Source organism: Ectothiorhodospira shaposhnikovii, from assembly GCF_022227765.1.
GTDB lineage: Bacteria > Pseudomonadota > Gammaproteobacteria > Ectothiorhodospirales > Ectothiorhodospiraceae > Ectothiorhodospira.
This window is the reverse complement of the sequence record NZ_JAJMLZ010000009.1, coordinates 1-57,671: the sequence shown is the minus strand read 5'-3', so window position 1 is coordinate 57,671 and position 57,671 is coordinate 1. Positions and strand designations below refer to the sequence as shown.

The window sequence follows — 57,671 nt, the reverse complement described above, 5'->3', positions numbered from 1 at the left end:
CGAGCATCCCACGCCGGTCGTGATCTGCTCCACTCTGACGGAAAAGGGCGCCCGAGTGACCATGCAGGCGATGGCCGCCGGTGCCGTTGAAGTGGTGACCAAGCCCACCGTGGGACTCAAGCAGTTTCTGGTGGACGCCGGGGAGGCCTTGATTCGCTCGGTAAGAGCCGCGGCCAATGCCCGGATGCGCAAACCGATACCGGTGCCGGGAGGGACTCCAAAGCCGCCCTCGGACGCGTTCATGCCCGTGAACGACCCCGGCATGTACAAGACCACCGACAAGGTGGTGGCCATCGGTACCTCCACCGGGGGGACTCAGGCCCTGGAATCCTTGCTCACGCGCCTTCCTCGCACCACACCGGGTCTGGTGGTGGTTCAGCACATGCCGGAAAAATTCACCGCCGCCTTTGCCGCCAGGCTGAACGGCATTTGTGCTATCGAGGTTCGCGAGGCGCGGGACGGCGATCGGGTCATCCCCGGATTGGCCCTCATCGCCCCCGGCGGTTTTCATCTGCTGCTGCAGCGCAGTGGGGCTCAGTACCGGGTCGGCGTGATCCAGGGGCCGGTCGTGAACCGTCACCGACCCTCCGTGGATGTTCTGTTTCGTTCCGTGGCCCGCTGTGCCGGGGGCAATGCCCTGGGCATCATCATGACCGGGATGGGGGATGACGGTGCCCGGGGGCTGAAGGAGATGCATGAGGCGGGGGCGCTCACACTGGCTCAGGATGAGGCATCCTGCGTGGTCTACGGCATGCCCCGGGAGGCGGTCAAAATGCAGGCGGTGGATCGCAGTGTCTCGTTACAGGCCTTGCCCGATGAGATCATGGAGTTCGGGCACGGCCGGGGGCGCCGCGCCTGAGTGCGGGGGGGGATCGTCCGGTAATCACCCCGGTACGTCTGGTGGGTCATGGACACATTGCCTTGGGAGTGTTAAGACTCGTTCCATAGACATGGCGACGGGACAGGATATGACTTCGGCCGGACTGGCGTTTCGCGTGGACGATGCAACGGGTCGTCTTTTTGTGGGCGTGATTGATCCGGAGCGCCGGCACGAGGTGGATGAATCCCGGCTGACCGCCGCCCTGGCGGAAGCCGGATTTGGTGACTGGGCCGTTGACCCAAGGGAGATGTCCCTGTTGCTGGAGGCCCTGGCCAATGAGGCGGCCGAGCTTGCCGGACGGGAGTTTCCCGTTGCCCGCCGCATGGACGGCAGTTTCAGGCTCACCCTGGATGCGCGCAAACAGGCCGCCACCTTGCGTGTCACACCTCCCAGAGGTGGGCTGGCGGTTTCCGAGGACGCCGTCCGCCAAGCCATCAACGCGCAGGGCATCATCCACGGCCTGGATGAGGCCGTCCTGTTCGATACCCTGCAGGCGGGCCGCCTGGCGCCCGCGGAAGCGATCATTGCCCGGGCCACGCCTCCGGTTCACGGTCGGGACACGGAATTTGAATCCCTGATCCCCAAGGCCCGCCGCCGCATGCCTCATATCGATGAGCGAGGACGGGCCGATTACCGGGATCTGGGGGAGGTGCCCCAGGTCAGTCCCGGTACCCCCCTGATGCGTCGGCATGCCGCCACGTCGGGTACGTCCGGCACGAACCTGCTGGGTCAGATCGTCCCGGCCCGGCCCGGTCGGGAACTGGCCTTTGCCGGTTCACTGCGCAATGTCGCCCCCGATCCCGATGACCCCGATCTGCTGGTGGCGACCATCGCCGGTGCGCCGGTGGTCGTGCCCCGGGGTGTCATGGTCGAAGAATCCCTTCAGGTCGACAGAGTGGATCTCTCCTCGGGCAATCTCGCCTTCGAGGGCAGTGTCCTGATCCGGGGTGACGTGGTGTCCGGCATGAAGGTGACCGCCAGCGGTGACATCATCGTCAACGGCATGGTGGAGGGTGCCGTGCTAGAGGCCGGCGGGGATATCCGGATCCGGCACGGCGTGGTGGGCCAGCTGCATCCGGATGAACAGGAGGAAGGCAAGACCAAGCCCACGGCATCGCTCAAGGCCCTCGGCACGGTCAGCGCCCATTTTCTGGAGAATGCGCGGGTTCAGGCCGCCCAAGTGGTGGTTCAGGAGCAGGTTGTCCATTGCTGGATCAGTGCGGCCCATACCGTGGTGGTGGGTGGCACGGGGGCGCGCAAGGGCCAGATCGTGGGCGGGGTGGTGCGTGCCCGGGAACTGATCGAATGCCTCCTGCTGGGCTCGCCCACGGGCCCTCATACCCAGGTGGTGGTGGGCGCCGATCCCGAGTTGCGGGACCAACTCCAGGCCCTGGAACAGCGCATCGAGCAACAGACCCATCTGGCGGAAGAACTCTCCCGCAGTCTGCAGTTCGCCAGACACCATCCCGAGCGGGTGGCGGCGGATTTTCAGCGCCGGGCGGCCAATACCCTGGTCGAGGCCCAGGGCCATATCCGGGATCTGGGGCTGGAAAAGGACAGCCTGACGGCGCAGCTGGGGCGCTGCGAAGGGGCCTGCATTCTGGTCAGGCAACGGATCTATCCCGGCGTGGAGGTCTGGGTCGGGGACAAGCCGCGGCGCATGGAATCGGAATCGGTCGGCGGTGTCTTCCTGCTACGGGAAGGCGAGTTGATGCTGGATCATGCCCCAGCATAAGCATTTCAGCAAATTCGGTTAGAATTCCCCCGCTTTTACCGTCAAAATCCAACACAGGAAGGAATAACCGTGATCGTACTCATCCTTGGTCTGGCGATGTTTCTGGGGATTCATTCCCTGCGCATCTTTGCCGACGATTGGCGCAGTGCCCGCATTCGGCAGTGGGGAGAAAAGGGCTGGATGGCCTTTGCCGGGGCGGTGTCCCTGATCGGCTTCATTCTCATCATCTGGGGCTACGGCATGGCCCGGCTGAGCCCCATCGTCATCTGGTATCCGCCTATCTGGCTGCACCACGTGACGGCCCTTTTGTCCCTGCTGGCCTTCATCATCCTGGCGGCGGCCTTCGTGCCGGGCAATCACATCAAGGCAGCCGTGAAGCACCCCATGGTCATCGCCGTCAAGGCCTGGGCCTTCGGGCATCTGCTGGCCAACGGCATGCTGGCGGACATCCTGCTGTTCGGTGCCTTCCTGGTATGGTCCGTGCTGTGCTTCCGTTCCCTGCGCCAGCGTGATCAGGCTCAGGGTTCCACGGTTGCTGCCGCTAACCTGAAAGGAACCGCCATCACGGTCGTGGCCGGTCTGGCGGGCTACCTGATCTTTGCCTTCTTCCTGCACGAGTGGCTGATCGGGGTGCCCGTCAAGTAAGGCCCGGACCCGGCTCTCCCCTCCGGTCCATGCCCGCCGGGCCGAAGGGGAGCCCCGAGCTTCACGGGTTGCAAGCTTGTCTTTCGTTACGGGATCCGAATTCGCGATATGAAAAAAAACTTCCCTATCACCGGCAGGGAACAGTCCTTCGGGGACAAAGCCAACATTCTTTCCACCACGGATCTCAAGGGCGCCATCAGTTACGTCAACGATGACTTCATCACCATCTGCGGTTTTACCGAAGACGAACTGCTGGGCAAGAATCACAACATCGTACGTCATCCCGAGATGCCCCCCGAGGCATTTTCGGACCTGTGGTCCAGCCTCAAGGCCGGACGGGCCTGGATGGGGATGGTGAAGAACCGGTGCAAGAACGGCGATCACTACTGGGTCAGCGCCTTCGTCATGCCGATCCTGCAAAACGGCAAGGTTCAGGAGTACCAGTCCGTCAGGACCCACCCCCAACGGGATCTGGTCAGCCGGGCGACCGACATCTATGCCCGCATCCTGGCCGGCAAGCCCCCCATTGCCCTGAAACTCCCCGCCATTTCCGTGCATCTGCGTCTGCTCACGGGCATTGCCCTGGCCGGCATGGCGACGCTGCTGGGTGCCTTGTGGCTGGGGACGCCGGTATCGATCGCCCTGTTCACGCTGGGGCCGGCCACGGCACTGGCACTGGCGTTGGCCGGTTGGCAGTTGCAGCCCCTGTCGGCACTGCGGGACAAGGCGCGAGCCGTTGCCGTCAATCCCCTGGGCCAATATGTCTACACCGGACGACGGGACGTGTTCGGCGAAATCGAGTTTGCCCTGCGCATGCTCGAATCGGAGCGGGGCGCGGCGGTCGGTCGGGTGGCCGACGATGCCACCCGCCTGGCCCGCCAGGCGGATCACATGGTCGATACCGTACAGGCTGCCACCGCACAGATCCTGCGTCAGCAGGCGGAAACGGACCAGGTGGCGACAGCCGTGAACGAGATGGCCGCCAGCGTCCAGGAGGTTGCCCACAATGCCCGCAGCACCGCGGAGGCGGCGGACGTGGCGGACGGCAATTCCAGTCACGGCCGGCAGGTGGTTGCCTCCACCGAGGACTCGATCCTGCATCTGGCCCGGGAGGTGCGGCACGCCACGACCGTGATCCAGGCGCTGGAACACAGCAGCAGTCAGATCAGTGCCGTGCTGGATGTCATCCGGGGCATTGCGGAGCAGACCAATCTGCTGGCCCTGAACGCGGCCATCGAGGCCGCGCGTGCCGGCGAGCATGGCCGGGGATTTGCCGTGGTGGCCGATGAGGTGCGCAGCCTGGCCACCCGGACCCAGAACTCCACCCAGGAGATTCAGGCCATGATCCAGAAGCTGCAGGCAGGCGCTCGTTCTTCGGTGAGCGTGATGCAGGAGAGCCTGCAACAGGCGGAAAAGAGCGTGAATCAGGCCCGGGACGCCGCCGCCGCGTTGGAGGCCATCACCCGTGACGTGAAGTCCATCACGGACATGAGTACCCAGATTGCCACGGCGGTGAACGAGCAGAGTCTGGTCAGCGAGGAAATCAATCGCAGCATCACCCGCATTCGGGAGGCCGCTGACAGCAACGCCCGGGACAGCCGCAGTATCGAGGCGCTGGCGGTGGGAGTGGCCGGTCTGGCCTCGGAGCTGCGACTGCTGGCGGCGCACTTCTGGGACAAAAAGCAGTGAGCAGGCCGTCGTTCCGGATTTGTCGGGCCGACCTCCACTACATCACCGAGAATTGCCATGAAGAAGAATCTGCCGGTCACAGGAAGGGAGAAGACCTTTTCCAGCCAGGTCAATATTCTTTCGACCACCGATCTCAAGGGCATCATCACGGACGTCAATGGGGATTTCATCGAGATCAGCGGCTATACGGAAGCCGAACTGCTGAACAAGAACCACAATATCCTGCGCCATCCCGACATGCCGCCGGCCGCATTCCAGAATCTTTGGGATTCGCTCAAGGCCGGCAGAAGCTGGATGGGGGTGGTCAAGAACCGCTGCAAGAACGGTGATCACTACTGGGTCAACGCCTATGTCACCCCGATTCGCAAGGATGGCCGGGTGGTGGAATACCAGTCCGTGCGTACCCGCCCCGACAGGGCGCTGGTGGAACGGGCGGAAGCCGTCTATGCCCAGGTCATGGCCGGTAGGCTGCCCCGGGCACTCCGATGGCCGTTGCCCGGGGTGCGGGTTCGTCTGCCGATGCTGATCCTCGCCGCCGCGGCGGTGGGCGGGGTAATGGGGCTTTTCGCGGGTGGGTCGGCCGCGCAGGTGCTGGCACCAACGGCCGGGTTCGGCGTGCTGGCCGGGACATGGGCCTGGTTCGGGGTATCCCCCCTGGCCCGATTGCAGCAGCGTGCGCGGGTGGTGGTTCACAACCCGCTCTGCCAGTTTGTCTATACCGGCCGCACCGATGAATACGGGGAGATCGACTTTGCGCTGCGCATGCTGGCGGCCGAGACGGGGGCGGCGGTGGGGCGCGTGGCGGAAGCCGCCAAGCGTCTGTCCGAGCAGACCCGGGAGATGGTGACCAGCGTGGAGCACTCCCGCAAGTCGATCATGGCCCAGCAGGCGGAGACGGAACAGGTGGCCACTGCCGTCAACCAGATGTCCGCCAGTGTGCAGGAAGTGGCATCCAGTGCCCGACATACCGCGCAATCCGCCGAACATGCCGATGAGGGTGCCGTCTCAGGGCGCCGACTGGTGGTGGAAACCGGCGCCGCCATCGGTCACCTGTCCCGGGAGGTGGACCGGGCAACCCAGGTGATTCATGACCTGCAGACGCGCAGTAACGAGATCAGCAAGGTGGTGGAGGTGATCCAGGGGATCGCGGAACAGACCAACCTGCTGGCCCTCAACGCGGCCATCGAGGCGGCTCGGGCCGGCGAGGAAGGGCGGGGATTTGCGGTGGTGGCCGATGAGGTGCGCAGCCTGGCCTCGCGAACCCAGAAGTCCACCCAGGAGATCCAGGACATGATCGAGAAGCTCCAGGCCGGCGCCGAGTCATCGGTGCAGGTGATGGGGCAGAGCCGGGAGCAGGCCGAGCGCTGCGTGATCCAGGCGGAAGAGGCCGCCGAATCCCTGGAGGCCATTACCCGCAGCGTAGGCGCCATCACCGAAATGAGCATCCAGATCGCCACGGCGGTGGATCAGCAAAGTGCCGTGAGCGAAGACATCAACCGCAGTGTCACGAACATCCGTCACAGCGCGGAAGAAAACGCCGATGCCATTCTCAAGATCGAACAGGCCGCCGGTGAACTGGCGGACCTGTCACGGCATCTGGAATTGCTGGCAATGCAGTTCTGGGACCGGATTCACTGAAACTGCTTGAGTGCCGCCGCCAGCTCCGGGTGTTGCCGGGCCTGTTCCGGCACCGGCACCCCCCGGGCCAGGGCATCCCAGGCCTGCCGGATGCTGGCGGCACCACCGCGGGGACCCATGGCATGGCCGAATACGCCGCGTCCCGGCACGAAACCAAAGTCCACGCTGCCCACCTTTTCGTACACCCGCTGCAGGGTGGCGGCGGAATCGCTGCCGCCGGGCACCGGCAGGCAGGGCTTGATGGGGCCCATGTCTTCCAGGCAGGCGCGGACATTGGCCATGACCTCCTCGTCGCTGGTCATCATGCGTGGCCCGAAACCCGGCATGATCACCGAGTCATAGCCGGCCAGACGCTGCAGCCGGGTGATGACCCGGGAGTGGATGCCGTAGTGGGGCAGGCGGCTGAAGGCGGCAATGAAGGGAAAGTGCCCGAACAGGGGGACCTGGGTGTGCTTGCGCAGCATCCGCACCGCGGACAGACCCACCGGCATGGCGTTCACCAGCAGGGCATTGGCACCCCGTGTCACGGCGATGTCGTGAAGCTCGGTCAGACGATCCACCTCGTCGGTGATGTTGGCCATGTACATCTTGGGCGTGCCGGTTTCCTGCTCAGCCCGGCGCCGGGCCTCGCCCAGATGGCGGCAGCGCGCCTCCAGCGGGGACCAGTCCGGATCGGCCAGCATCTCGTCGTCCTTGGCAATGTCCAGGCCGCCCAGCCAGGCCTCGCGGGCAATCGCCGAGAACGCCTCCGGCGGCAGTCCGATGTTGGGTTTGATCACGCCCAGGAAGATGGGGCGGTCATGGGCATGGAGCAGGTCACGCAGCCCCTGCACCCCGAACTTCGGACCCTGGAAGGCCCTGAGGAAGACCTCGGGGAAGTGGATGTCCATCAGCTTGATCAGCGGGATGCCCGGGGTGAAGAACGGGCCTTCGCCGCAGACCGCCGACAGCAGGTTGGGAATGCGGGGGCCGAAGTTTTCGTGGGGATGGGCGATGCGGACCCGGCAGGCGAAAATGCGCCCTTCGGCGGCATGGGTGACCGGATAGCTCAGGGCTTCCCGCTCTTCCAGTATTTCCATCTTGATCGCCTTGGCCGCGAACCGGGGACGCAGGTCCTCGTCCACATCCACCCGCTTCCACTGGGCGGTGGACTGTTCGCTGCACAGGTGGGCCACCGCCAGGCGCGGGTCACCCACGCATTCCAGTTCGTAGTCCAGGATCAGATAGCGGTCCAGATCCAGATCGGCGGGATCGGCGAAGAAACCTTCAATGTCGGCGGGCTGCATCGGCTTTAGTCGGTTCCCATGAAATGTACGGTCAGACGGCGCTCGGGGCGAGGACCGTCCAGTTCGATGAAGAAGATGGACTGCCAGGTGCCCAAAATCAGCGCGCCGTCCACGATGGGGATGGTCTCGGAGGCGTTCATGAACAGTCCCATGAGATGGGAATGGGCGTTGTCCCGGCCGTCCACGGGGTTTTCGTTGTGAAGGTAGTCGCCGTCACGGGGCACCAGGCGCTTGAGGTGGGTGAGCATGTCCCGCTGCAGCATGGGTTCCTGCTCGTTGAGATTCACGCAGGCGGTGGTGTGACGGGAGATCACGGTGCAGATGCCGTTGCGGATGCCGCTATCCGCGAAGAGGTCCTTCACCTGCTGGGTGACATCGATGATCTGGATGGGGGCCTCGGTGCGAAGGCGGATATCGTGGTGTGAGATCTTCATCGTCGGCGGACGGCTCTCGGTCTCGGTCGGGATGCCGAAGCGTAACCCGACCGAGGCGAGATATCCAGCGGGTGGTCAGTCCGCGACCTTTTCCGCCATGGCGGGCTGGGGCTGAGGCGAGGCTTGGGGTTGGGAGGGCGTTTCGGTGCGCGTCGCCTGGCTGGTGGGCCTGGGTCTGGAACGAATCCCCAGCAGGTTCAGCATGAAGGGGAAGGCCAGGATCGCGAACAGGGCGCCGAAGCCGATGCTGGCGCCGATCAGGGCCAGATAGTCGATGCCGGACAGGGCCGCCCAGCTGGACTTGGTGATGGTCGGCAGGGTGATTATGGCCAGCACGAAGATGAAGACCCCGAAGCCGACGGTCACATAGGCCGGCAGGACCCAGCAGGTCTTGCAACCCGCGGAGCGCTTGAGGAAATAGAAGGTCAGTGCAAAGTCCAGCAGCAGGAACAGCCCGATAAACCACAGCCAGCCCCGGAAGAACTCCAGGACCACTGCCAATAACCCCAGGATTGAAAATGCCATTGCCGATTCCTCTCTAAAAATGTTCTGAAAAAGTCATGACGGCGCCTCAGATACGGCCCCGGAGCATGGCCCGGTAGGCGGCCAGCAACAGGCGGTCCTTCATGACCCAGGGCACCCAGTGCTCCTGATAGGGGCTGATGAAGGGAAAGGATGGCTTCATCTTCAGGTCGTAATCGAACTCCACCAGGATGGCCTGACCCAACTCGGTGATCAGGGGGCAGGAGGTATAGCCGTCGTAAGCCGCGTTGAGCTGACTGCCCTGAATGGTCCGGATCATGTTCTCCACCGCCACCGGCACCTGGGCTTTGACGCTGGCGGCGGTCTTGCCGATGGGGACGCCGTTGATGTCGCCGGCACCGAACACATTGGGATAGCGCTTGTGCTGCAGGGTGAAGCGGTCCACCTCCAGCCAACCGGTGAAGGGAACCTCGCGGGCCGCCAGCTCACTGTTGCGCAGGGAATCGGGGGCGCTCATGGGCGGCACCACGTGGATGAAATCGTAATCCAGGGTCTCGTCACCCAGGGGGGTGGCAAAGGTGGCGGTCTTGCGCTCGGGGTCGATGGCCTTGAGGGGGTGATCCCAGTGGATATGGATACCCCGTTCGGGGAAGTTCTTGCGCAGGAAGTCGTCGGTGTGGGGCTGGGAAAACAGGCCGGTACCGGGGGGCAGGTAGTGCATCTCGGCGCGATCCCGGGTGCCCCGTTCCTTCATGCGGCTTTCCGTGAGCATGGCCACCTTGAGCGGGGCGCCGGCGCATTTCATGTCACCCCGCGGGCGGGTGAACAGGCCGATGCCGCCCTCGTTCACGAAATGGTCGACGGCCTGCCAGGTGCGCTCGGCCAGTTCCGGCTTGTCATAGACGCAGCCCACGCCCCGGTGACCGATGAGATTCTCCGACATGCCGTCAATGGCGGTGTAGTTGACCTGCAGTCCGGTGGCCACCATGAGGAAGTCATAGTCGATGGTGCGACCGGTTTCGGTCACCACCCGGTTGTTGTCCGGATCGTATTCGGCGACCATGTCGTGAACCCAGTTGACACTGGAGGGGACGTAGCGCCGGTTCCGGTCCAGGAGCTTTTCCGTCTGCCAGACGCCGGTACCCACCAGGGTCAGGCCGGGCTGGTAATAATGGTCCTGACGGCGATCGATCAGGGTGATGTCCGCCCCATCCAGTTCCCGGGCCAGTCGGGTGGCGCAGGAGAGACCGGCGGCACCGGCACCGACGATGACGATGCGGGCGTTGGTGGGAACGGCCCGGGCGGCGGCCGGATACATCATGCCGCCGGTGCCCACGGCGGCCCCCGCCAGCAGGGCGCCACCGCCGGAAAGCTTGAGGAAATCCCGGCGCGAGAGACCGGAGTGCTTCAGGGCACGCTCAACCGCGTCTTTTGCGTGCTTGTCATCTTGGCTGCTCATCTTTGCTTCATCTCCATTCCTGCTTGGTGGACGGCCGCAACGGACTTTCCGTGCATGCCGACAGGGCGGTTGCTCGACTGGGTCGATGCTTTATTGGATAGATTATAAGTATATTAACATGTTGCCGGCGCGTTGAATCCTCCGAACCGTTACAATGATGCGCCAGATCCCAAATCCACGTCTTCATAACCGGCGGGCCCTTGCGGCCCGGCTTTGCGGAACGACCTTTATGAATGCCCATCCCAGTCCCATTCAGCCCATTGAACTCAAGGGGCGCATGATCCTGGTATCCATTCTTCGGCTGCATGATGCGGATACCCATCGACTGAACGAGGCGCTGAATGCCCGCATGCGGGAGGCCCCCGAGCTGATGCGGGACATGCCCCTGCTGGTGGACCTGGAGCACCTGGCGGACACGTCGGTGGAGACCCTGACGCAGGTGATCGAGACCGTGCGCGGGCGGGGATTCAAGCTTATCGGATTGCAGCAGGGGACCGCGGCCCAGTCCGTCGCCTCCAGGGTGGGGCTGCCACTGATCGTCCTGGGCGGCAAGGGGGGCGAGATACCGCTCCGTGTCGCCCCTTCCCCGCAGGCCGAGCCCGCGAACGAACCCGCCCCCGCCGCACATCAGGAATCGACACCGGTGCAGGCGCTGCATACGGCTTCGCTGGTGGTGAATCAGCCGGTGCGTTCCGGCCAGCAGGTCTATGCCCGGGGGGGCGATCTGATCGTCCTGGGGACGGTGTCGGCGGGGGCCGAGCTGCTGGCCGACGGGCATATCCATGTTTACGGCACCCTGCGGGGCAAGGCCCTGGCCGGGGTCCGCGGCATGACGGGGGCAAGAATCTTCTGCCGGCGCCTGGATGCGGAACTGGTATCCATTGCCGGGCATTATCGGATCGCGGAGGATATCCTTGATGCCGAACGGGGAGATCACCGGCTGGTGACCCTGGCCGGCGAGACCATCAACATTTCGGAAATCTAGCGCAGAATTTCAAGGAGATGCAGGCTATATGGCACGCATTGTAGTAATTACCTCAGGCAAGGGTGGCGTCGGCAAGACCACGACCTCGGCGGCCGTGGCCACCGGCCTGGCCCTGGAAGGCCACAAAACCGCCGTCATCGACTTTGACGTGGGTCTGCGCAACCTGGATCTCATCATGGGGTGCGAGCGGCGGGTGGTCTATGATTTCGTCAACGTGATCAACGGTGATGCCAATCTGCGCCAGGCCCTGATCAAGGACAAGCGCACGGACAACCTGTTCATCCTGCCCGCCTCCCAGACCCGTGACAAGGACGCCCTGACGGAGGAAGGGGTGGAAAAGGTGCTGGATGAGCTGAGTCAGGAATTCGACTATATCGTCTGCGACAGCCCGGCCGGCATCGAGCGGGGGGCCATGATGGCCGCCTATTTTGCCGATGAGGCCATCGTGGTGACCAATCCCGAGGTCTCCAGCGTCCGTGACTCGGACCGGATGCTGGGCATCCTCTCCAGCAAGACCCGCAAGGCGGAGCGGGGCGAAGGTCCCTTGCCGGCCAAGCTGCTGCTGACCCGTTATTCCCCCGAGCGGGTGGAAAGGGGCGAGATGCTCAGTGTGGATGATGTCACCGAGATCCTGTCCATCGACATGCTGGGGGTGATTCCCGAATCCCAGTCGGTGCTCAATGCCTCCAATGCGGGCATGCCGGTGATTCTGGACGAAGAGTCCGACGCCGGACAGGCCTATCGTGACGCGGTGGCCCGTTTTCTGGGCGAAGACCGCCCGCACCGTTTCCTCACCACGCAGAAGAAGGGTCTCTTCGGACGCCTGTTCAGGGGTTAATGGCCATGAAAGGCATTTTCAATTACTTTCGTTCACCCCGACAGGGCAGCGCCAAGGTGGCCAAGGAACGCCTGCAGGTGATCGTGGCACGGGAGCGGAGCCACCGCTCAGGCCCCGACTATCTGCCGGCCTTGCACCGGGAGTTGCTGGAAGTCATCCGCAAGTATGTTCAGGTGGGGGACGAGGCGGTGCAGATGAGTCTGGAAAATCAGGGCGATTGCGAGATTCTGGAGGTCAACATCACCTTGTCCGAGCCTGAACGACAGGGGTAGTCATGGCCTGGTGGCGGCCCCCGGCTCCAGCTCCACTGCCCAGGGGCCGGGGCGGCTGGGCACCGAGCACAGCTGCTGCAGCCGGGTGGTGAAGCGCTGCCGTGACATGGGTATCGCTCCCATGCGGGTCAGGTGCTCGGAAGGGGTCTGACAGTCCAGCAGCGGATATCCCCAGTGATCGAGATGACGGCACAGGGTGACCAGGGCCACCTTGGAGGCATCCGGCACCTGGCTGAACATGGACTCACCGAAGAAAACCCGCCCCATGCTCACTCCATAGAGTCCTCCCACCAGTACGTCATCTTCCCAGACCTCCACTGAATGGGCGTGTCCGGTATGGTGCAGCTGGATGAAGGCCTGCTGCATCCCGTAGGTGATCCAGGTGCCGTGAACCCCGCGCCGAGGGCCCGCGCACCCCTTGATGACATCGGTGAAGGCCTGGTCGAAGGTCACCTGGAAGCGATGTCCGCGCAGGACCTTGCCCAGGCTGCGGCTCACCTTCACCTGGGAAGGGTAGAGGATGGTGCGGGGGTCCGGCGACCACCAGAGGATGGGCTGACCCGCCTCGTACCAGGGAAAGATGCCGTGACGGTAGGCATTGAGCAGCCTGGGCAGGCTCAGGTCGCCGCCGGCGGCCAACAGGCCGTTGGGCTCACGCAGGGCGCGCTCCACCGGCGGAAACGGCTCATCGCTCTGTCCGGGGTGCAGCCAGGTGAGGGAATGCATATCGTTGTTGCCAGACATGGTCCGTGATCCCTTTGGGTGTCCGAGGCACAGCCTAACCCGAGCCGGAGTCCGCTTCCACCCGGAACGGCGACAGGCGCATCAGCTGTTCGCACTGGATTGCCATCGCCGCCTGCTCCCGCTGACAGAATGCGGCCACCGCGCCCCTGAGTCCCGGATGGGCAATCCAGTGTCCCGACCAGGTCCGGGTGGGCAGAAAACCCCGACTGATCTTGTGTTCTCCCTGGGCGCCCGGCTCAAACCTCGCCAGACCCTGTTGGATGCAGTAGTCGATGCCCTGGTAGTAACAGGCTTCAAAATGCAGGGCATCGTAATCCCGGATGCAGCCCCAGTAGCGGCCGTAGAGGGTGTCCTTGCCCCGGTAGCACAGGGCCGCCGCCACCGGTTCGCCGTCCTCTTCCGCCAGGAACATGACCACCTGCCGTCCCAGGGTGCGGCCGGTTTCCTGAAAAAAGCCCAGGCTCAGGGTCGGAATCCCCATCTTGCGTTCGAAGGTGCTCACATAAAAGTGGTGGAACACCGCCCACAAGTCCCGGCTCACCTCGTCACCGTGCAGTACCCGGATATCCAGCCCCTGTTCTTGCACCCGGCGCCGTTCACGCCGGACGTTCTTGCGTTTCTTGGCGCTGAAACGTTGTATAAAATCGTCGAAATCCCGGTAATTCTCATTATGCCAGTGATACTGGCAGCCCATGCGCAGGGTCAGGCCGGCCGCCTGCAGCGCCCGGCTGTCCTCGTGTTCCGGGAACAGCACATGCAGTCCGGACAACTCGCCCGCATGGGTCAGCTCGATGGCCTGCTGGATCAGTACCTGTTGCAGGGCCTTCCGGTCATGGTCGGGGTGGACCAGCAGGCGGGTGCCGGTGGCCGGGGTATAGGGGATCGAGCAGACCAGTTTGGGGTAGTAGTTCAGTCCTGACTGGCGCCAGGCCTGTTCCCAGGCCCAGTCGAAGACGAACTCGCCGTAGTTGTTGGTCTTGATGTAGAGGGGCAGGGCGGCGACCAGTTCACCGCCCGGCTGGTGCAGGGTGACATGCCGGGGATACCAGCCGAACCGGCTGCCCAGGCAGTCATGGCGTTCCAGGGCACAGAGGAAGGCATGGCTGAGGAAGGGCTCATCCCGCCCGCCCAGGGCATCCCACTCGGCGGCGGGAAGGGCGGACAGGTCATCGCTGATGCGGCATTCCAGCACGCCCGGGTGATCCATGATGAAGCCTCCGAGTGGAATGGGCCTACCATGCGGGTGAAGCATTCCCCGTGGAGGGCCGCGCCCGCGGCACCCTCAACCGCCTTCCAGGAAACGCTCCGCATCCAGGGCCGCCATGCAGCCGGAACCGGCCGAGGTCACCGCCTGACGATAGACATGGTCCATCACATCCCCGGCGGCAAACACCCCCGGCACACTGGTGGCCGTGGCATTACCATCCAGACCACTTTTCACCCGAATGTATCCATTGTTCATCTCCAGCTGGCCCTGAAATAGGTCGGTATTGGGCTTGTGGCCGATGGCGATGAAGATCCCCTGCAGCGCCACATCCCGGGTCTGCCCGGACTGCACGTCCTTGATTCGCATGCCGGTCACGCCCAGATTGTCGCCCAGGACCTCGTCCAGCACATGATTCCACTCGATGCTCACCTTGCCCTGGCGTTCCTTCTCGAACAGATGATCCTGCATGATCTTCTCCGCCCGCAACTTGTCCCGACGGTGCACCAGGGTGACATGCTCGGCGATGTTGGACAGGTACAGGGCCTCTTCCACGGCGGTGTTGCCGCCGCCGATCACCGCCACCTTCTGGCCGCGATAGAAAAAACCGTCACAGGTGGCGCAGGCGGAGACGCCCCGGCCCTTGAAGGCCTCCTCGGAGGGCAGCCCCAGGTACATGGCCGAGGCCCCGGTGGCGATGATGAGGGCATCACAGGTATAGGTGCCGGTATCGCCGGTGAGGGTGAAGGGACGCTGCTTCAGGTCGGCTGTATGGATGTGATCGAAGATGATCTCGGTATTGAAGCGTTCCGCGTGGCGTTTCATCCGCTCCATGAGTTCCGGCCCCTGTACCCCCTGGTCGTCCCCGGGCCAGTTGTCCACTTCCGTGGTGGTGGTGAGCTGGCCACCCTGCTGCAGACCGGTGATCATGACCGGCTTGAGGTTGGCACGGGCAGCGTACACTGCAGCGGTATATCCGGCGGGGCCGGAGCCGAGAATGAGCAGGCGGCAGTGTCTGGGGGCAGTCATGGGAAACGGTTCTCCTGGGGAAATGAAGGATGCGGTCAAAATCCGAGCCGCCTAATCTACTTTGAAGCCCCGGCGGCGCCAAGTCCTCGGCAGGATGTACAATACCGACGCGAAGTCCCAAAAAAGGGACTGGAAACCCTTCAAGGGGTTAAACTCGACGGCTTACCCTGACTCTCACACTCAAGCCCCTGACACGACCTGACCATTGGCCAGAGCAAAATCCAAGAAAACGGCGGACAAGCCCGCCCGCAAGCCTGCTTCCGCACCGCGACCCATCAGCGCCCATCTGCGCCGTGCCCTGCGCGAGGGCACCCTGCTGGTGCTGACGGCGGCGGCCGCCTACCTGTTCATCGCCCTGGCCAGCTACAGCCCCTCCGACCCCGGCTGGTCCCAGACCGGGACCGGCATGAAGGTCACCAACCTGGGGGGCAGGGCGGGGGCCTGGTTTGCCGATGTGTTCTTCCATCTCTTCGGCTATCTGGCCTATCTGGCGCCGGTGGTGGTGGCCTACAGCGGCTGGCTGGTCTTTCGCGGCCGCAAGGATACCGGTGAGCTGGACCTGCATGCCCTGGGCGTGCGCTGGCTGGGGTTTGTCATCACCCTGGCCGCCGGCTGCGGTCTGGCGACCCTGCACTTTTTGCCGGGCGCGTTGCCCATGAATGCCGGCGGCATCCTGGGCGAGGTGATCGGCGAGGGGCTGGTACCGATCTTTCACCTGCTGGGCGTCACCCTGTTCCTGCTGGCCCTGTTCCTGACCGGCGTGACCCTGCTCACCGGGCTGTCCTGGTTGTCCCTGATGGACCGGCTGGGGCGCTACACCCTCCAGGGGGTGGATTGGACTCTGGAATGGATCGCCACGGCCCGGGAGCGCCATGCCGGGCGCAAGGCCCGCAAGGAACGGGAGGCCAGGGAAAACGCCGTCAGGGCCGCCGCCCCGGACCCGGAAGCCCCGCGCCCGCGGTCCCAGCCCAAGGTGGAACCCCGGATCGACACCCTGCAGGAAGTGCAGGCGCCGCAGGAGGCGGAAAAACCGGCGCCGAAGATCAAGGCCCGGGTGGAACCGGTCCTGGAAGCGGTGCTGCCCACGCCCATCACCCCGCCCAAACCCCCCGCGCCGAAGCGACAACCTTCCCTGTTCGGCGTCGGCGAGATCCCCCCGGACGCCTTCCCGAGCCTGGATCTGCTCGATGCCCCCAAGCCGCAGGAAGGGGGCTATACCGAGGAAGACCTGCACTTCATGTCCCGGCAGGTGGAGGAAAAACTGCGGGACTTCGGGGTCCAGGTGGACGTGGTGGAGGTGCATCCGGGACCGGTGATCACCCGGTTTGAACTGCAGCCGGCACCGGGCCTGAAGGTGAGCCGGATCTCCGGGCTGTCCAAGGACCTGGCCCGGGCCCTGTCGGTGATCAGTGTCCGCATCGTGGAGGTCATTCCGGGCAAGTCCACCGTGGGCCTGGAAATACCCAACCAGAAACGGGAACTGGTGAGCCTGTCGGAGATCTTCCGGGCGCCGGTATTCGAAAAGGCCGGTTCCGCCCTCACCCTGGCCCTGGGCAAGGACATCAGCGGCCACGCGGTGGTGGCCGATCTGGCCAAGATGCCCCATCTGCTGGTGGCCGGCACCACCGGCTCGGGCAAGTCCGTGGGCATCAACGCCATGCTGCTCTCGCTGCTGTTCAAGGCCCATCCCGACGAGGTCCGTCTGATCCTCATCGATCCGAAGATGCTGGAGCTGTCGGTGTACGAGGGCATCCCCCATTTGCTGGCCCCCGTGGTCACCGACATGAAGGACGCCTCCAACGCCCTGCGCTGGGGGGTGGCGGAAATGGAGCGTCGCTACAAGCTCATGTCCCAGATGGGCGTGCGCAACCTGGCCGGTTTCAACCGCAAGATCAAGGACGCCATCGCCGCCGGTGAACCCATCCCGGACCCGTTCTACAATCCACAGACCGCCTTCGATCCGGAGGCACCGCCGCCGGAACTCAAGCCGTTGCCGTTCATCGTCATCGTGGTGGACGAGTTTGCCGACATGATGATGGTGGTGGGCAAGAAGGTGGAGGAACTCATCGCCCGTCTGGCCCAGAAGGCGCGGGCGGCGGGGATTCACCTGATCCTGGCCACCCAGCGCCCCTCGGTGGACGTGATCACCGGTCTCATCAAGGCCAACATCCCCACCCGCATCGCCTTCCAGGTGTCCTCCCGGGTGGATTCGCGCACCATTCTGGATCAGATGGGCGCGGAGCAGCTGCTGGGGCACGGCGACATGCTCTACCTGCCCCCGGGCAGCGGGCATCCGGTGCGTCTGCACGGGGCCTTCGTGGCGGACCACGAGGTCCATCACGTGGTGGACTTCCTCAAGGCCCAGGGCGAGCCGGATTACCTGGACGACGTGCTGGAGGAACCGGAATCCGGCGCCGCGGTCGTACCAGGACTGGAGCCGGTGGATTCCGGCGAGGAGAGCGACCCCCTGTACGATCAGGCGGTGGCCATCGTGCTGGAATCTCGCAAGGCATCCATTTCCTATGTACAGCGCCGCCTCAAGATCGGTTACAACCGGGCCGCCCGGATGATCGAGGACATGGAGGCCGCCGGCGTGGTGAGCGCGCTGCAATCCAACGGCAACCGGGAAGTGCTGGCGCCGGCACCCCAGGACTGAAAACGAGATGCCAACACCCATGCGAGCCCTGTTTGCCCTGATGCTGACCGCCTGCCTGAGCCTGTCACCGGTGCTGGCGGACGATGCCCGTGCCCGACTGGATCACTTCTTCCAGGAGATGACCAGTTTCGAGGCGGTGTTCGAACAGATGGTCATCAACGAGCGGGACGAGGTCCTGCAGCATGCCCAGGGCAAGGTCTATCTCAAGCGTCCCGGCCAGTTCCGCTGGGATTATCAGACCCCTTATAACCAGCAGATCGTGGCCGACGGCCAGTATCTGTGGACCTACGACGAAGACCTGGCCCAGGCCACGGTGCAGGAGATGGACGCCGTGCTGGGGCGCACCCCCATCATGCTGCTGTCCGAACCCCGGGCGCTGGAAAATGATTTCAAGGTGGCCTCCGAGGGTACCCATCAGGGGCTGAGCTGGCTGGCCCTGACCCCCCATTCGGGCGACACCGATTTCCAGCGCATTCTCATCGGCCTGGACGAGCGCACCGTGCGGATGATGGTGCTCTATGACCAGTTCGGTCAGCAGACCCGCATCCGCTTTGAAGACATGCGGCTCAACCCCCGCATCCCCGATGCCCGCTTCCGCTTCGAGCCGCCGGCCGGGGTGGATGTGATGAGGAACTGAGCACCGCGGCTGCCCGGCCTCCATGACCGATCTCTTTTCCACCCCGGCCCCCGACCGCCCCCTGGCGGATCGCATGCGTCCCCGGCGGCTGGAGGAGTACATGGGGCAGCAGCATCTGCTGGCGCCGGGCAAGCCCCTGCGCCGGGCCATCGAGGAGGACCGGCTGCATTCCATGGTCTTCTGGGGTCCGCCCGGCACCGGCAAGACCACCCTGGCCCGGCTCATCGCCAACTATTGCGGCGCGACATTCATCACCCTGTCCGCCGTGCTGTCCGGGGTCAAGGACATCCGCGCCGCGGTGGACCAGGCCCGGGAGACCCGCCGGGACGAGGGCCGGGCCACGCTGTTGTTCGTGGACGAGGTCCATCGCTTCAACAAGTCCCAGCAGGATGCCTTCCTGCCCCACGTGGAAGACGGCACCATCGCCTTCATCGGTGCCACCACGGAAAATCCCTCCTTCGAACTCAACAACGCCCTGTTGTCCCGGGTGCGGACCTACGTGCTCAAGGGGCTGGAGGCGGCGGACATTCGCGCCATCATCGACCGGGCCCTGGACGACGAGACCCACGGCCTGGGCCGGCGCCGCCTGACCATGGCGCCGCCCCTGCGCGACCTCCTGGCGGAGTTGGCCGACGGTGATGCCCGGCGTGCCCTGAACCTGTTGGAGATCGCCGCCGACCTGGCCCCGGAAGGGGGGGAGGGTGCCGTGATCACGGAAGACACTCTCAAGGAGGTGACCAGTCAGGGTCTGCGTCGCTTCGACAAGGGCGGGGAGCTGTTCTACGACCAGATTTCCGCCCTGCACAAATCGGTGCGGGGCAGTGACCCGGACGCGGCGCTGTACTGGTTCTGCCGCATGCTCGACGGCGGCTGCGACCCCGTTTATCTGGCCCGGCGGATTGTGCGCATGGCCAGCGAGGACATCGGCAACGCCGATCCCCGGGCGCTGACCCTGGCCCTGGAGGCCTGGGATGTGTACGAGCGCCTGGGCAGTCCGGAAGGGGAGCTGACCCTGGCTCAGGCGGTGATCTATCTGGCCTGTGCCGCCAAGAGCAACGCGGTCTATGCGGCCTATGGGGCCGCCATGGCCGATGCCCGGCAGCGGGGGACCCTGGAGGTGCCCCTGCATCTGCGCAACGCGCCCACCCGGCTGATGAAGTCGCTGGATTACGGCAAGGGTTACCGGTACGCCCATGACGAGGTGGACGGTTTTGCCGCCGGGGAGTGCTATTTTCCGGACGGCATGGGGGAGCCCCGCTATTACCAGCCGGTGGAACGGGGTCTGGAGATCCGGATCCGGGAGAAGTTGCTGGATCTGCGCCGGCGCAACGAGGCAAGCCGGCGCGGCGGCAAGGATTAGGGCCGGCGCCGCTTCAGGTACCGTACCAGGCCCTCCCGGTGCACCGCTCGGGTGCTCCAGTTGAATTCGATGGAGGCCATGCGCAGGGCAAAGGTGATCAGGATCGTCACCCAGGCCGCCGCCACCACCGGCACCGACAGCCACTGGGTCATGGCCAGGTAGGCGGTGCCGCCCACCAGGACCGCCAGGGCATAGAACTGACCGGGCTTGAGGATCAGGGGCGGATCACCGGCGATCACGTCCCGGATCAGGCTGCCGCCCACCCCGTTGAGCACCCCCACCAGCAGGGCGGCGGGCAGTCCCAGCCCGGCCTCCAGGGAGCGTTCGATGCCCACCACGGCAAAGCCGCCGATCCCGGCGGCGTCGATGATGGCCACCCCGCGACGGGTGTACCAGGGCCGTTCGCCGAACACCAGTCCGATCAGAGTGGCGGCGCCGATGGCGGCCAGATAGCCCGGATCGGTGAGCAATACCGGCAGCCCCTGTTGCAGGAACAGCCCGTCCCGCAGCAGTCCCCCGCCTGCCCCGGTGACCAGGGCAAGGAAGAACATGCCGATCAGGTCATACCCCTTGCGCATGGCCACCACCACGCCGGACAGGGCAAAGACGAAGACGGCGCCCAGATCGAAGTAGGCGGGAAGGGCGAAGCTTTCGGGAGTCATGCCCGGAGTATAATCCTTATCGGGTCAGTCCGGCATAGAGCATCGGCAGGGTTTCCGGCAGTCGGGCCACATGATCCACCACCATGTAGCGCCGCGCCCCGAAGATCCGCTCCACATAGTCATCCGCGTGGGGGTCCAGGCTCATGCAGAAACTGTAGACCCCGTGCTTGGCCACTTCCTCCACCGCATGCTTGGCGTCCTGGCGCAGATACTGGGGATCCCGCACGTCCGTATCCGCCGGCTCCCCGTCCGTCACGATCAGCAGCAGCTTGCGCCGCGAGGGTTGCCGCCGCAGATGCTCCCCGGCATGACGGATCGCCGCACCCATGCGGGTGGACATCTGCCCCGTCATCCCCGCCAGACGGGCCTTCACGGTGTCGTCATAGGGGGCGTCGAAATCCTTGAACCGGTAATACTCCACGTCATGACGGCCATCGGAATCAAAGCCGTGGATGGCAAAGGGATCGCCGATCTTCGCCAAGGCCCCCGCCAGCAGCGCCGTGGCCTCCCGGGCCAGATCCAGCACCGTGCTGTCGGTGCCGCGCACCTTGTCGTTGGTGGATTCGGACAGGTCGATCAGCACCAGGACCGACAGGTCCCGCACCTTGCGCTCGGTGCGGATATGCACCCGGGTGTCCGGCTGTCGTCCCATGCGCAGATCCACCAGGGACTCCACCACCGCGTTCAGATCCAGTTCGTCCCCGTCCGGCTGGCGCCGATAGCGCTGCACGCCCTGGGGCTGCATTGCCTCGATCAGGTATTTCAGGCGGCTGATCAGCGGCTTGTGCCGCTGCGCCACCGCGTCGATCTCGGCCGGGTCCCCGGTCCGGGGACGGCGCTCCAGCAAGGTGCACCAGTGGGGGCGCTCCAGCTGCATCTGGTAATCCCATTCCGGGTAATGGAACGGGGCCGACACCGGCGGCTTGCCTTCCTTCTCGTTGAGGCTGATGTCTTCCTCGTCGCAGAAGAACTCCGTGCTCAGGGTCCAGATCTCCTGGGCGTCATCCCCGGCAAAGGGCACGTCCAGTCCGTTGACCATTTCCATGAGGCTGACGTTGCGCCGCACCTGGGGTCGTTCCCAAAGACGGATCAGGTCCACGTCGTCCTGCTCGCCCAGGGTCCACAGATACCGGTTGTCATCCCGGTACAGCACCGGGATGTGGTGATGACGAGTGCTGAAGGGTTCGTCGGTGGGGAAGGCCGGCGCCAATTGATGGGCCAGATCCCAGGCCAGGCCGTGGCGGGTCAGGTCCGCGGCGGCGTCATCGAACCGGGCCCGCGCCCGCTGCACGAAGGGGTGCGGATCCTCGTAGTCCGGGTCCAGCAGGGCGCGGGCGGTGCGGCCCAGCAGGGCGGTGGTACCGTCGCCGTCCTCGGGTCCGGTCACATGCATGGGCAGCCAGAGCTGGCGCAGTCCGGGGAAGGCGGCCAGGGCCAGGGCCTCCACCCGGGCATCCTCGAACAGCCCCACCAGCAGGCCGGTGAGGCCACCGGGATCGTCCGCCGGCATGGGGCTGCGGCTGTGGACCAGATGGGCCGCCCCGTGGGCCGCCGTGGCCCGATAGATCTGCAGGCCGCCGATACCGAACCCGTCGTCATAGGCATCGGGTACATAGAGGGTGAAACCGTCGATGAAGGGGCGCATCCCCTCGCGGGATTCGAAGTCGCCGCTGGTGGGGCGCAGGAAAAAGTCCCTGGCCCAGAGGGCACGCAGATACATGTTGATCCGTCGCTGCACGTCCACGAACAGGGTGCCGCGCCGTTCGTTCTGGAACACCGAGCGGGATTCGGGTGTCTCCAGCCCGAAATAGGCGGTCTGGGCCTTGAAGTCCCGACCATGGACCTTGGCCCCCCACAGGGCCCAGCGCCGCAGTCCCCCCAGGGTGAGATGGGTGAGCAACGGGTCCAGGTGTTCCAGCATGGGCCGCACCCCTCGGGGCACCTGGGCCACCAGATTGTCCAGCAGACGCAGATACCCCTTGAACAGGGTGGGGTCCGCCAGTCGTCGGGAGGCCACCGGGCTGGTGGCGATCACCAGGCTGATGACCGCGCCGCTGGTCTTGGACGAGAGCTTGATGACGCTCTCGATCAGGTCCATCACCGCGTCTTCCCCCAGTTCCCGGGCCACCACGGGGCTCTCCTGGATGAAGGCCGCCACAGGTTCGGTGCCCTTGCCCAGGGCGTGGAGGGCGCGGGCGCCTTCCATGTAGTAGTTTTTCAGGCCCGTGGAGCTGAAGCTGCGCACCGCTTCCTGCCAGGCCGATTCCAGCACCTCGACGGCATGACCGCCCAGGTCCTCCAGCAGTTCGGGGTAGTCTTCCAGATGGACGCTCATGGGCCTGATCCTCCTCCCGAGTCAGGGCATCAGAAAAAGGTGGTGACCGCCGCGTCCAGGGCGTCGCGCATGTCCGGATCGTCGGTGAGGGGACGCACCAGGGCCATGCGGCAGGCGGCCAGGGGTTCCACATCGCGGGCGATCAAGGAACCGGCATGGACCAGCATGCGGGTGGAGATGCCTTCATCCAGGCCGTGGCCCTTCAGGTTCCTGGCCCGTTCCGCCACGCTCACCAGCTTCTTCGCCGTGTCGGTGGCGATGCCGGTTTCATGGGCGACGATCTCCGCCTCCAGGCCCGCTTCCGGGTAATCGAAGTCCAGGGCACCGAAACGCTGCTTGGTGGACTGCTTGAGATCCTTCATCAGGCTCTGGTAGCCGGGGTTGTAGGAGATGACCAGCTGGAAGTCGGGATGGGCGCGCACCAGTTCGCCCTTCTTTTCCAGCGGCAGCACCCGGCGGTTGTCGGTGAGGGGATGGATCACCACCACCGTGTCCTGACGGGCCTCCACCACTTCGTCCAGGTAGCAGATGGCGCCATGGCGGGCGGCCAGGGTGAGGGGACCGTCCTGCCAGCGGGTGCCGTCGGCATCCAGCAGATAGCGGCCCACCAGGTCCGAAGCGGTCATGTCCTCGTTGCAGGCCACGGTGATCAGGGGCTTGCCCAGCTTCCAGGCCATGTATTCCACAAACCGGGTCTTGCCGCAGCCGGTGGGGCCCTTGAGAATCATGGGCATGCGCACGGCATAGGCGGCCTCGTACAGGGCCACTTCATCACCGACGGCGCGGTAGTAGGGTTCTTCCTTGATCTGATAATCGCGGATGGTGTCGTGCATGAGTCACTCCCGGAGAACCAAGGCCCCTCTCCCCAAGGGGAGAGGGGTTGGGGTGAGGGGAAAGCTTACTCGCCGCGATGGACGACGAAGGACGTTCCCTGGCACTGGGCGAAGTTGTCATAGCCGATCACGCGCACCAGATGATCGGGATGCTCGTTCTTGCAGGCCTCCACTTCGGCCAGCACCGTTTCCACCGACTGCTCGCCGAACATGGGCAGCTTCCACATGTACCAGAAGGAGCCGAAGGCATTTTCCGGTTCGCTGTGCTCGATGGCCGGGTTCCAGCCCTTGCTGATCATGTATTCCACCTGCTTGCGCACCTGGTCGGCGGTCATCTGCGGCAGATAGGAGAAGGTTTCGTACTTTTCGGACTGCTTGAAGCTCTGGATCTCGGACATGGTCTTATCCTCTGTTCAGTGTCTGGGGGCGGGGCGGCCCGACGGCCGCCCCCGGCAAGGCCGCTTAGCGGTGCTGCACGTCCAGCTTGTCCACGGTATCGAACTCGAACTTGATCTCCTTCCAGGTTTCCATGGCGATCTTGAGTTCGGGGCTGTGCTGGGCGGCGGCGATGAGGATGTCCTTGCCTTCCTTCTCCAGTTCACGTCCTTCGTTGCGGGCCTGCACACAGGCTTCCAGGGCCACGCGGTTGGCGGAAGCGCCGGCGGCGTTGCCCCAGGGGTGACCCAGGGTGCCGCCACCGAACTGCAGCACCGAGTCGTCACCGAAGATGGTGACCAGGGACGGCATGTGCCAGACGTGGATGCCGCCGGAGGCCACGGCGAAGACACCGGGCATGGCGCCCCAGTCCTGATCGAAGAAGATGCCGCGGGAGCGGTCTTCCTTGATGTAGGACTCGCGCAGCAGATCGATCCAGCCCATGGTGGCGGCGCGGTCGCCTTCCAGCTTGCCCACCACGGTGCCGGTGTGCAGGTGGTCGCCGCCGGACAGGCGCAGGATCTTGGCCAGCACCCGGAAGTGGATGCCGTGGCGGGGATGACGGTCCATGACCGCGTGCATGGCGCGGTGGATGTGCAGCAGCATGCCGTTCTCGCGGCACCAGTTGGCCAGACCCGTGTTGGCGCAGAAGCCGCCGGTGATGTAGTCGTGCATGATGATGGGGGCGCCGATTTCCTTGGCGTACTCGGCCCGCTTGTACATCTCTTCCGGGGTGGGGGCGGTCACGTTCAGGTAGTGGCCCTTGCGCTCACCGGTTTCCATCTCGGCCTTGTTGATGGCCTCCATGACGAAGTCGAAGCGCTGGCGCCAGCGCATGAAGGGCTGGGAGTTGACGTTCTCGTCGTCCTTGGTGAAGTCCAGGCCGCCGCGCAGGCATTCGTACACGGCGCGGCCGTAGTTCTTGGCGGACAGACCCAGCTTGGGCTTGATGGTGCAGCCCAGCAGGGGACGGCCGTACTTGTTCATGATGTCCCGTTCCACCTGAATGCCGTGGGGCGGACCGCCGCAGGTCATGACGTAGGCGATGGGGAAGCGCACATCTTCCAGACGCAGGGCGCGCACGGCCTTGAAGCCGAACACGTTGCCCACCAGGGAGGTGAACACGTTCACCATCGAGCCTTCCTCGAACAGGTCGATGGGGTAGGCGATAAAGGCGTAGAAGCACTCGTCATCGCCGGGCACGTCCTCGATGTGGTAGGCGCGACCCTTATAGTGATCCAGGTCGGTGAGCAGGTCGGTCCACACGGTGGTCCAGGTACCGGTGGAGGATTCGGCGGCCACCGCGGCGGCGGCTTCCTCGCGATCCACGCCCGGCTGCGGGGTCACCTTGAAGCAGGCGAGGATGTCGGTATCCCGGGGGGTGTATTCCGGGGTCCAGTAGGTCTGGCGGTACTCTTTCACACCGGCACTGTAGGTCTTGACTGCCATCATCGACTCCTTTGGGCTTGATGTTTTGAACCACGTCCCGGGTCAAGCCGGGTCGTGGGTAAAGCGTACTCAAATCCGATAGACAAGAGACTACATGATCTATGGGTATAATAGATAATCAATTATGATGATTGTATGTATAAGTTATAACTTATGGTTTATTGAGTGAGGATCAGGGTGGGGTCCGTACCCGTCACTCCCGCGAAAGCGGGAATGACGCAGAACAACACCGGGCCGTTTATCAGCAAATCCCAGGTTATAAGTGTTAAACTTTTTGGCATGAACTGAGCACCCAACCTCCTCAGGACCATGCCTCCAAGCCCCACGCCCCGCCTCCAACGCCTGTTCCCCTTCCTGACCTGGTTCCCCATGACCCTCGGCAGTCTGCGGGCGGACCTGATGGCGGGCCTGGCCGTGGCCATGGTGCTCATTCCCCAGTCCATGGCCTATGCCCAGCTGGCGGGCCTGCCCGCGGTCTACGGACTCTACGCCGCCTTCCTGCCGGTGATGGTGGCCGCCCTGTGGGGATCTTCCCGCCAACTGGCCACCGGCCCGGCGGCCATCGTCTCCCTGCTCACCGCCTCGGCCCTCATCCCCCTGGCGGCCCCGGACTCCATGGAATACATCACCCTGGCCATCAGCCTGGCCCTGCTGGTGGGACTGTTGCAGCTGGGCATGGGACTACTGCGACTGGGGGTCCTGGTGAGCTTCATCTCCCATCCGGTCATCGTCGGTTTCACCAACGCCGCCGCCATCATCATCGTGCTCTCCCAGGTCAACCAGATCCTCGGTGTACCCATGATCTCCGGCGGGGTGTTCCTGCGGGACATCGGCGCCATGCTGATGCAGATCCCCCAGGCCCATCTGCCCACCCTGGCCATGGGCCTGGGGGCGATGCTCGCCATGTGGGGGCTGCGCCGGCGCTTTCCCCGGGTGCCCGGGGTGCTGGTGGTGGTGGTCATGGCCACGGTCATCAGCTGGGCCGTCGGTTTTGAGAAGACCCAGTCCATCACCCTGCAGGACATCCGCTCCGGCCAGGTGCAGGAACTGGTGATCCAGCTCGATACCCAGAAAACGGTACTCAGGACCGAGGATGCCCAGATCCGCACCCTGAAAAAGACCCTGGACGAACTGCCGCCCATGGAGGCCCTGAATCACCGCCATCAGGTGGATGTGCTCATCTACGACAGCCAGCGTCGGGCCGAGACCATCAGCCACCTGCAGCGGGAACTCCATGGACTGCCCCTGCGCCAGGCCGGGGGCGAGCATCCGGGGTTCTATCTGGCCGATCAGCTGCCGCCGGGGCTGGAACCGGAAGGTCCCGTCTGGCGCATCACCGCCGTGCGCGACAACGTCATCCATCTCAATGGCGGGGGTCATGTGGTGGGGCAGGTGGCCGCCGGCCTGCCGCCCCTGACCCTGCCCCAGCTCAGCTGGGACATGGTGACGGCATTGCTGAGCACCGCCTTCGTCATTGCCCTGGTGGGGTTTACCGAGGCCATCGCCATCGCCAAGGCCATGGCCACCCGCACCGGCCAGCGCATCGACCCCAACCAGGAACTCATCGGCCAGGGGCTGGCCAAGGTGGTGGGCAGCTTCAGCCAGGCCTATCCGGTGAGCGGTTCCTTCTCCCGCTCGGCCATCAACCTGGCCTCCGGGGCGCGCACCGGCATGTCCTCCATCTTCACCGGCCTGCTGGTGCTGCTGGTGATCCTGTTTTTCACCCCCTGGCTGTACCATCTGCCCCAGGCGGTGCTGGCGGGGATCATCATCATGGCCGTGGCCAGCCTGCTGAACCTGCGGGGGCTGCGCCAGTCCTGGGCGGCCCACTGGCATGACGGCATGGCGGCCCTGGTCACCTTTGTCGCCACCCTGGCCCTGGCGCCGAGCCTGGACAAGGGCATCCTCATCGGCGCCGGTCTGGCCCTGGTGCTGTATCTGTATCGGACCATGCATCCCCGGGTGTATGAACTGGCCCGCACCCCGGAGGGCACCCTGGCGGATGCCCGCATCCACGGCAAGGGCGAGGAAGAGCGCATCTGCATCATCCGGTTCGACGGTTCGCTGTACTTTGCCAACGTGCCCTATTTCGAGGACGCCATGCTGGGCCTGCTGGCGCGCCACCCCAAGGCCCGTTACGTGATCGTCATTGCCTCCGGGATCAATGAACTGGACGCCTCGGGAGAGGAAGTGGTGCGTAACTTGATCTGGCGGTTGCGCAACCGGGACATCAGTCTGGTGTTTGCCGGCCTCAAGCCCCAGGTGGTGGAGGTGATGAAGCGCACCGGCCTGTATGAGCAGGTGGGAGAGGGGTTCATGTTCCCCTCCACCGACGCCGCGATCCGCGCCCTGGAAGGGCGTCTGGCGGAGCAGGGCGCCGGTGAGCCGCCGGAAACCGGGCGGGAAGAGAAGGGCTACAGCTCACAGGGGGGGTGATTGACGTCAAAGCTCCCTTAGAGTCAGCACCAACTGCGGCTCCCAGTGGGGTAGCTCGATGCCCAGATCGGTCTCCAGCTTCTTCACGCACAACCGCGAATTGCCCGGCCGCCGTGCCGGGGTGGGGTAATCACTGCCGGGGATCGCCGCCACCTGGGCCGGGGTGAGTGTCAAGGCCATCCCCGACTCCGCCGCCCGTCGGAAGATCTCGCAGGCAAACCCATGCCAACTGGTCTCCCCATGGGGCGCCAGATGATACAGCCCCTCGATGCCCCGCCCCAGCCGCTGCCGATACACCGCCAGGGCAGTGACCTCGGCAATCAGGCGGGCCGGGGTCGGCGCGCCGATCTGATCATTCACCACCTTCAGGCTGTCCCGTTCCTGGCCCAGCCGCAGCATGGTCTTCATGAAATTGTTGCCCCGGGCGCTGTACACCCAGCTGGTGCGGAAGATCAGATGCGCGGCCCCGCCGGCCATCACCGCCTGATCCCCCGCCAGCTTGCTTTCCCCGTACACGGACAGGGGCCCGGTGGGACTGTCTTCCCGCCAGGGCGCATCCCCGTCGCCGGGATAGACATAGTCACTGGAATAGTGGATCAGCGGAATGCCGGCGATGGCGGCAAAGCAGGCCAGCTGTTCCGGCAGTTCGGCATTCAGGCGAAAGGCCGCCTCGCGCTGCGTCTCGGCCGCGTCCACCGCCGTCCAGGCAGCGGCGTTGACGATCAGTTCCGGACGGATGGCCCGCAAGACCCCGGCCACCGCATCCGGACTGGACAGGTCCAGCTGGGCACGGGTGGGAGCGATCAACGATCCCAGCGGAGACAGGGCCCGCAGCAGTTCAAAACCCACCTGGCCGGTGGCACCCAGGATCAGGATGTTCATACGCCGGTCCCCAGTCGTTCTCCCTGGTAGCTGCCGTCCAGCACATGCTGCCACCAGGAGGCGTTGTCCAGATACCACCGCACCGTCTTGCGCAGGCCGGATTCGAAGGTCTCCCGGGGTGTCCAGCCCAGTTCCCGCTCGATCTTGCCGGCATCGATGGCATAGCGCCGGTCATGGCCGGGGCGGTCCTGCACGAAGGTGATCAGGTCTCGATAATGACCCCCGAAGGCGGGGGGTTGCACCGCCTGCAGCAGGTCACACAGGGTATGCACCACTTCCAGGTTGGTCTTTTCATTGTGGCCGCCGATGTTGTAGGTCTCGCCGGGCCGCCCCCGGGAGGCCACCAGGATCAGGGCACGGGCATGGTCCTCCACATACAGCCAGTCGCGGATCTGACCACCGTCGCCGTAGACCGGCAGGGGCTTGCCCGCCAGCGCATTGAGGATCATCAGCGGGATGAGTTTTTCCGGGAAGTGGTAGGGACCGTAATTGTTGCTGCAGTTGGTGACCAGGGTCGGCAGGCCGTAGGTGCGCTGCCAGGCCCGCACCAAGTGATCGGAACCGGCCTTGCTGGCGGAGTAGGGGGAACTGGGGGCATAGGGCGTGGTTTCGGTGAACAGGCCGTCCGGGCCTTCCAGGTCGCCGTAGACCTCGTCGGTGGAGATGTGATGGAAGCGGAACCCGTCGGCCTTGTCGGGCCGGTCGGTCTGCAGATCTTTCCAGTAGCCGCGGGCGGCCTCCAGCAGGGTATAGGTGCCGACGATGTTGGTCTCGATGAAGGCCGCCGGGCCGTCGATGGAGCGATCCACATGACTTTCCGCCGCCAGATGCATGACGATGTCCGGTCCATGATCGCGAAAGGCCGCCGCCATGGCCTGGGCATCGCAGATGTCGGCATGGATGAAGTGATAGCGGTCACTGTCGGCCACGGGGGCCAGGGATTCCAGGTTGCCCGCGTAGGTGAGCTTGTCCACCACCACCACCCGGTGATCGGTGGAAGTGATCAGCTCACGGACCACGGCGGAGCCGATGAAACCGGCGCCGCCGGTGACGAGAAAGGTTTTGCGCATGGGTCGGATCAAATCCTGATGTTTACCAGTGATACCGCAGCCCTAAGGTCACGAAATTGGAGCCTACCCGCCGAGGGGCAATCACACCATAGATCCCGGACCGATGATGTACCCGGGTGATGAAGCTCAACTGAGGATACCTCACCAGCCCCCATTCCACTTCGTAGCCATTGTAATTCTGGAAACGGTAACGTCGCTCCGGGTCATCCTTGGGGCCATCCTCATAGGCCGGATTGCCGAAGGCATAGGACAGCCCCAGGCTCATCGCCGCCCGCAGTCGCACAGGCCCCAGTTCTCCCTGGGGGCTGGCCAGCACATAGGCCACGTCCAGTTCCCAGTTGTCCTGCAATCCATAATGCCTGACCACAATGGCCTCGGCGCCGGTGGTCACCCCGGACACCCCGATCCAGCCAAAGGCGGTATCGATGAAACCCGGGGTAGGGGTCTGCTGACGAAAACCCAGGGCGGTAAAATAGCTGGACTCATAGTCCAGAGAGCCGTCCACCAGTTTCTTGGGCATCTGCAGCAGATCCGAGTCCACCCCCTGACCCGCGTACAGGGTCAGATCCCGCGCCGGCGCGTCGGCGGCCACGGCGTGCCCATGCCACGGCCCGCTCACCACAAGCAGGCAGCAGAGCAGGGCGACGGCAAGGTGCCGGCTGGAGAAGGATAGAGTCCCGCGCACGCCGGTCCGGCAGGTGGATCCTTTCAACATGGATGTTTTTCTCACCCCGTGGACGAAGGCAGGTTTCTAACCTGATCCCCGCAAGGGGTCAAGTTGTGCTCACCAAATGCCTTCGTGCAGGCCGTCATTCCCGCGTAGGCGGGAATCCTGGCATCAGATCCGTCATTCCCGCGAAAGCGGGGATCCAACCGGGGATGCAAAAGAAAACCCGATTCTGTGGTGCACTGCAAAGCACCATTTCGGATCGGGATGCTATACTGTCGGCAAATTTTACCCTCCATGGATTGAGGGCCGGTCGGAACCCCGGCGGCTCCTGTTCTCAACGGCTGAGAGGTCATCGTGCTGTCGCAATTTTCGGGCAAGCGTGTACTTTTGCTGCAGGGGCCCATGGGGCCTTTCTTCTGGCGCCTGAGGAAAGACCTGGAGGCTGCCGGGGCCGAGGTGGACAAGATCAACTTCTGTGCCGGCGACCAGCTGTTCTACCCGTTCCGTGCCATCAATTATCGCGGCACCCTCAAGGACTGGCCGAATTACCTGGCCGGCTTGCTGGCGGATCGCGGTTACGATGCCGTGATGCTCTTCGGTGACTGCCGTCCCTATCATGCCGTAGTGCCCCACGTCATCCGTTTTCTCAAGGTCCGCCTGTACGTCTTCGAGGAAGGCTATCTGCGTCCGGATCACATCACCCTGGAACAGGGCGGCGTGAACAGCTACTCCTCCTTGCCTCGGGACCCGGATCACTACCGTCGTTTCGCCCCTCACGAGGTGGAAACGGCCACCTGGGCCCGCGCCACCTGGCCGGTGCTGTGGGCGGGCATCTATGCCACGCTGTATGCCATCACCAGCCATTTCCTGAATCGTCGCTTCCCCGGCTATGAGCATCATCGCCCCCTGCACCCGCTGTCCGAAGCCTTTGTCTGGACCCGGAGCTTGTGGCGCAAGCACTGGTTCAAGCTACGGGAACGCAAGCTGGCCCGGTCGCTCCAGGACGCCTCGGCGGGGAGTTTCTTCCTGGTCCCGTTGCAGACCCACAACGACGCCCAGATCCGGGTCCACTCCGATTTTCGCGATATCCCGACCTTCATCGAAGACGTGATGCGCTCCTTCGCCGAACATGCGCCGGCGGATCAGCGCCTGGTCATCAAGCATCACCCCATGGACCGGGGCTATCGGGAATATGGTCCGCTCATCCGTCGTCTGACCGCCAAGTATCAACTCCAGGGGCGGGTTGACTATGTGCACGATGTCCACCTGCCCATGTTGCTGGACCGTGCTTGCGGCACGGTCGTCATCAACAGCACTGTGGGCCTGTCTTCCATCCTGCACGGCACGCCGGTATGCGTGCTGGGTGACCCGGTCTATCACATGCCGGGGCTGACCCATCAGGGCACCCTGCACAGTTTCTGGAACAACCCCGGGGAAGTGGACAAGGCGCTGTTCAAGCGGTTTCGCGCCTGGTTGCTGGCCCACAATCAGGCCAACGGGAATTTCTATCAACCCCTGCCGGGCCTGAAGGGACATACCGGCGTCACCTGGCCGCCATTGTTGGGCGCGGAAGCGCTTGCCACGGACTCGGACCTGGACAGGGCGCGGGAACGGCGTCAGCAGCGCAATCTGCGCCCCGGCACGGCGGTGCTGGGGAAATGTGCCCAACGGGTCTCCGGAAAGGCGGTCTAAGCCTCGGCTCCCGCCTCATCCCCGACGCTTCTCCCCTACAGACGCTCCCTTCTCCCCCTTGGGGGAGAAGGGCTGGGGATGAGGGGGGGAGAGGGGCTTGTCACGTATCTTTCGTCATCCGGGGTGACTCACGCAAAGACCTCCGCCTTCGCCAGTGGCACGCCTTCCTGGTCTTTCCCCGACAGCACCGGGTCCCCCTCAAAAGGCCAGGCAATCCCGATATCCGCATCATTCCAGGCGATGCAGCGCTCACACTCCGGCGCATAGAAATCCGTGGTCTTGTAGAGAAACTCGGCCACCTCGCTCAAGGTGAGGAAACCATGGGCAAACCCGGGTGGGATCCACAGCTGCCGCCGGTTCTGCGCGGACAGCACGGCACCCACCCATTGCCCGAAGGTGGGGGACGAGCGACGAACATCCACCGCCACATCAAACACCTCCCCCTGAACCACCCGCACCAGCTTGCCCTGGGCATGAGGCGGCAGCTGATAGTGAAGCCCCCGCAGGACCCCCTTCGCCGAGCGTGAGTGGTTATCCTGCACGAACTCAGCCTGTACCCCGACGGCGGCCTCGAAGGCCCGGGCATTGAAGCTTTCGTAAAAAAATCCCCGCTCATCTCCAAACACCCTGGGCGTCAACAGCACCACCTCGGGAATGGCCAGACGCTTTGCCTCCATCATCACACCTCCGTCTGGAGCAGGTTCATCAGATACCGTCCATAGCCCGTCTTGGCCAGGGGCGTGGCCAGTGCTTCCAGCTGTACCCCATCGATCCAGCCGGCCCGGAAACAGATCTCCTCCGGACAGCACACCTTCAGGCCCTGTCGCTGCTCAATGGTGGCAATGAACTGCCCCGCATCCAGCAGACTGTCATGGGTGCCGGTATCCAGCCAGGCATAGCCGCGGCCCATGATCTCCACATGCAGCTCACCCTGTTCCAGATATCGTCGGTTCAGGTCGGTGATCTCCAACTCCCCCCGGGCCGAGGGCCGCAGGCCCCGGGCCAGTTCCACCACCTGCAGGTCATAGAAGTACAGCCCGGTCACGGCATAACTGGACTTGGGGCGCGAGGGCTTTTCCTCCAGGGAGAGCACCCGCTGGTCCCGGTCGAATTCCACCACCCCGTAGCGTTCCGGATCCTGCACATGATAGGCAAACACCGTCGCGCCCCGGGTCCGCTCCATGGCGCTTTTCAGCATGGGCGGCAGGTCATGGCCGTAGAAGATATTGTCCCCCAGCACCAGGGCGGAGAGGTCATCACCGATGAAATCGGCGCCGATGGTGAAGGCCTGTGCCAGACCGTCGGGGCTGGGTTGCACCGCGTAGGAAAGCTGAATACCCCACTGGCTACCGTCCCCCAACAGCTGCGAGAAGCGTGGGGTATCCTGGGGGGTGGAGATGATCAGGATCTCCCGAATCCCCGCCAGCAGCAGGATACTGAGGGGGTAGTAAATCATCGGCTTATCGTAGACGGGCAGCAGCTGCTTGGACACAGCCAGGGTCGCGGGATGAAGCCGGGTGCCGGAGCCGCCGGCGAGGATGATGCCTTTGCGCTTCTGGATCATGGTGCCTCGCAATTGATGAATTGATGGAATCCGTCATTCCCCACACCCCAATCCGTCATTCCCGCGAAAGCGGGAATCCAGATCAGCCAGCCTCCCCACCGTCTCCCTGGCCTTCGCCGCCAGCGCCGCCCGCAGAGCCTCATCGCCGGCCAGCGCCAGGATCGACTCCGCCCAGGCCGCCTGATCCAGCGGCACCACCCAACCATCGACCCCATGGGCAATCACGTCCGCACAGGCCGATCCCGGCGAATACACCCCCGCCGCCCCACAGGCCGTGATGTCAAACACCTTGGTATGAGAACGTGCCCGATTGAACGGTAGATCCAGCTGCGGCACCAGCCCGATATCCCGCTGGGCCGAGGCCAGAAACCCCCCATAGGCCGGCCAGCGCATGGGATGCACCACGGTCACCCGGGGCAGACCCCGGTACAGTCGGTAGACATCCCGGCCACCGACGATCTCGAAATGTACCCGCTCATCCCGCGCCAGCACCGTCTCCATCACCGGTCGCAGCCAACGGATCTCGGCCTGATGGGACGCGGAACCATGGTAAAACACCCGGCACATGGATGCCGGCGGCGGCACGGGGCAGGGCAGCACCAGCGCCGGTTGCCAGTCGGCATATTTTTGTTGCAGATAAGGGGTGGAGACCCACAGCCTCGCCCCCCGTCGGCGCAGCCAGTCCCGATGCCGGGCCGCCAAACGCCAGAGCTTGGCTCGATACCGCCAGGGCATGCCCGCCGAAGCCCGCACATCCAGCACATCGTCATCCATGAACAGCACCAGATGCGCGACATGCCCATGGGCATGCTCCAGCAAGCGGCGCCAGGCAGGGGGGATGTAACGCACGAACACCACCGTCGCCCCCTGGAGCGCCTTGATGGATGGGATATCCGAGAACCGGCAACGCCGGACGGCTTCCCCCCCGGCCCGCAATGCCGGGAGTACGAAAAAATCCGAGGAGGGATTGGGCTGTTCTTCCACCAGAAAGATCATGGTGCCCCTACCACCCCCACACCATCGGCACCAGCAGCAGTGCCAGCGCCCCGGTCACCACCGTCATCGGAATCCCCGCCCGCAGATAGTCGCTGAACCGATACCCGCCGGGACCGTACACCATCAGATTGGTCTGATAGCCGAACGGCGTGGCAAAACTGGCCGAGGCCGCGAACATGATGATCACCGCAAACGGCAGCACGCTCACCCCCAGGTCCGCCGCCACCGCAAACGCGATGGGAAACATCAGGACCGCCGCCGCATTGTTGGTGATCAGCGACGTGAACAGGGCCGTCACCAGATACACCATCAACAGATTCACCCAGGGGTCCGTGCCCGCCAGCCCCGTCAGGGTCAGGGCGATCGAGCGGGCCAGGCCGGTGTTCTCCATCGCCGCCGCCACCCCGAAGGCCGCCGCGATGGTCAACAGCACCGACCAGTCCAAGCTGCTGCGGGCGGAGAACATGCTCACGCAGCCGGTCAGGACCATCAGCCCCGCCGCCGCCAGCGCCGCTTCCAGCATGCTCAACAATCCCAGGGTGGCACTGCCCACCATGGCCGCCAGGATCCCTACCGCCACCAGCGCCCGGTCATGGCGCGGCGCCACCGAATCCTGCACCTGGCTCATCAGGAAAAAATCCCGCCGATTGCGGTTCTGGGCCATGAAGCTCGGCCCCGCCTCCACCAGCAGGGTATCCCCCGGCCGCAACACCACATCCCCCAGCTTGCCCCTGAGCCGCTGGCCGTTGCGGGCCGCCGCGATCACCACCGCGTTGTAACGGTTGCGAAACTTCCCGTCCCGGATGGTCATCCCCACCACCGGGCAGGTATTGGACACCACCACCTCCAGCAAGGCCCGGTCCGAACGCCGGCCATCCAGCTTGAATACCTGATGAGTGGCAGGCGTCAGCCCGCGAATCCGCTGCAGATCCGCCATGGACTCCACCACCCCCACGAAAATCAGCCGGTCCCCGGCCCGCAACACCTCCTGGGGCGACACCGCCGGAATCAGGGTGCCGTCCCGGTCCAGCTCCATCAGAAAGCCGCCGGGCAGATGCCTGAGGCCGGCGGCCTCGATGGTCTGACCCACCAGAGGGCCGCCGGACTCGACGATCATCTCCAGGGTGTATTCCCTGGGATCATCGATCTCGCTGATGGCCGGCTTGCGGTCCACGAACAGCCAGCGATTGCACAGGATCATGAACGCCAGTCCGGCCACGGCCACCGGCACACCGACCCAGGCGATGTCGAACAATCCCAGCCCATCGCCGGTCTGCTCCAGCAACAGGCCGTTCACCACCAGGTTGGTGCTGGTGCCGATCACCGTCACGGTGCCCCCCAGGATGGCGGCAAAGGACAGGGGCATCATCAGCCGGGACACCGGCAACTGGAACTTGCGCGCCCACTCGCTCACCGCCGGGATCAGCATGCCCACCACCGGGGTATTGTTCAAAAAGGCGCTCATGAGGGCGACCGGCCCGGTCAGGCGCACCTGGGCGCGCATCAGGTTCTTCGGCCGCCCCAACAGGCGATTCACGATCCACTGGATCCCCCCGGTCTCCCGCAGGCCGGCGACCACGATATACAGGGCGGCCACCGTGATCACCCCCTGGTTGGACAGCCCCGCAAAGGCTTCGCCGGGGGAGATGATGCCGGTCAGCAGCAACAGCACCACCGCCCCGAAAAAGACGAGATCCGGCGCCGCCCGGGTAAGGGTGAGCACCGACAGCATGCCGACCACAATGGCGGCGGTGAACCAGGCTTCCAGTGGCATGGGATGAATCTTTAATCAGTATGGCGGGAGAAGTGTCCTGGCACTGGAATATACAGCAAGAGGGGAGGGCGTGCCGGAGACGGGGCGCGGATCGTGATCGAGCTGAAGTTGCAGCGGCACGCTGTGACGAGCCTCTCCCTCAATCAGTTCCCTGCTGTGGGTCAGGGTGTCCGTTATGGCGCGTTCCGAAGGCACCTACAAAGCTGGGTGTCGGCAGGGTGAGAGGACCGATCAGGCTGCGGGAGGTGATATTTGTCACCATCTCCCGGATTGCGCCATAGACCAGTGCAGCACCGTACTCGAAGGCGAGGCTTTCGTGTTTATGGGCAGGATACTGCTCGGATACTGAGAACACACCTACAGCCTGTACATCAAGGATATAGGGGCAACGTGGGCGTTCCTCGTCAATGGTTGTGCCGAAGCCGACCGCCACCCACCATGTCTTGTCCTGGTCATCGAACCCATGGTCGAGCGCCCACTTGAGCAGGGAACCATCGAAATCGAACTGGTCGGCACGCGCAATGCCGGAGTCGAGATCCGGTTCGACATGAACCCGCACGAATTGGATGCCGTGCAACGTGAGTGGGCTGGGGTTCATGCGACTCTTTTCCACCAAGCCTGGATCGTGGACACACTGGGTTGCGTGTGTGGCGGCTGGGCATGGCGTACCTCGCTTGACCCCAATCCCAGTTGAACGTCCAGGGAATGCTTGATGTCACGGAGGTTGCGTGTGAGAAGAGAGTCGAAAAGTTTTCCAGCGTTCCTGGCCTCCCCCGGGAGAACGACTCCCTTGCGACGCGCCAGCTCCCTCAGATTTGCCGGCTGGCTCAGGCACAGCCGAATCAGGCTATCCATGGCCTCGCTCTGGGTCACATCATCGTTTTCGTAACGCGAGAAGGCCACCTTGCCACCACCAAAGAGCGCGGCGGCCTGAGCCTGCGTCAGACCCATTGAGGCCCGGGCGGCACGCATCTCGGCCCCGGTCAACAGGCCATCGACCCGTTTGCGAAAAGTGATGACCGCCCGTTTGTTCATCTTGGCCTCGGTCGCGGGAGCCAGTTCTGAACCGCAGGCCGCGCACTGCGCCAGATAGAGCGGCACCGACCCCCTGACTCCTGCATGTTCGACGATATGGGTGTCGATGCGTTGTTCGAGCGACCCCTCGCCACATACGGGGCAAACGCGCTGCTGCTCGGATTGCGTAGCCATTTAACACCCCTCAGGATGGTTGGAAACCGACAACAGAACGCTGCCAGTCAGAGCGATACTGAATTTGACGTACCATGTCGTCTCCAGTTCGCGCCTTGCGTATGGGTTCCATTCGGAAATCGTGACCTTGTAGGCATCGCTGGCTGCCCAAGGCCCGTTGGGTCTCTGGCGGCACCACTCGGAACCGATGTGGTGCCCCTGAGTCACGGCTTTTTCCACGAGTTGGCAGAGCGCGGGAATATCCATCATCCACTTCGCGGCATCCTGGGCGGCCCCCCGTGTCCACAGTGTCAGGGCCTCATCCCTGACCAACTGAACGACATGCTCGGGTGCGTAAAGAGGCCCACCCGGGATTTTCCGGTCGTCGCTCTCGGGGGGAATCCCTTCGTAGGCGCTTACGTTGCGCTTGCTTGTTATCATAATGATAAGGGCCTGAGGGCGCTACTGCCAGTCTCGACCTTGGGGCCAAAACGCCCCTTGGCCCTCAATCATACACCAGTCCCCAACCGCTCCCCCTGATAACGACCATCCAGCACCCGCTGCCACCACGCCCGGTTCTCCAGATACCACTGCACCGTCTTGCGCAGGCCGGTCTCGAAGGTTTCTCTGGGCACCCAGCCCAGTTCACGCTCGATCTTGCCCGCATCAATGGCATAGCGCCGGTCATGGCCGGGGCGGTCCTGCACGAAGGTGATCAGATCGCGATAATGCCCGTTGGCCGCCGGCGGGCGTAGTTCCTGCAGCAGGTCACATAGCGTGTGCACCACTTCCAGGTTGGTCTTCTCGTTATGCCCGCCAATGTTGTAGGTCTCCCCGACCACGCCACGGGTGGCCACCTGGATCAGCGCCCGGGCATGGTCCTCCACATACAACCAGTCGCGGATCTGGCCGCCATCGCCATACACCGGCAGCGGCTTGCCCGCCAGGGCGTTGAGGATCATCAGCGGGATCAGCTTCTCGGGGAAGTGATAGGGGCCATAGTTGTTGCTGCAGTGGGTGACCAGGGTGGGCAGGCCATAAGTGCGCTGCCAGGCACGCACCAGGTGATCCGAACCGGCCTTGCTGGCGGAGTAGGGGGAACTGGGCGCATAGGGTGTGGACTCGGTGAACAGCCCCTCCGGCCCCTCCAGATCCCCGTAAACCTCATCGGTAGAGATATGATGGAAGCGAAAGTCCCGGGCCCGCTCCGGATCAGCCTTCAGCAGTCCCCTCCAGTAGGCCCGCGCCGCCTCCAGCAGCACGGAGGTGCCCACCAAGTTGGTCTGCACGAACGCCGCCGGCCCGTCGATGGAGCGGTCCACATGGCTCTCCGCCGCCAGGTGCATCACCACATCCGGTTGATGCTCGGCAAAGGCCGCCGCCATGGCCGGCGCATCGCAGATGTCCGCCTGGATGAACCGGTAACGCTCACTGCCGGCCACCGGCGCCACCGACTCCAGGTTGCCTGCATAGGTGAGCTTGTCCACATTCACCACCCGGTGGGACGTGTGCTGAATCAGCTCCCGCACCACCGCCGAACCAATGAATCCGGCACCACCGGTGACCAGAAAGGTTTTAACAGTCACTCAAACACCTCCGCCCTGGCCAGAGACACCCCTTGGCGATCCTTGTCCGAAAGCACGGGCGGCGCCTCCAAAGGCCAGTCAATCCCGATATCCGGGTCATCCCAGGCAATGCAGCGCTCACACTCTGGGGCGTAATAATCGGTGGTCTTGTAGAGAAATTCCGCTGTCTCACTCAGCGTGACGAAAGCATGGGCGAACCCCGCTGGAATCCACAACTGCTGCCGATTCTCGGCGGACAGCACAGCCCCCGCCCACTGCCCGAACGTGGGCGACCCCCGCCGGATGTCCACCGCCACATCAAACACCTCCCCCTGCACCACGCGCACCAGTTTACCCTGGGCATGAGGCGGCAACTGGTAATGCAGCCCACGGAGCACTCCCCGCACCGACCGGGAGTGGTTATCCTGCACAAACGAGGCCTTGCAGCCCGTGGTGGCCTCAAAGGCCCGGGCATTGAAGCTCTCGAAGAAAACCCCCCGATCATCGCCAAACACCTTGGGGGAGAGGCGGATCACCTCGGGGACGGCGAGTCTTTCAGCTTGCATCGTGATTCCCGAATTCTGGAAGGCGCCAGAGCATAACCCCCAGGCCTCCCGTCATGGAAGCACGTCATTCTTGAAAACCCCGAGGGAGCGGCCCTCGGTCGCGAACAGCCACCCATGGCCATTTCTCATCTCGGTAGTGTATCGTTTACGATGCGCTGTGCTTAGACTCACGCTCATCCGGCAAGAAGCCGCGCGTAAGAGAAGTCATCCACCCCCAAGAGACATGAGATGTCACGCAAAGGAATCATTCTCGCCGGCGGTTCCGGCACCCGCCTGTATCCCATCACCCGGGCCGTGTCCAAGCAACTGTTGCCGATCTACGACAAGCCTATGATCTACTACCCCCTCTCGGTGCTCATGCTCGCCGGGATCCGGGATATCCTCATCATCTCCACCCCCCGAGACCTGCCCCAGTACCAGGATCTCTTCGCAGACGGCAGCTATCTGGGCCTCAATATCCAGTACGCCGAGCAGCCTAGCCCCGACGGGCTGGCCCAGGCCTTTCTCATCGGTACCGACTTCATCGGCACCGACCCGGTCACCCTCATCCTGGGAGACAATATCTTCCACGGCCAGCACTTCAGCGACCAGCTCAAGCAGGCCAGCTGGCGGGAAGAGGGGGCCACTGTCTTCGGTTATCAGGTGAAGGATCCGGAACGTTTTGGCGTGGTGGAATTCGACGACGCCGGTCGCGCCCTGTCTATCGAGGAAAAACCCGCGCGCCCCCGCTCCCACTATGCCGTGACCGGGCTGTACTTTTACGATAACCAAGTGGTGAGCATCGCCCGGGACATCCAGCCCTCTGCTCGCGGGGAATTGGAGATCACCTGCGTGAATAACGTCTACTTGCAGCAGGGCCAACTTCATGTGGAGCGGCTGGGGCGTGGTTTCGCTTGGCTGGACACCGGTACCCACGACAGCCTCATTGAGGCCTCCCAGTACATCCAGACCGTGGAACACCGCCAAGGACTCAAGATCGCCTGCCTGGAGGAGATCGCCTGGGAAAAGGGTTTTATCAGCGATCAGGCCATGGAGGCTGCCGGCCAAGCCCTGAAAAAGACCGGCTACGGCCAGTACCTGCTGCAATGCCTGCATGAGCGCCGCTGTGACTGAATCGCACAACACCTTTCTCATCACTGACTGCTCCGGTCATGACCGGGGTAGTGTCATCGATACTGAAAAGATCCGACGCGAATAGGGCTGAATCTCGCGAGAGGTCTTCGAGAGTGGCTCGTGCAGGAATGTGGACTGATACTTGGAGAACCTCGATTATTGGCTGCGGGCGCTGAATGGGAGCCACCAATGCGAAGGGCTGGAAGCCGGGTTCTGATTCAAGGCTCTGAGCATTCACAGTATATATACAATCTTTCGGATGATGAGGAAATTGAAACTGATGGGTTCGAACGGTATGAAAAAAAGGAAGATTTCTAATTTTTTGAGAAGGAAAAGCATCGTTGGACCCTTCAGCCATCAGGTCGACTGTCATGGTGATCGCAAAGGGCCGTCCCATAGGATCCATCTGGATTTGCAATACTATAGAGATACCTACCCAGATCTGGAGGGACTGACAGATCAGGCACTGATCCAGCACTGGCATACCCATGGTTATCAGGAAGGGCGCTTCGCCTCGGCTTCTCACGCAGCGGGGGATCCGCAATTGGCCTCCAAGCCCCCAACCACAGAACCTGACGCGCCCACAGAGGTAGATGCAGACTTCTATCTGACTCTGTACCCCGACCTTAAAACCAACGGTGTTACCACCCAGGCCCAGGCGGAAGCCCATTATCGGCGGCATGGCAAGGCCGAAGGGCGCACCCCCTCACTGGCTGCTTGGGCCAAAATCCACAGCTTGCCGCTGTCGGTTCTGCCCGCACGCTTTTCACTGCGTGAGATCCTGGAGCGCACCGCTGGTCGTGGGGTTGAACTTGATCCTCAAGTCGTCTTGGACACCTTTCTCGGACAAAATATCACTCCTCTGGCGCTGTCGGATAATGACCATGACACCCATGAGGCCTACCTGGCGCTGGCGAAGCATCACTTGGTCAAAGGCAACCCCGAAAAAGGCCAGGCACTGCTGAAGGCCGCGCTGGTGTTCGAGCAGTCCGCCCAAGCACTTGAATTATTGGGTAATATTCATCTGGATCGACAGCAGTACAGCTTGGCGTTGAGGTATTACAATCTGGCCGCAACCAAGCCCAATGCACATTGCTGGGTGTATTTGCACCGTGCCAGTTGTCTGGTGAAACTGGAACGCCATGCCGAGGCACTGGAAAGCTTGATGGAATCCCGGGTCCGTTTTCCCCAGTTTACCCATCAACTCGATCGACTTGACGACGTTGCCGAGCAGATCTGGGCATCCCTCTATCCTCGGTGCATGGTGTATGTTGATCTGGAGGATCGTGAGCGGCTGGTTGAAAAGGTCAACCACTATGCCCGCATGCTCTATCGTACCTACCTACCTTATTTTGGTGGTCCAGCAAGCTCAGATCCGCTGACCATTCCTGCCTTGCCCCCTCTTGGGCATCTGAACGTGGACAAGATCCTCATCATCGGTGATTACCACGTTCCGCAGTGCGTACGCTATCGCATCACACAGAAGATCGAGCAACTGGAAGCTGTGGGCAAGACCGTCACTGCCATTGACTGGATGGAACTGGAACAGCATCCCAACGCGCTGGCGCTCCATGATATTGTCATTTTCTACCGCGTGCCAGCTGTGCCGAAGATCATAAAGGCCATTGCTCAGGTCAATGCCACGGGTAAGCTCAGCCTGTACGAAATCGATGACTTACTGTTTGATCCCATTTATCCACCACCCATTGAGACCTACGGCGGGTACGTCAATCTGGACACCTACCGGGAACTGACCCGAGGTATGGCGTTTTTCAACGCAGCCGCGCGGTTGTGCCGCCAGGGTATCGCTTCGACCGAGCCACTAAGGAACCGCTTGGCGCCGTTGGTGATAGAGCAGCAGTGTCTGTTGCACCGCAACGGGCTGGACCATCTCAACCGGTTTTGTACCCAGGACAACACCCTCAAGCAGACCATCGATATTTTCTATGGCAGTGGTACTCAGGCCCACAACAGCGATTTCATCGAACTGGCCCTGCCTGCTATTGAGCGGATACTATCTCAGCATCCGAAGGCTCGGCTGGTGGTCGTTGGCTACTTGCGCCTGCCAAAGGCCTTTCGAGTCCGATTTGCCACCCAGTACAGGCAGTTGCCGCCGGTCAAGAGTGTGCAGGGCTACTGGTCACTGCTGGAACAGGCCGACATCAACCTTGCGGTGCTGCACGAAGATCCTATCAATGACTGCAAGAGTGAACTCAAATGGTTCGAGGCGGCCTGTCTGGGTGTGCCGTCCATTGTCAGTGGTACTGCCAATTACCAGGATGTGATCGAAGACGGCGTGGATGCCTTTATCGCCTCTACCAGTGAGGCTTGGTATCAGGCCTTGAAACAACTGACCGAGAACGCCGAACTGCGCCGCACCATGGCCTGCGCAGCCATGGAACGAGTGCAGACTGCTTACAGTGCCAGGGTATTGGGGGATGACCTGGTGTCGCAACTAGCGCCAATGGCTACACCCACCACCGTCCGGCGCAAGGTGGCGCTAGTGAACGTATTCTTCCCGCCCCAGTCCATCGGTGGCGCTACTCGGGTGGTGGCGGACAATTTCAAGGCTCTGCGCAAGCATTACCATGAAGACCTTGATCTGTGTGTTTTTACCGCTGACGCTGAATGTCGCACACCACACCGCATGACCGTATACCACGAGCAGGGTGTGCGCGTGTATCGTGCCACCACGCTCTGGCGAGAGCACATGGACTGGCATCCCAAAGATCCCGAAATATATAAGCTTTTCAGTGAGTTTCTGGCCCTGGAACAGCCGGACATGGTGCACTTCCACTGTGTACAGCGCCTCACCGCCTCCGTTGTGGAAGCCGCTCGGGACGCGGGCATCCCCTACATGGTGACGGTGCACGATGCTTGGTGGATCTCGGACTTCCAATTTTTGGTGGATCATCAGGGCAAGGTCTATCCTCAGGGGCACCCGGATCCCTACGAAGCCATCGAACTACCTTCAGGTATCTCCCTGGCAGAATCCATCGAGCGCCGGCATGATCTCAAGGAACTGCTGCATCAGGCTCACAAGGTACTGACGGTGTCCCATGCGTTTGCCGAGATCTATCGCCAAAACGGAATCCGGGAGATCGAGGTGATTCCCAACGGCATTTCCGATGATGTGCCCTGGGCACCCAAGGATACAACCTATACGGATCGGGTTGTCTGCGGGCACATTGGAGGTATGTCCGAGCATAAGGGCTATTACTTGCTGAAAGAAGCCGTATTGACCACACAGCCAGATCATCTGGAGTTTTTGGTAGTGGATCATTCCAAGGAGGAGGGCTATGAACAGAAAAGCTACTGGGGCAAAGTGCCAGTAACGTTCATTGGGCGGGTGAATCAGGAGCGGATTGTTGACTTGTACCGGAAGATCGATGTGCTGTTTGCGCCTTCGACCTGGCCGGAGAGCTTTGGGTTGGTGACGCGTGAAGCGGCGGCTTGTGGGTGCTGGGTGGTGGCCAGTGATATGGGAGGGATTGGGGAAGATATACTGGAAGGGGTTACCGGCCATGTGATAACGACAACACCAGATTCTCTGCGAACACTGCTTAATAAAATAGAGAAAAACACTAGACGATACAAGGGACAAGTCAATAATGCTGAAGTCGTACCTGCTCTTCAGCAAACGCGGCAATTAGCTAAACTGTATTTTGAGAATTGATATGATAGATAATTTATTCCTGAGTGTGGGTGCTATGAAGGCTGGCACAACCTGGCTTTATGAGCAGCTAAAGGATCATCCGGATATATATTTTACCCCTGAAAAGGAAATTCACTACTTTGCCAATAAGGTGGGCATTGAAAAGCAGCTCAATCACCGCAATCGCATCATCAAGCTCAAGCAGGTGATGGAGGCGCACGCCAAGGGCAATCCCACGTACCTCTCTGCACATTTGAATGAGATTACCTGGTACGCCAATTATGCCCACCCCAAGGAAATCAGCAACGTCTGGTATGAAAGCCTGTTTGCGCAGAACAAAGACAAGCTATTTTGCGCCGATTTCTCCAACCTCTATTGCCAGATGGGTCCAGAGGGTTGGGAGAACGTACGTAAGGTGGCTAAGAAGGTGAAGGTCATCTACACGCTACGGGATCCCTTTGAGCGACTCTGGTCCCATTACAAGTTCCACATGAAATGGGTAAACCGTGAAGATGAGGCCTTGGAGGCCGGATTTGATCATTTCAAGGAATTGCTGGATAAGCCGTTCTTTTGGATCAATGCCGAGTATGCCGAGAACTATCAGCGATTAAAGGATAACCTGAATGAGAGTGAATTGATGTTGCTATACTTCGAGGATTTCAGGGCTGATCCGGTCAAGATGCTGGATGAGGTACAGGGTTTTCTGGGGATCGAGTTGATTGAGCCTGTGCAGCAGAGTCTTGAGAAGAAGGTCAATAAGACAAAGAGCTTTGCTATACCGGAAGAGTGGGAGGCATATATGCGTGAGAAGTTAAAGGGGGGTGCGCAGGCGATGCGGGATGCGGGGGTTTGGCATGATGATTGGCAAGAGCTATAGGTGCGGTTTCTTATGACTAGACTAAAAAGCATAAACCAGACGAATCAACGCTCCTTGGCATATATTAAGCAATTTAGAGAAGACTGCAAGAACGGTAAAGCTAATTTCAAACAATTCTCGATTGAAAAGCATAAGAAAAAATACTTCGGCTTTGTCGAATGCCAGGCATGTGATATAGACTTTGTGATGTTTCACGCCAATGACGATGTTGTGGCTTGGGAATATCTCTGGTTTGGAGCAGATGCTTACGAAAAAGAGATTGTTAGCACTTGGGTGGGGTGGTGCAAATCGGCTAACACAATCTTGGATATTGGCAGTTATACCGGCTTGATGTCAGTGTTGGCGGGCTTGTCCAATCCCAAGGCCGAGATACATCTATTCGAGCCCATGGACAGGACCATTGAGAGAGCAAAGATCAATATTAAAGCGAACAATCTCGAGCGGCAAGTAAAACTGCACAATAAAGCGGCCTCTGATGAAGAGAAAATCGAGGCAATCAACTTGTATAGGGAAGAGAATTTTCTGGGTACGGGAAATTCGATTTATGACAAGGGCTTTAATGTCATTGATAAGAAATTGATTCAGACAGTGAGGATTGATGATTTTTTGCCGGATATCAAGCCGGACCTTGTTAAGATTGATGTGGAGGGGCATGAGTTGGCTTGTTTGAATGGGATGATTAATACACTCACAAGTCTGAAGCCAAAACTTATTGTTGAAGTTTGGGAACATTCTAGACGGGAGGTGCTGTCTTTGCTTGAAAAACTGGGGTATGAGGTTGTGCCGTTTGAGGGGAAGGAGCAGAGGGTTATGAATTACAAATGCGAAGTAATCTAATTAACGTGTGACATGGCGAACGCCAGCAGCAAAAAACGCTGCCGACAGGATTTCATGGACACTTCCCGAACTCAAACGGCTTATGGAGAAATAGATTGGTATGGGTAGCACATGTTATCGCACGTACTTCACTGGTCAGATTGGCGATGAAGGTGCCATTACCGGACTTGGCAGTGCCACTGTCGGCGGCAGTAGGCTTGGGTGTCGCTTGATGAATGAGTAGTGTTGCAGTTTGGGGCGTAGTACTATTAACCCGGCGACCATTCATATCCATCGCGCCTCCAATAAGTTACTGATTTTGCTGAAACTAGATGCGAGATAAAGTGATTTGTTTGATTGCCGCGTTAATAAAACAGATGCCGCAAGTGGATCGGTTTATTGGCGCTTACTCGGTATGCAGACGGTGGCGCGGCCGAATTGACATTGCAATTATCTATCATGGTAGTTTCTATTGTTCGATGAGGTTCTCACTGAATTCATGCGTTTCATGTTTCGGAAATTTAGAAAGTGTAGAGTTAGAGGATCTTTCCACTTCTCATTTTTTCGATTTCTTTACGACTTATCGGAATCTTGATGAATCCCTATTTTTTTGTGCATGTGCCCAAGACGGCGGGTACCAGTTTTCGTTTGGGCCTTGAGCAGGCTGTGGGCAAGGAACGGGTTTTCTATGATTATGGTGCTAAGTCTCCTCATACTTCGGGTCAGGTCTCTGAGCTGATTTATCAGGATGCGGATTTCTGGCATTTTTTCCAATCGATCCAGTCGGATGAAAGCCCCGTAGTTATCGCAGGGCACGTGCCCGTCCTGCGCTTTGTGGCCGGGTGTGGCGTTGCCAATACCATGCTATTTTTGCGGCATCCGTTGCAACGCCTCATGTCTGAGTATCAGCATTTCGTGCGCAATAATGGGTATGAAAAGCCCTTTAAGGTATTTTATGAAGGCGCACATAATCAGAACCGCCAGTCAAAGATGCTTCATGGAGCCCCGTTGGAGGCCATCGGCCTGCTAGGTATCACCGAGCGTTACGGCGAGACCCTTGAGATACTCAGGAGCCGGTTTGGCCTGGAGATCCCTGTGCGAGAAGATAATCAGGGAAGAAATGGACTTGGTGAACGTCATGTATTTGAGGGAAGGGACGAAAGTCGCTGCAGATACCTTAATGCCCATGACCTTGAACTGTACGATTATGCCCTTGCCTTGTTTGATCAGCGCCGTGAGCTTTTCATGGCGGGGAAGCCTTATGTTCATGGCAAGCTGGTGAGGGCCGATGAGCAGCGTATTGCCGGCTGGGCCTGGTGGGGCGATGACAGCCATGTGCCAGTGAAGGTGCAGATCCTGATCAATGGTCAGGTAGAACGGGAGCTGTCTGCGACGGAGTTCCGGTCGGAGTTGTGTCGTTTAACGCCTCCGCGGGGAGGTTATGTGGGGTTTTCCATGAAGAGCAGTGCCGTGCTGGGTGATCGGGTGCAGTGTCGTGTAGTGGACACGGGGCAATGTTTTCCGATTGTTCCCATGATCGTGGAGGCCCAGTGAACGATGATGTTGAGGCGTGAAAAAATCGACGGTTTGCGCCGTCGTTTGGGTTTGCTGTGTGAGCCGATGCGGGTAGAAGCGGAGCTACACGCTATGGAGTCGGCCGGTCAGGGGGCCTGGCATTCCTTAAGGGACGATCCGCGGATGGTCATCAACAAGGATCTTCCCTGGGCCGGGTGGCACATGCTGGAGTTGTGCATGTCTCACGAGCAACATGAATTATTGGTTCGGCTCTGGGTGGATTATGGAGGCGGGTTTTCCGATTCGCATGCCTTCTATTTGCCGGTGAAGTCCGGCCGTGTGACCAAGCGGCTGCTGTATTTTCCCCGGCGACCCCAGCGGCTTCGGTTTGGACCTGTGGGGCATGTGGGGCGGTTTTCCATCGAGGCATTTCGCATGGTGTGGCTCACGCCATGGTTTGCCCACAAGCGACTATTTAAGCGCATCTGTAGCGCCCACCCCAACTGGCGTGGCCGGGAAACCGATGATGTGCGGGTGGACTTGCGCGAAGAGGCTCGGGAGATGAAAGTCCCGTTTTGGGATCTGGCCTGGCAGCAGTATGATCAGACCTTTTGTCCCCAGGTGGATTACTCCATGTGGTTGGCTCGCCAAAGGGAGCCTGGCAAGGCGGCGATCCGTGAGCGCCTGCGGGGGGTGGAAGGTGCTCTGGAAAGCAGCAACGCATCGGATTTGGCAGAAGATGTGCCATTGTTCTCTATCGTGATGCCGGTATTCGACCCACAGCCTCAATGGCTGAGCGAATGCCTGGATTCCGTGCTGGCGCAGCATTTTCAGGGATGGGAACTTTGCATTGCTGATGATGCGTCTACCCAGCCTGAGGTGCATCGGATCCTGAGGTCCTATGCGGCTCGCGACGCCCGTATTCGGGTGGCCTGGCGGCGCGAGAACGGACATATCTCCGCAGCCAGCAACACTGCTCTGGAAATGGCGCGGGGGCGTTATGTGGCGCTTCTGGATCATGATGATCGTTTGCATCCCGAGGCGCTGCTTTGTATGGCGGAGGTCTTTGCATCACGTCCGGAAATCGCCCTGGTTTACAGTGATGAGGACAAGATCCGGGGAGGAGAACGTCTGGACCCGCATTTCAAGCCGGATTGGAATCCTGATCTGGTGCTCTCGCATAACTATGTCTGCCACCTAGCGGTGTTTGAGCGGAGTCGCCTCATGGATGTGGGTGGATTCCGCGAAGGGTACGAAGGCAGTCAGGATCATGATTTGCTGCTGCGGTTCGTTCGGGGTCTTCCGCCTTCGCGCATTCATCATGTTCCCCGGGTGCTGTATCACTGGCGGGTGACGGAGGGCTCGACGGCGGGTTCCAGCCAAGCGAAGGACTATGCCGCTGAGGCAGGTCAGCGGGCCGTGGCGTCGGCAGTGAAGGCAATGCTGCCCTCGGCCCGTGTGGAGCCGGGCCGTGTGCCCCATAGTTATCGGGTGCGTTGGCCACTGCCGGATTCAGCGCCTCGGGTGAGCCTGATCATCCCGACGCGGGATCGCGTGGAGATCCTTCGACCTTGCCTGGAGGCCATTCTGGAGCGTACCGACTATCCGGACTTCGAAGTGCTGGTGGTGGACAATGAGTCCCGCTGCCCGCAGACGTTGGCCTATTTCGAAGAGCTGCGCGCTGACCCCCGGGTGCGGGTACTGGAGTGGCATCGGCGTTTCAATTACTCGGCGATCAACAACTTTGCGGTAACACAGGCGCGGGGGGATATCATCGGCCTCGTCAATAACGATATTGAGCCGATTAATGCTGACTGGCTTACCGAGATGGTGTCACATGCCTGCCGGCCAGAGATCGGGTGTGTGGGGGCTAAATTGTATTACCCCAATGGCCGTATTCAGCATGGCGGGGTGATCCTGGGTTTGGGCGGTGTCGCCGGGCACAGCCACAAGCATTTGCCAGGGGATGCGCAGGGCTATTTCAACCGTTTGCAATTGGTGCAGAACCTTTCAGCGGTGACTGCTGCCTGTCTGCTGGTGCGTCGAGAGGTTTTTGATCAAGTGGGCGGTCTTGATGAGAAGAATCTGCCGGTGGCCTTCAACGATGTGGACCTGTGCTTGAAGGTACGGGAGGCGGGGTATCGGAATCTTTGGACGCCTTATGCTGAGGCCTATCATCATGAATCAGCGTCCCGGGGGGAGGACAATACTCCAGAGAAGCGACGTCGTGCCGAACGGGAGGTAGCTTATATGAGGCGGCGTTGGGGCCGGGAGCTGGATCATGATCCGGCCTATAATCCGAATCTGACCCTGGCGCATGAGGATTTTTCCTTGCGGTAGTGGGTGTTTTTTACTCAAAACGGAAACACCCACGGCGTCAACAACAACACCCCCGCGGAATAGGTCAGGCTCACCGGTAGACCGGTTTTGAGGAAGTCGCTGATCCGGTAACGGCCCGGTGTATAGACCATCAGGTGGGTCTGGTAGCCGTAGGGAATCAGGAAGCAGGCGCTGGCCCCGTAGGCCACGGCCATGATGAAGGGCATGGGATCGACGCCGAAGGCCTGGGCGGTGCTCCACGCCACGGGAAAGGCCAATGCGGCGGCGGCGTTGTTGGTGACGGTTTCGGTCAGCAGCAGGGTCAGTAGGTAGCAGCCCACAAAGGCCGCATAGACACCGTGGCCGGTGAACAGGGTTTGTATGCCTTGGGCGATCAGGGCGGCGGCCCCCGAGTGTTCCAGCCCCTGGGCGATGGCCAGGGCCGAGCCAATGATCATCCATAGCTCGAAGGGGAAGCGCCGGCGGAGTTCGACGGGGCTGAGCACCCGTCCCAGCAGTAGCCCACCCAGCAGCAACAGCAGGCCGTGGAAGAGGGGGAGCAGTTCCAGGGCGGCCAGGCCGATCACCGTGGCAAAGCCGCCCAGTGTCAGCAGGCTTTGCGTGCGGTTGAGTTGTGGTCGCTTGAAGCTGCCGCTGAGTAGGTGGAAGTTGCGGTCGATGTTGCGTTGCTGGCGAAAGTCGTTGCCTACCGCCAGTAGCAGGCAGTCACCCACCCGGAGCGGAATCTGGCCAAGCTGGCCCTCCAACCGTTTGCCGCCCCGGCGAATGCCTACCACGCCTGCGTTGAACATGCTGCGAAAGTCCACCTCCTGAAGAGTTCGTCCCGCCAGTTCCGACTCGTGGGAGATCACCACCTCCACTAGGTTGGTGGCCAGCAGGTCGTCGGCCTGGTCACCGAACAGCTTGAGTCCCGGAAAGCGTTGCAGTGCCTGGACCTTGCTCACTTCGCCGGTGAATACCAGGGTGTCTCCCTCCTGCAGTACCTCGTCCGGCCCCACCGGGCTGATCAGTCGATGATCCCGCTCGATCTCCAGCAAGTAAAGGCCGTCCAGGTTGCGTAGCTGGTTCTCCTCGATGCTTTTGCCCACCATCTCTGATCCGGGTTGTAGGTCGGCGGCGAGAAAGTAGGAGAGCTTGTCTTCGGTGTCTTCCGGGCGATGGTGGGGCAGCGCGCGTGCGCACCACAGCAGCACGCCGAAGGTGATGAGCGCCACCGGTACACCTACCAGGGCGAACTGGAACATACCCAGTTCAAAACCGCCGGTGCCCAGGGCGAAAGAGTTGACGACCAGGTTGGTGGAGGTACCCACCAGGGTGGTGACGCCGCCCAGGATTGAGGCGTAGGACAGTGGGATCAGCAGCCTGGAGGGGGCGATGCGCTGCTGACGGGAAATGGCGCCCAGAAAGGCCGCCACCACCGCGGTATTGTTGAGGAATGCCGAAAGCAGTGCACTGGTCCCCATCAACCTGGCGGTGGCGGTGGACTCACGTCCGTGCAGCAGTCGTTGTGAGAGCCAGTCCAGCAGTGGGCTGCGTTCCAGAGCCAGTGATACGAGCAGCAGCAGCAGCAGCGTGGCCAGCGCCGGGTTGGTGTATTGGCGCAGCAGTGTGGTGGTGTCCACCACACCGAGTAGCAGGTAGGCGCCCGCCAGGGTGACGAAGGCCACAGCGGGACGCACCCGCCCCGAGATCAGTGCTGCCAATAGGCCGGCAATCGAAAATAACACCACCCAGGCGGTCATGGTGATGGGTGTCCTTGCGTATCATTGGGCTTGTGGGATTTTAGACAGGCTTTTATGATGCTGTCTAATCCAGTGGTTAAATATCCTGTTTGTTTTATTAAAAATAAAAATAAAACATAGACTTGAGATTAACTTGATCACTAAATATTTGTCGCCCGAAAATCTGAGCGAGCGTCGCCTTGAGGCGGTGCGGCTACGCCTGGACGGTCATACCGTGGCCGAGACGGCTGTGCGTACCGGCTTGTCGGCACCCACGGTTTCCGCCGCCTGGAAGGCGTTTCGCGAGGGCGGGTGGGAATCGGTGCCGGTCAGGCCTCGTGGTCGCAAGCCCGGGCAGTGCAACTCCCTGGATGATGCGGCCCAAGCGGTGATGGTGGCCAGGTTGAGCGAATGGCCCGAAGGTGAGGCGCCGGCGTGGAGCAGTCGCCATCTGGCCAAGGCATTGGCGGAGGCAGGACATCCGGTGTCGGCGCGTGCGGTGGATCACTGGTTGCAGGCGCGGGATCTCAAGCCCGAGTCACTGACAACCGAGGCCTTGGCCCATCATCGCGGCTCGACCGGTCGCTGGTACCGTCGGCGGGCGAAGTCGGTGATTGAAGTGGTACACCAGGCAGACGGGCGTGTCTGGCTGGGAGGTGCGCGGGTTGCCAGGCCTGCCGAGCCATTCCCCGGGCTGCCGCGCTATCAGCTCTATCTACACGGCAAGCGGAGCGTACTGTACACCCGCTGTCTGGGTTTTCCACCCTTGGCCAGTGACTACCTGGGACTGTTCCAGCGCCTGCTTGATCAGGCGTCGGGCAAACCGGTCGCCCTGGTATTCCATGGTGCTTGTTTCCAGTTCAGTCCCGAGGTTCGCCGCTGGCTGGATGCACACCCTGATTTTCATTTGCTGAACAGGCCGATGCCATGACGTCACTCACCCATTTACAGAAACTGGAAGCCGAGAGTATCCAGATCATGCGCGAGGTGGTCGCCGAGACCGAGAATCCGGTGATGCTCTATTCGGTGGGCAAGGACAGCGCGGTGATGCTGCACCTGGCGCGCAAGGCGTTTTCTCCGGCCCCACCGCCGTTTCCGTTGCTGCATGTGGACACCCGTTGGAAATTCCGCGCCATGTATGAATTTCGCGACAAGATGGCCCGGGAGATGGGCATGGATCTGTTGGTGCATATCAACCCGGACGGGGTGGAGAAGGATATCAATCCGTTCACCCACGGCTCCGCCATCCACACCGATGTGATGAAAACCGAAGGCCTCAAGCAGGCGTTGGATCAGTACGGTTTTGATGCCGCTTTTGGTGGGGCGCGGCGGGATGAGGAGAAGTCCCGTGCCAAGGAGAGGGTCTTTTCCTTCCGCACCGCCCAGCATCGTTGGGACCCCAAGAACCAGCGCCCGGAGTTGTGGCGTCTTTACAATGCCCGTAAGCACAAGGGAGAGTCCATCCGCGTCTTTCCGCTTTCCAACTGGACAGAGTTGGATATCTGGCAGTACATCTACTTGCAGAATATCCCGATTGTACCCCTCTACTATGCCGCCGAGCGCCCGGTGGTGGAGCGCGACGGCACCCTGATCATGGTGGATGACGGGCGCATGCCGTTGGCGCCGGGTGAGGTGCCCATGATGCGCAAGGTCCGGTTCCGCACCCTGGGCTGCTACCCGCTCACCGGTGCCATTGAGTCCGAGGCCGATACCTTGCCAGCCATCATCCAGGAAATGCTCCTGACCCGGACTTCCGAACGCCAGGGACGTGTCATCGACCATGACAGTGCCGCATCCATGGAAAAGAAAAAGCAGGAGGGGTATTTCTGATGGCTCACGCATCCGACATGATCGCCGACGATATCGAAGCCTACTTGAAGGCTCACGAGCGCAAGGGTTTATTGCGCTTCATTACCTGCGGCAGTGTTGACGACGGTAAGAGCACCCTGATCGGGCGTTTGCTGTTTGAGTCCAAACTGTTGTTCGAGGATCAACTGGCCGCCATTGAGGCGGATTCCAAAAAGTATGGTACCCAGGGCAATGAGGTGGATTTTGCATTGCTGGTTGATGGCCTGGCCGCCGAGCGGGAGCAGGGCATCACCATTGATGTGGCTTATCGTTTTTTCTCTACCGACAAGCGTAAGTTCATCGTCGCCGACACGCCAGGGCATGAGCAGTACACCCGTAATATGGTGACCGGCGCTTCCACCGCGGATGCCGCCATCCTGATGGTCGATGCGCGCCACGGTATCCTGACCCAGACCCGTCGCCACAGCTTTTTGATGTCGCTGATCGGCATCCGCCATATCGTGGTGGCCATCAACAAGATGGATCTGGTGGAGTATTCGAAGGCGCGTTTCGAGGAGATTGCCGAGCAATATCGTGAGTTTGCCGGGCAACTGGGCCTGGAGGACATCACCTTTATTCCGATGTCGGCGCTCAAGGGCGACAACGTGATCGAGCATGGTGGGCATATGCCCTGGTATCACGGCCCGACCCTGATGGGCTATCTGGAGTCCGTGGAAGTGGACGAGGCCCGTCTGCAGCGTTTGCCGTTTCGCATGCCGGTGCAGTGGGTCAACCGTCCCAATCTGGACTTTCGTGGGTTTGCCGGGATGATTGCCGCCGGTACCGTGAGGCCGGGGGATGCCATTCGTGTCCAGCCCTCTGGCAAAACCAGCCGGGTCCGGCGGATTTATACCCACGATGGCGATCTGGAGCAGGCCATTGCCGGGCAGTCGGTGACTGTGTTGTTGGAAGATGAGATCGATATTTCCCGTGGTGATGTGATTTCCGGTGTTGATCAACCCGCCGAAACCGCCGACCAGTTCGAGACCACGCTGGTGTGGATGCACGATCAGCCATTGTTGCCGGGGCGTCCTTACCTGATGAAACTGGGTACTCAGACCGTTTCGGCCACCGTTTCCGATATCAAGTACCAGGTCAACGTCAACACCCTGGAGCATACCGCAGCCAAACAGCTCGACCTGAACGGTATTGGTGTCTGTACTCTGAGTCTGGGCAAACCGGTGGCTTTCGATGCCTATCGTGATAGTCCGGATACGGGCGGTTTCATCCTGATCGATCGGATGAGCCACAACACCGTGGGGGCGGGGATGTTGCATTTTGCCCTGCGCCGCAGCCAGAACATCCATATGCAACACGTGGATATCGACAAGCAGGCCCGGGCGCTGGCCAAGGGTCAGAAGCCTGCGGTGCTTTGGTTCACCGGTCTTTCCGGGGCTGGCAAATCGACCATCGCTAATCTGGTGGAGAAGAAGCTCCATGCCGCTGGTCAGCACACCTATCTGCTGGATGGCGATAATGTGCGTCATGGTCTCAATCGTGATCTGGGCTTCACGGACGCCGATCGTGTCGAGAATATCCGGCGGGTGGCGGAAGTGGCCAAGCTGATGGTGGATGCCGGTTTGATCGTGCTGACGGCGTTCATCTCGCCCTTCCGCAGCGAACGCCGGATGGCCCGTGAGCTGATGCAAGAGGGGGAATTCATCGAGATCTTTGTGGATACCCCGCTGGATGTGGCGGAAGCGCGTGATCCGAAGGGGCTCTACAAGAAAGCCCGGCGTGGTGTGCTGAAGAACTTCACCGGTATCGATTCCGCCTATGAAGCGCCGGAAGATCCCGATCTTCGTCTTGATACCATCCGCCTGAGCCAGGAAGAGGCAGCCGATGCGGTAATCGAGTTGCTGCGGGAACGACAGCTGATTGCCTGATCGCGTTTGGCCCACCCAACAGGAGCGCGAGATTTCGCGCTCCTGCCGTGACACCCTCCCCACGGCTAAAGCCGAGTGCTTCTCGCGCATCGTGGTGAACCTTGACATGATAGGACGCCCACTTTTCTTGCTTCTCTCTTATTACCGTCACTCCCGTCATCACCGTCACTCCCGCGAAAGCGGGAGTCCAGTGCATGGTTTCAGTCTGCCACTGGATTCCCGCTTTCGCGGGAATGACGGCGGGGGCTTTGGATTCATTCTTTTCGCTGGCAGGTCAGTTCCCACCGGGTGGCCCCTTGGCCCCTGATGCGGCTGTGGCTCCCGTGGGAGCGGCCCTTGGCCGCGAGCGATGCCCGAGATTGTCGCTTCAGGCCGTTTCCACATCGAATGCCACGATCTGCCGCTGCTCGCGGGAGAACTCCACGCCGATCAGGTGAATGGGTTTGCCGGAGGCGCGGTACTTGTCGGCATAGCCCTTGGCCTTGATCTGCTCCAGGGCCTTGCCTTCGGGCAGCTGCTCCACCACTTTGAACTCGAACAGGTAGAGGTGGCCGCCGAAGTCGACGGTCATGTCCACCTTGCCGTGGTGGCTGGCGTCTTCCACCGTGACCTGGACCCCCAGGGCGGCGAAGTGGCTGTAGAAGACGCTGGCGTAGTGGCCTTCGTACTGAGCAATGGGGTTGTTGCGGTACCAGTCGTGGGGCAGGCCGGCGTAAAGGGCCTTGAGGTGGGCCTCAAGGCCGGCCATGTCGGTGGCCTTGAGCAGGCGCGGCAAGCGGATGACCACATCATCGAAGACGGCATGGCTGACGCCCAGCGCCGGTAGCAGGGCCTCATTGAGGCTGATTTCCACCTCCTGGTTGGGCAGGCCCAGTTTGTAGAGGGGCCGGTTGGGGACTTCTTCGTGGATGTCCTTGAGGGTGAGGTAGCCGGTCTGGAACAGCAGGGCATCGGTGGAGATGTCGTCCACATCGAAGCGGCTGAGCAGGGCCGGTCGGCTGTGCCAGGCGGTGAGTTCGGGGGTGAAGACGCCGCGTTCCTTGAGCAGGTTCACCAGGAAGGTGGGCGTCGCGCTTTCGAACCAGTAGGGGCCGAACTGGCGCTTCTGCAACAACAGCAGCACATCGAAGGGGTTATACACCGAGGGCGTATCCGTCCCACCCCAGCGGTAGCCGTTATACCAGTCCCGGATCTCAGCCCGATCCAGCCCCGGTAACTCCGCCGCGAACACCGTATCCACGTCCTCATCTGTATAACCGCAAATGTCCGCGTAGGGCTTGTCCAGGGTGATGTCGTTGAGATTATTCAGCCCCGAGAAGAGGCTCACCTTGCTGAATTTGGAGACGCCGGTGATCAGCACCAGATGCAGGTGCGGGTCGGCGTCCTTGAGTACGCTGTAGAGGTTCTTCAGCCCCTCGCGCAGTTCGCGGGCACGCTCGGGCTCCAGGATGTTATCCAGGATGGGCTTGTCGTACTCGTCGATCAGGACCACCGCCCGTTCGCCATACTGGGTGTGGGTATCGCGAATCAGCGCGGAGAACTCTCCTGCAATGTCTGTCTCGCGCTGCAGTGATACCCCTAGACGCTCCCGTTCGCTGAACAACTGGTCACGAATCCGTGTGTCGAGCTCCTCCCGGTTGCGCATCACGCCGCTACCGAAGCTGAGGCGAATCACGGGGTGGGTCCGCTGCCAGTCCCAGCGGTCGTGGATGTAGAGCCCCTCGAAGAGTGCCTGGCGGCCCTCGAACAGGCAGCGCAGGGTGTCCAGCAGCAGGCTTTTGCCAAAGCGTCGGGGGCGGGAGAGGAAGT

General features: G+C 62.0%; 47 protein-coding genes (1 of these 47 running past the window's edge). 22 read left to right on the top strand and 25 right to left on the bottom strand.

What is annotated here, in order from left to right; translation table 11 throughout:
• The 5 genes from LQD11_RS12925 to LQD11_RS12905 all read left to right on the top strand — a co-directional run.
• Positions 1–859 carry the 3' portion of a protein-glutamate methylesterase/protein-glutamine glutaminase gene (locus LQD11_RS12925; RefSeq protein ID WP_238617915.1) on the top strand. It extends 218 nt beyond the left edge of the window, so the window shows 859 of its 1,077 coding nt (coding positions 219–1,077); its start codon lies beyond the left edge, outside the window; it ends in the stop codon at positions 857–859.
• A 109-nt stretch (positions 860–968) separates the two neighbouring features.
• The gene (locus LQD11_RS12920; RefSeq protein ID WP_238617914.1) at positions 969–2,615 is read left to right on the top strand and encodes a DUF342 domain-containing protein; all 1,647 of its coding nucleotides are present in this window, start codon (positions 969–971) and stop codon (positions 2,613–2,615) included.
• A 69-nt stretch (positions 2,616–2,684) separates the two neighbouring features.
• Positions 2,685–3,260: an NnrU family protein gene (locus LQD11_RS12915; RefSeq protein ID WP_238617913.1), complete on the top strand. Its 576-nt coding sequence runs from the start codon at positions 2,685–2,687 to the stop codon at positions 3,258–3,260.
• Positions 3,261–3,368: 108 nt separating this feature from the next.
• The gene (locus tag LQD11_RS12910) at positions 3,369–4,949 is read left to right on the top strand and encodes a methyl-accepting chemotaxis protein (protein ID WP_238617912.1); all 1,581 of its coding nucleotides are present in this window, start codon (positions 3,369–3,371) and stop codon (positions 4,947–4,949) included.
• A gap of 57 nt (positions 4,950–5,006) precedes the next feature.
• Positions 5,007–6,587, top strand: coding sequence for a methyl-accepting chemotaxis protein (locus LQD11_RS12905; RefSeq protein WP_238617911.1), 1,581 nt, complete (start codon positions 5,007–5,009; stop codon positions 6,585–6,587).
• On the opposite strand, the gene LQD11_RS12900 is transcribed toward LQD11_RS12905, so the two are convergent.
• The 4 genes from LQD11_RS12900 to LQD11_RS12885 all read right to left on the bottom strand — a co-directional run bounded on the left by LQD11_RS12900 (position 6,581) and on the right by LQD11_RS12885 (position 10,249).
• Positions 6,581–7,873: a RuBisCO large subunit C-terminal-like domain-containing protein gene (locus tag LQD11_RS12900; protein ID WP_238617910.1), complete on the bottom strand. Its 1,293-nt coding sequence runs from the start codon at positions 7,871–7,873 to the stop codon at positions 6,581–6,583. The genes LQD11_RS12905 and LQD11_RS12900 overlap by 7 nt on opposite strands.
• Before the next feature lie 5 nt (positions 7,874–7,878).
• On the bottom strand, positions 7,879–8,307 hold the full coding sequence (locus LQD11_RS12895) for a secondary thiamine-phosphate synthase enzyme YjbQ (protein WP_238617909.1): 429 nt from the start codon (positions 8,305–8,307) through the stop codon (positions 7,879–7,881).
• A gap of 75 nt (positions 8,308–8,382) precedes the next feature.
• Positions 8,383–8,832, bottom strand: coding sequence for a hypothetical protein (locus LQD11_RS12890; RefSeq protein WP_238617908.1), 450 nt, complete (start codon positions 8,830–8,832; stop codon positions 8,383–8,385).
• A 46-nt stretch (positions 8,833–8,878) separates the two neighbouring features.
• Positions 8,879–10,249, bottom strand: coding sequence for an NAD(P)/FAD-dependent oxidoreductase (locus tag LQD11_RS12885; RefSeq protein ID WP_238617907.1), 1,371 nt, complete (start codon positions 10,247–10,249; stop codon positions 8,879–8,881).
• A gap of 229 nt (positions 10,250–10,478) precedes the next feature.
• Here LQD11_RS12885 and minC point away from each other — a divergent pair, with 229 nt between their 5' ends.
• The 3 genes from minC to minE are packed head-to-tail and all read left to right on the top strand — an operon-like array spanning position 10,479 to position 12,344.
• Positions 10,479–11,234 carry a septum site-determining protein MinC gene (minC, locus tag LQD11_RS12880; RefSeq protein WP_238617906.1) on the top strand — a complete coding sequence of 252 codons (756 nt, stop codon included), beginning with the start codon at positions 10,479–10,481 and terminating at the stop codon, positions 11,232–11,234.
• Between the two features lie 28 nt (positions 11,235–11,262).
• Positions 11,263–12,072, top strand: a complete 810-nt coding sequence (minD, locus tag LQD11_RS12875) for a septum site-determining protein MinD (protein ID WP_238617905.1) — start codon at positions 11,263–11,265, stop codon at positions 12,070–12,072.
• Entirely contained in the window at positions 12,072–12,344 is a 273-nt protein-coding gene (gene minE / locus LQD11_RS12870) for a cell division topological specificity factor MinE (RefSeq protein WP_008932599.1), read from the top strand. The genes minD and minE overlap by 1 nt, the downstream gene beginning before the upstream one ends.
• On the opposite strand, the gene aat is transcribed toward minE, so the two are convergent.
• The 3 genes from aat to trxB form a co-directional block, all read right to left on the bottom strand.
• Positions 12,345–13,088, bottom strand: a complete 744-nt coding sequence (aat, locus tag LQD11_RS12865; protein WP_238617904.1) for a leucyl/phenylalanyl-tRNA--protein transferase — start codon at positions 13,086–13,088, stop codon at positions 12,345–12,347.
• A 34-nt stretch (positions 13,089–13,122) separates the two neighbouring features.
• Positions 13,123–14,295 carry a GNAT family N-acetyltransferase gene (locus LQD11_RS12860; protein ID WP_238617903.1) on the bottom strand — a complete coding sequence of 391 codons (1,173 nt, stop codon included), beginning with the start codon at positions 14,293–14,295 and terminating at the stop codon, positions 13,123–13,125.
• Positions 14,296–14,370: 75 nt separating this feature from the next.
• Complete coding sequence (trxB, locus tag LQD11_RS12855; RefSeq protein ID WP_238617902.1) at positions 14,371–15,321, bottom strand: thioredoxin-disulfide reductase; 951 nt, start codon at positions 15,319–15,321, stop codon at positions 14,371–14,373.
• 205 nt (positions 15,322–15,526) lie between these two features.
• Between trxB and LQD11_RS12850 the strand changes: the two genes are divergently transcribed.
• Genes LQD11_RS12850 through LQD11_RS12840 form a run of 3 tightly spaced genes read left to right on the top strand, consistent with a single transcriptional unit; the run spans position 15,527 to position 19,974 of the window.
• Positions 15,527–17,977, top strand: a complete 2,451-nt coding sequence (locus LQD11_RS12850) for a DNA translocase FtsK (protein WP_238617901.1) — start codon at positions 15,527–15,529, stop codon at positions 17,975–17,977.
• Positions 17,978–17,984: 7 nt separating this feature from the next.
• Entirely contained in the window at positions 17,985–18,614 is a 630-nt protein-coding gene (gene lolA, locus LQD11_RS12845; protein ID WP_238617900.1) for an outer membrane lipoprotein periplasmic chaperone LolA, read from the top strand.
• A 22-nt stretch (positions 18,615–18,636) separates the two neighbouring features.
• Positions 18,637–19,974 (top strand): replication-associated recombination protein A, encoded by a 1,338-nt coding sequence (locus tag LQD11_RS12840; protein WP_238617899.1) that lies wholly within the window; start codon positions 18,637–18,639, stop codon positions 19,972–19,974.
• Here LQD11_RS12840 and LQD11_RS12835 read toward each other — a convergent pair.
• The 5 genes from LQD11_RS12835 to LQD11_RS12815 all read right to left on the bottom strand — a co-directional run bounded on the left by LQD11_RS12835 (position 19,971) and on the right by LQD11_RS12815 (position 25,688).
• Positions 19,971–20,636 carry a trimeric intracellular cation channel family protein gene (locus tag LQD11_RS12835; protein WP_238617898.1) on the bottom strand — a complete coding sequence of 222 codons (666 nt, stop codon included), beginning with the start codon at positions 20,634–20,636 and terminating at the stop codon, positions 19,971–19,973. The genes LQD11_RS12840 and LQD11_RS12835 overlap by 4 nt on opposite strands.
• Before the next feature lie 16 nt (positions 20,637–20,652).
• Positions 20,653–22,971 carry a nitric oxide reductase activation protein NorD gene (locus LQD11_RS12830; RefSeq protein WP_238617897.1) on the bottom strand — a complete coding sequence of 773 codons (2,319 nt, stop codon included), beginning with the start codon at positions 22,969–22,971 and terminating at the stop codon, positions 20,653–20,655.
• A gap of 29 nt (positions 22,972–23,000) precedes the next feature.
• Complete coding sequence (locus LQD11_RS12825) at positions 23,001–23,804, bottom strand: CbbQ/NirQ/NorQ/GpvN family protein (protein WP_238617896.1); 804 nt, start codon at positions 23,802–23,804, stop codon at positions 23,001–23,003.
• A 65-nt stretch (positions 23,805–23,869) separates the two neighbouring features.
• Positions 23,870–24,202, bottom strand: a complete 333-nt coding sequence (locus LQD11_RS12820) for a ribulose bisphosphate carboxylase small subunit (RefSeq protein ID WP_008932608.1) — start codon at positions 24,200–24,202, stop codon at positions 23,870–23,872.
• Positions 24,203–24,266: 64 nt separating this feature from the next.
• On the bottom strand, positions 24,267–25,688 hold the full coding sequence (locus LQD11_RS12815) for a form I ribulose bisphosphate carboxylase large subunit (RefSeq protein WP_008932609.1): 1,422 nt from the start codon (positions 25,686–25,688) through the stop codon (positions 24,267–24,269).
• A 309-nt stretch (positions 25,689–25,997) separates the two neighbouring features.
• On the opposite strand from LQD11_RS12815, the gene LQD11_RS12810 reads away from it, so the two are divergent.
• A complete protein-coding gene (locus LQD11_RS12810) occupies positions 25,998–28,124 on the top strand; it encodes a SulP family inorganic anion transporter (RefSeq protein WP_238617895.1) in 2,127 nt (708 codons plus the stop codon).
• 6 nt (positions 28,125–28,130) lie between these two features.
• Here LQD11_RS12810 and rfbD read toward each other — a convergent pair whose 3' ends face one another.
• Genes rfbD through LQD11_RS12795 form a run of 3 tightly spaced genes read right to left on the bottom strand, consistent with a single transcriptional unit; the run spans position 28,131 to position 30,791 of the window.
• The gene (gene rfbD / locus LQD11_RS12805; protein WP_238617894.1) at positions 28,131–29,006 is read right to left on the bottom strand and encodes a dTDP-4-dehydrorhamnose reductase; all 876 of its coding nucleotides are present in this window, start codon (positions 29,004–29,006) and stop codon (positions 28,131–28,133) included.
• Entirely contained in the window at positions 29,003–30,076 is a 1,074-nt protein-coding gene (gene rfbB, locus LQD11_RS12800; RefSeq protein WP_238617893.1) for a dTDP-glucose 4,6-dehydratase, read from the bottom strand. The genes rfbD and rfbB (LQD11_RS12800) overlap by 4 nt, the downstream gene beginning before the upstream one ends.
• A 22-nt stretch (positions 30,077–30,098) precedes the next feature.
• On the bottom strand, positions 30,099–30,791 hold the full coding sequence (locus LQD11_RS12795; RefSeq protein ID WP_238617892.1) for a hypothetical protein: 693 nt from the start codon (positions 30,789–30,791) through the stop codon (positions 30,099–30,101).
• A 309-nt stretch (positions 30,792–31,100) separates the two neighbouring features.
• Between LQD11_RS12795 and LQD11_RS12790 the strand changes: the two genes are divergently transcribed.
• Positions 31,101–32,438, top strand: a complete 1,338-nt coding sequence (locus LQD11_RS12790; protein ID WP_238617891.1) for a capsule biosynthesis protein — start codon at positions 31,101–31,103, stop codon at positions 32,436–32,438.
• 128 nt (positions 32,439–32,566) lie between these two features.
• Here the strand turns inward: LQD11_RS12790 and rfbC (LQD11_RS12785) are convergent, their stop codons facing one another.
• From rfbC (LQD11_RS12785) to rfbC (LQD11_RS12750), 8 genes are all read right to left on the bottom strand, one after another.
• The gene (rfbC, locus tag LQD11_RS12785; RefSeq protein WP_238617991.1) at positions 32,567–33,115 is read right to left on the bottom strand and encodes a dTDP-4-dehydrorhamnose 3,5-epimerase; all 549 of its coding nucleotides are present in this window, start codon (positions 33,113–33,115) and stop codon (positions 32,567–32,569) included.
• 2 nt (positions 33,116–33,117) lie between these two features.
• Positions 33,118–34,002: a glucose-1-phosphate thymidylyltransferase RfbA gene (gene rfbA, locus LQD11_RS12780; protein ID WP_238617890.1), complete on the bottom strand. Its 885-nt coding sequence runs from the start codon at positions 34,000–34,002 to the stop codon at positions 33,118–33,120.
• 33 nt (positions 34,003–34,035) lie between these two features.
• Positions 34,036–34,998 (bottom strand): glycosyltransferase, encoded by a 963-nt coding sequence (locus LQD11_RS12775; protein ID WP_238617889.1) that lies wholly within the window; start codon positions 34,996–34,998, stop codon positions 34,036–34,038.
• A 7-nt stretch (positions 34,999–35,005) separates the two neighbouring features.
• On the bottom strand, positions 35,006–36,772 hold the full coding sequence (locus LQD11_RS12770; protein WP_238617888.1) for an SLC13 family permease: 1,767 nt from the start codon (positions 36,770–36,772) through the stop codon (positions 35,006–35,008).
• Positions 36,773–36,911: 139 nt separating this feature from the next.
• A complete protein-coding gene (locus tag LQD11_RS12765; protein WP_238617887.1) occupies positions 36,912–37,370 on the bottom strand; it encodes a hypothetical protein in 459 nt (152 codons plus the stop codon).
• Positions 37,367–37,981 (bottom strand): type II toxin-antitoxin system MqsA family antitoxin, encoded by a 615-nt coding sequence (locus LQD11_RS12760; RefSeq protein ID WP_238617886.1) that lies wholly within the window; start codon positions 37,979–37,981, stop codon positions 37,367–37,369. Before LQD11_RS12760 ends, LQD11_RS12765 begins: the two co-directional genes overlap by 4 nt.
• A gap of 488 nt (positions 37,982–38,469) precedes the next feature.
• Positions 38,470–39,546, bottom strand: a complete 1,077-nt coding sequence (gene rfbB / locus LQD11_RS12755; RefSeq protein WP_238617885.1) for a dTDP-glucose 4,6-dehydratase — start codon at positions 39,544–39,546, stop codon at positions 38,470–38,472.
• Complete coding sequence (gene rfbC, locus LQD11_RS12750) at positions 39,543–40,091, bottom strand: dTDP-4-dehydrorhamnose 3,5-epimerase (protein WP_238617884.1); 549 nt, start codon at positions 40,089–40,091, stop codon at positions 39,543–39,545. The genes rfbB (LQD11_RS12755) and rfbC (LQD11_RS12750) overlap by 4 nt, the downstream gene beginning before the upstream one ends.
• A gap of 228 nt (positions 40,092–40,319) precedes the next feature.
• Between rfbC (LQD11_RS12750) and rfbA (LQD11_RS12745) the strand changes: the two genes are divergently transcribed.
• From rfbA (LQD11_RS12745) to LQD11_RS12720, 6 genes are all read left to right on the top strand, one after another.
• Positions 40,320–41,204 carry a glucose-1-phosphate thymidylyltransferase RfbA gene (gene rfbA, locus LQD11_RS12745; RefSeq protein ID WP_238617883.1) on the top strand — a complete coding sequence of 295 codons (885 nt, stop codon included), beginning with the start codon at positions 40,320–40,322 and terminating at the stop codon, positions 41,202–41,204.
• A gap of 280 nt (positions 41,205–41,484) precedes the next feature.
• Entirely contained in the window at positions 41,485–44,880 is a 3,396-nt protein-coding gene (locus LQD11_RS12740) for a glycosyltransferase (RefSeq protein ID WP_238617882.1), read from the top strand.
• Position 44,881: 1 nt separating this feature from the next.
• Positions 44,882–45,736, top strand: coding sequence for a sulfotransferase (locus tag LQD11_RS12735; protein ID WP_238617881.1), 855 nt, complete (start codon positions 44,882–44,884; stop codon positions 45,734–45,736).
• 12 nt (positions 45,737–45,748) lie between these two features.
• On the top strand, positions 45,749–46,573 hold the full coding sequence (locus LQD11_RS12730; protein WP_238617880.1) for an FkbM family methyltransferase: 825 nt from the start codon (positions 45,749–45,751) through the stop codon (positions 46,571–46,573).
• A 573-nt stretch (positions 46,574–47,146) separates the two neighbouring features.
• Entirely contained in the window at positions 47,147–48,106 is a 960-nt protein-coding gene (locus tag LQD11_RS12725; protein WP_238617879.1) for a sulfotransferase family 2 domain-containing protein, read from the top strand.
• A gap of 3 nt (positions 48,107–48,109) precedes the next feature.
• Positions 48,110–50,407, top strand: a complete 2,298-nt coding sequence (locus tag LQD11_RS12720; protein WP_238617878.1) for a glycosyltransferase family 2 protein — start codon at positions 48,110–48,112, stop codon at positions 50,405–50,407.
• 14 nt (positions 50,408–50,421) lie between these two features.
• Here LQD11_RS12720 and LQD11_RS12715 read toward each other — a convergent pair whose 3' ends face one another.
• Positions 50,422–52,149, bottom strand: coding sequence for an SLC13 family permease (locus LQD11_RS12715; RefSeq protein WP_238617877.1), 1,728 nt, complete (start codon positions 52,147–52,149; stop codon positions 50,422–50,424).
• A gap of 133 nt (positions 52,150–52,282) precedes the next feature.
• On the opposite strand from LQD11_RS12715, the gene LQD11_RS12710 reads away from it, so the two are divergent.
• From LQD11_RS12710 to cysN, 3 genes are read left to right on the top strand one after another with little or no spacing between them, the layout of a single operon-like run.
• The gene (locus LQD11_RS12710) at positions 52,283–53,059 is read left to right on the top strand and encodes a helix-turn-helix domain-containing protein (RefSeq protein WP_238617876.1); all 777 of its coding nucleotides are present in this window, start codon (positions 52,283–52,285) and stop codon (positions 53,057–53,059) included.
• Positions 53,056–53,958 carry a sulfate adenylyltransferase subunit CysD gene (cysD, locus tag LQD11_RS12705; protein WP_238617875.1) on the top strand — a complete coding sequence of 301 codons (903 nt, stop codon included), beginning with the start codon at positions 53,056–53,058 and terminating at the stop codon, positions 53,956–53,958. The genes LQD11_RS12710 and cysD overlap by 4 nt, the downstream gene beginning before the upstream one ends.
• Positions 53,958–55,862: a sulfate adenylyltransferase subunit CysN gene (gene cysN, locus LQD11_RS12700; protein WP_238617874.1), complete on the top strand. Its 1,905-nt coding sequence runs from the start codon at positions 53,958–53,960 to the stop codon at positions 55,860–55,862. Before cysD ends, cysN begins: the two co-directional genes overlap by 1 nt.
• Before the next feature lie 367 nt (positions 55,863–56,229).
• Here cysN and LQD11_RS12695 read toward each other — a convergent pair.
• A partial coding sequence (locus LQD11_RS12695; protein WP_238617873.1) for an ATP-binding protein occupies positions 56,230–57,671 on the bottom strand: 1,442 nt, incomplete at its 5' end.

Coding starts and splice junctions, on each gene's coding strand:
- LQD11_RS12920 (WP_238617914.1), top strand. CDS start 969: ATGACTTCGGCCGGACTGGCGTTTCGCGTGGACGATGCAACGGGTCGT.
- LQD11_RS12910 (WP_238617912.1), top strand. CDS start 3,369: ATGAAAAAAAACTTCCCTATCACCGGCAGGGAACAGTCCTTCGGGGAC.
- LQD11_RS12905 (WP_238617911.1), top strand. CDS start 5,007: ATGAAGAAGAATCTGCCGGTCACAGGAAGGGAGAAGACCTTTTCCAGC.
- LQD11_RS12900 (WP_238617910.1), bottom strand. CDS start 7,873: ATGCAGCCCGCCGACATTGAAGGTTTCTTCGCCGATCCCGCCGATCTG.
- LQD11_RS12895 (WP_238617909.1), bottom strand. CDS start 8,307: ATGAAGATCTCACACCACGATATCCGCCTTCGCACCGAGGCCCCCATC.
- LQD11_RS12890 (WP_238617908.1), bottom strand. CDS start 8,832: ATGGCATTTTCAATCCTGGGGTTATTGGCAGTGGTCCTGGAGTTCTTC.
- LQD11_RS12885 (WP_238617907.1), bottom strand. CDS start 10,249: ATGAGCAGCCAAGATGACAAGCACGCAAAAGACGCGGTTGAGCGTGCC.
- minC (WP_238617906.1), top strand. CDS start 10,479: ATGAATGCCCATCCCAGTCCCATTCAGCCCATTGAACTCAAGGGGCGC.
- minD (WP_238617905.1), top strand. CDS start 11,263: ATGGCACGCATTGTAGTAATTACCTCAGGCAAGGGTGGCGTCGGCAAG.
- minE (WP_008932599.1), top strand. CDS start 12,072: ATGGCCATGAAAGGCATTTTCAATTACTTTCGTTCACCCCGACAGGGC.
- aat (WP_238617904.1), bottom strand. CDS start 13,088: ATGTCTGGCAACAACGATATGCATTCCCTCACCTGGCTGCACCCCGGA.
- LQD11_RS12860 (WP_238617903.1), bottom strand. CDS start 14,295: ATGGATCACCCGGGCGTGCTGGAATGCCGCATCAGCGATGACCTGTCC.
- trxB (WP_238617902.1), bottom strand. CDS start 15,321: ATGACTGCCCCCAGACACTGCCGCCTGCTCATTCTCGGCTCCGGCCCC.
- lolA (WP_238617900.1), top strand. CDS start 17,985: ATGCCAACACCCATGCGAGCCCTGTTTGCCCTGATGCTGACCGCCTGC.
- LQD11_RS12840 (WP_238617899.1), top strand. CDS start 18,637: ATGACCGATCTCTTTTCCACCCCGGCCCCCGACCGCCCCCTGGCGGAT.
- LQD11_RS12835 (WP_238617898.1), bottom strand. CDS start 20,636: ATGACTCCCGAAAGCTTCGCCCTTCCCGCCTACTTCGATCTGGGCGCC.
- LQD11_RS12830 (WP_238617897.1), bottom strand. CDS start 22,971: ATGAGCGTCCATCTGGAAGACTACCCCGAACTGCTGGAGGACCTGGGC.
- LQD11_RS12825 (WP_238617896.1), bottom strand. CDS start 23,804: ATGCACGACACCATCCGCGATTATCAGATCAAGGAAGAACCCTACTAC.
- LQD11_RS12820 (WP_008932608.1), bottom strand. CDS start 24,202: ATGTCCGAGATCCAGAGCTTCAAGCAGTCCGAAAAGTACGAAACCTTC.
- LQD11_RS12815 (WP_008932609.1), bottom strand. CDS start 25,688: ATGGCAGTCAAGACCTACAGTGCCGGTGTGAAAGAGTACCGCCAGACC.
- LQD11_RS12810 (WP_238617895.1), top strand. CDS start 25,998: ATGCCTCCAAGCCCCACGCCCCGCCTCCAACGCCTGTTCCCCTTCCTG.
- rfbD (WP_238617894.1), bottom strand. CDS start 29,006: ATGAACATCCTGATCCTGGGTGCCACCGGCCAGGTGGGTTTTGAACTG.
- rfbB (WP_238617893.1), bottom strand. CDS start 30,076: ATGCGCAAAACCTTTCTCGTCACCGGCGGCGCCGGTTTCATCGGCTCC.
- LQD11_RS12795 (WP_238617892.1), bottom strand. CDS start 30,791: ATGTTGAAAGGATCCACCTGCCGGACCGGCGTGCGCGGGACTCTATCC.
- rfbC (WP_238617991.1), bottom strand. CDS start 33,115: ATGGAGGCAAAGCGTCTGGCCATTCCCGAGGTGGTGCTGTTGACGCCC.
- rfbA (WP_238617890.1), bottom strand. CDS start 34,002: ATGATCCAGAAGCGCAAAGGCATCATCCTCGCCGGCGGCTCCGGCACC.
- LQD11_RS12775 (WP_238617889.1), bottom strand. CDS start 34,998: ATGATCTTTCTGGTGGAAGAACAGCCCAATCCCTCCTCGGATTTTTTC.
- LQD11_RS12770 (WP_238617888.1), bottom strand. CDS start 36,772: ATGCCACTGGAAGCCTGGTTCACCGCCGCCATTGTGGTCGGCATGCTG.
- LQD11_RS12765 (WP_238617887.1), bottom strand. CDS start 37,370: ATGAACCCCAGCCCACTCACGTTGCACGGCATCCAATTCGTGCGGGTT.
- LQD11_RS12760 (WP_238617886.1), bottom strand. CDS start 37,981: ATGGCTACGCAATCCGAGCAGCAGCGCGTTTGCCCCGTATGTGGCGAG.
- rfbC (WP_238617884.1), bottom strand. CDS start 40,091: ATGCAAGCTGAAAGACTCGCCGTCCCCGAGGTGATCCGCCTCTCCCCC.
- rfbA (WP_238617883.1), top strand. CDS start 40,320: ATGTCACGCAAAGGAATCATTCTCGCCGGCGGTTCCGGCACCCGCCTG.
- LQD11_RS12740 (WP_238617882.1), top strand. CDS start 41,485: ATGGGTTCGAACGGTATGAAAAAAAGGAAGATTTCTAATTTTTTGAGA.
- LQD11_RS12735 (WP_238617881.1), top strand. CDS start 44,882: ATGATAGATAATTTATTCCTGAGTGTGGGTGCTATGAAGGCTGGCACA.
- LQD11_RS12730 (WP_238617880.1), top strand. CDS start 45,749: ATGACTAGACTAAAAAGCATAAACCAGACGAATCAACGCTCCTTGGCA.
- LQD11_RS12725 (WP_238617879.1), top strand. CDS start 47,147: ATGAATCCCTATTTTTTTGTGCATGTGCCCAAGACGGCGGGTACCAGT.
- LQD11_RS12720 (WP_238617878.1), top strand. CDS start 48,110: ATGATGTTGAGGCGTGAAAAAATCGACGGTTTGCGCCGTCGTTTGGGT.
- LQD11_RS12715 (WP_238617877.1), bottom strand. CDS start 52,149: ATGACCGCCTGGGTGGTGTTATTTTCGATTGCCGGCCTATTGGCAGCA.
- cysD (WP_238617875.1), top strand. CDS start 53,056: ATGACGTCACTCACCCATTTACAGAAACTGGAAGCCGAGAGTATCCAG.
- cysN (WP_238617874.1), top strand. CDS start 53,958: ATGGCTCACGCATCCGACATGATCGCCGACGATATCGAAGCCTACTTG.